The sequence below is a fragment of the Bifidobacterium scaligerum genome, from assembly GCF_002802865.1.
Lineage (GTDB): Bacteria > Actinomycetota > Actinomycetes > Actinomycetales > Bifidobacteriaceae > Bifidobacterium > Bifidobacterium scaligerum.
Genome location: NZ_PGLQ01000011.1, coordinates 1 through 57,671 on the forward strand (window position 1 = coordinate 1; position 57,671 = coordinate 57,671).

The window sequence follows — 57,671 nt, forward strand, 5'->3', positions numbered from 1 at the left end:
CGAACACGAACACCACCGCGAACGGCCACATGAACTTCCAACCACGCCAATCCGCCTTATGCTTATTCACACGCACCACAGCGGAACGCGCAGGCACGGCAGCGCTGACATCAACCGAGGTCATTACCAACCCCTCTCCTTCGAAGGAAATAATCATCAAATGAACATCAAACAGGCCGTGTGACCGGTCACAAAATCAGTTTATCACATTTTGTAACCGGTCACATACTGTTTTCATAACAAAACAGACAAAAAAGTAACAACCGATTCTTACAGCGGCCGGCAGTACCAGTCGTCATGCGGCGTAACGCGCTGGATCTCATCGAATACGTCAACGATCCCGTCACCTCACCATGGGACACCAAACGTGCCGCAGCCGGCCATCCTGAGCCGTTCGGACTGGAATATCTGGGCCTTGGCAATGAGGATGTGGTCAACGCGGCGTTCCATGAACGATTCACGATGATTCACGATGCGGTCAAGCGCGCGTACCCGGACATTGCCATCATCGGTACCGCCGGACCGGTTCCCAATGGCGAGAATTATGAAGCCGTTGGGCATTCGGCGACTGGGGCAATAAGTACTACATTCTGAAGCGCGTGGGCGACGGGCCGCAGGACGAGGCCGCACCGGCGTACGAAGGCGGCGTGGAATCGAATATCGACTACCACGTGACGTTCGAAGTGTCCGGTCAGGGCGGTCGAGTACGAGTCATGCTCAACGGCCGGCCGATTCATGACTATCAGGACAGCAGCGAACAGACTCGCTTCGTGGCCCACGCCGGACGCAATACGAACGGCGAGCTCATCGTTCGCGTCGCGAACGCCACCGATCAGCCGCAACGCATTACGTTGGATTGGGACGAGCCGCCGCTGACCAGCGCAACGCACGGTACGGCCACCGTACTTGCCGCCGATTGGGATACCGGCACGCCCTTTGAGCCCGCTCCCGTACGTCCGCGGTCGGTCACCGTGACGGCGGCCGACTTGTCCTCGTGGCAGGTCGAGCCCTATTCGTTCACCGTCTTCCAGCTGCCGCAGTGACGATCAATTAGGGACGATCGATTGGCGCGCGACAGCCTAATGTAACGATAAATCACCCTGTTCGCTATATTGGTGGGCAGCAAAGGGGTTTCTATGGTCACCATGAAAGATGTCGGACGCGAGGCCGGAGTCTCCGCCATGACCGTTTCCAACGTGTTGCGCGGCAATACGAACGTCACGCCGGAGACGGCCAAACGTGTGCGCGAGGCGGCCGACAAGCTGCATTACCGGCTCAACACCACCAGTCTGTCCGCCCGAAGCCTGCGCGTCTCCACCAGCCGACACGGACGCAACTTCAGCACCATCGGCTTGGCTATTTTCGAGCTTGACCGTCCGTATCCCTCCCAGCTTGCCTCCTTGATTTCGCAAGCTGCGGAAAAGCGCGGATACCAGACCGTGGTGCAGGAGACCCGCATCAACGCGGAGAACGAGCGTTCCATCATCGAACGGGTCTCCAACCAGTTCTGTGACGGTCTGATCTTCAGTTCCAGCCGGCTGTCCGCCGCGGAAATCGAGCAGCTGTCCAATCATCGGCCGACCGTGCTGCTGGACGACGACCGCCCCCAGCAGGATATCGATACGATTCTGACCCCGAGCGAAGCCGGCGCACAGGCCGCCATCGAATATCTCTGGGGCACCGGCAAACGGCATATCGGCATTGTTGGAGGACTTGGCGACAACCTGGTCAATGCAGCCGGTGAAGACAACGACACCAGTGCGACATTCGACATCAACGACACCCGTCACCGTCGTCTGATGGGCTGCTACAACGCTTTTGAAAAGCTTGGCGTGCAGTGGAAGGACGTGCCGATCATCGCTACGCCATGGACTGACACGGACGCCCGTAAGGCCATCGCCGGCAACGCCGACCTGGTGCGCTCCTGCGACGCGCTGTTCTGCATGACCGATACCACCGCGTTCGGCGTGATTCGCGGGCTCAAGGACATCGGATTACGCGTGCCGGACGATATCGCGGTGATGGGCTTCGACGGCATTGAAATGGGGGCCATCATGACGCCTTCTCTGACCACGGTGGCGGTCGATATCCCGATGGTCGCCCAGAAGGCGGTGGACCTGCTGATCGAACGCATCGATGACGAATCGGATCGCGAACGTCAGCGCATCGTGGCCGATTTCCACATCGCCCAGCGCGAATCCGCGTGACAGTCGGCGGTTGATCAACCGCCGACAGCCCGACGACTACCGCCAACGGGTTGCTTGCCCCGTATTCCTGCTCAGCGTACGTTTTTCCAGATGCAGTCGTTTTTAGTCTGGAAGAACGTACGCTGCGACCAATCAAACAGCCAGACTGACGCTCAGGTAACACAAAAGCGGCCCCGCAAGGCCGCTTTCACATATGAGCAGTGTTCGCAGTACCGTTCGATCAGTCGTCGCCGAGAGTCAGGTGTACGCCGCCGACCAAGGAGCTGACCACGTTGTAGATCAGTGCGATGATGGTGGCGAGCAGCGTGAAGATCACCACTTCGACGATTGAGAAGATGGTCACGCCGGAAACCACGGTGGTCAGGGACAGCACGTTCTTCAGGTCGAAGCCGTCGGCGTCAAGACCGGTGGAGGAAACGATCTGCGTAATCTGTCCGAAAACGCCGGCCAGATCGAGCAGCAGCCACACCAGAGCGGCGGCCACCACCTGAATAATCGCGCCGGCGATGGAAAGCATGAACGTCACCTTGGCCACGGACCAGGCATCCACGCGGGTCAGGGACAGGCTCATGCGACGGGCGCGCGGGGCGCTGCGGCGCGGAGCCGGACGCACCGGCGTGGTACCGGACGGCAGTGCGGACTCCTCCGGATCGCTGGACACGGAACGTGCCTTGCGAGGAGCGCGACCGGAGATCGGAGCGGAACCGCTGAGCGGTTCGGCCGACTGGTTCACGTCGTACTCGTTCTGGGGCTGAATCACTGCGGGCTCGTCGTTTTCGAGGTTCTCGCTCATCGTTTCTCCTTACAGGACTCCCTACAGAGGCTGCCTACTGACAGGGTTATGGTAGCCCCACTTCTTAGCGAGGCTACCAGTGTTTCAGGACGCCAATCGTATGGCGTCCGGCTTGTTCACATTCTCACCGGATTGAGGTGGTCGAATCAGTCCTCGGCTGGGGAATCAGCCACAGATTCGTCAGCGGTATCGTCCGCAGACTCGGTGCCCGCAGAGGCAGCGGAAGCGTCGGGAGCCTGGACCTCAGCCGACTGTTCGGCACCCTCGGCACCAGCCGCAACAGCCTCAGTACCGACCTCGGCGTCTTCCTCGTCCTTCTCCTCGTTGCGCGCGATGGACAGGATCTCATCGCCCTTGTCCGGCTTGGCGAAGGTGACACCCTGCGTGGCGCGACCGGTGCGCTTGACCTCGTCCACGTTGGAGCGAATCACCTTGCCGGACTTCATAATCGCCATGACCTGATCATCTTCGGACACCACCAGCGCACCGACCAGCGCACCGCGGCCCTCGACCAGCTGCACGGCCTTGATGCCCAGACCGTTACGGCCCTGCAGACGGTACTCGGAGATGGCCGTACGCTTGGCGAAGCCTTCGTTGGTCACCACGAACAGATCCTTGTCGGAATCGTTGGGCACCACATCCATGGCCAGCAGCTCGTCGCCGTCGCGGAACTTCATGCCCTGCACGCCGGCGGTCTGGCGACCCATCGGGCGCAGCTGCTCGTCGTTGGCCTCGAACTTCAGGCTCATGCCGAGCTTGGAGACCAGAATGATGTCGTCCTCGGCGTTGCACAGTGCGGCACCGATCAGTTCGTCGGCGTTCTCGCCATTCTCGTCGGCCATCAGACGCACGGCGATCAGACCACCCTGACGCGGCGAATCATATTCGGCCAGCGGCGTCTTCTTGACCTTGCCCGAACGTGTGGCGAGCACCAGATACTTGGCCACCTCGTAGTTCGGGATGGACAGCACAGTCTGAATGGCCTCATCCGGCCCGAACTGGAGCAGGTTGGCCACATGCTGGCCCTTGGAGTCACGAGACCCCTCCGGCAGCTCGTAGGCCTTGATGCGGTACACGCGGCCCTTGTTGGTGAAGAACAGCAGCCAGTTGTGCGTGGAGGTCAGGAAGAAGTGGTCCACCACGTCATCCTCGCGCAGCTTGGCACCCTTGATGCCCTTGCCGCCGCGGTGCTGGGCGCGGTATTCGTCGGCCTTGGTGCGCTTGATGAAGCCGGAGTGCGTGACGGTGACCACCACGTTCTCCTCGGCGATCAGGTCCTCGACGTTCATTTCGCCGCTGAAGGGCAGGATGCGCGTGCGGCGTTCGTCGCCGTACTTGGCGACGATCTCGTCGAGCTCATCGCCCACGATCTTGCGCTGGCGTTCCGGCTTGGCGAGGATGTCGATGTAGTCGGCGATGCGACGCTGCAGCTCGTTGTGCTCGTCGATGATCTTCTGGGCCTCCATGTTGGCCAGACGCACCAGCTGCATCGACAGGATGGCGTCCGCCTGCACCTGATCGATGCCCAGGAAGTCCATCAGCTTCGGGCGAGCGTCCTCACGGCCCTGGCTGGAGCGGATGAGGCGAATCACCTCTTCGATGGCGTCCAGCGCCTTGAGCAGACCCTGCAGGATGTGGTCGCGTTCTTCGGCCTCACGCTTCAAGTACGCGGTGCGACGGGCGATCACGTCAAGCTGGTGGCTCACCCAGTGGCGGATGAACGCGTCGAGCGACAGCGTGCGCGGCACACCATCGACCAGCGCCAGCATGTTCGCGCCGAACGTCTGCTGCAGCTGGGAGTGCTTGTACAGGTTGTTCAGCACCACCTTCGGCACGGCGTCGCGCTTCAGCACCAGCACGAGGCGCTGGCCGGTACGGCCGGAGGTTTCGTCGCGCATATCGGCGATGCCTTGGATCTTGCCGTCGCGCACGGCCTCACGGATGGAGACGACCAGTCGGTCCGGGTTGACCTGATACGGCAGCTCGGTGACCACCAGGCACATGCGGCCGTTGATTTCCTCGGTGTTGACCACGGCACGCATGGTGATCAGGCCTCGGCCGGTACGGTAGGCCTGTTCGATGCCCTTGTGGCCCAGAATCGTGGCTCCGGTGGGGAAGTCCGGTCCCTTGATGATGCGGATCAGATTCTCCAGCAGCTCCTCACGGCTGGCGTCCGGATGCTCCAGCGCCCAATGCACGCCTTCGGCCACCTCGCGCATGTTGTGCGGCGGAATGTTGGTGGCCATACCCACGGCGATGCCGGCGGAGCCGTTGACCAGAAGGTTCGGGAAGCGGGCCGGCAGTACGGTCGGCTCCTGCGTCTTGCCGTCGTAGTTCGGCACGAAATCGACGGTGTCCTTGTCGATGTCGCGCACCATTTCCATGGCGAGCGGCGCCATACGGCATTCGGTGTAACGCATGGCGGCTGCCGGGTCGTCGCCGGGAGAGCCGAAGTTACCCTGACCGTCCACCAGCAGGTAGCGCATCGACCAGGACTGGGCCATGCGCACCAGGGTGTCGTAGATGGCGGAGTCGCCGTGCGGGTGGTACTTACCCATCACATCGCCGACCACGCGCGAGCACTTGTTATAGCCGCGATCCGGGCGGTAGCCGCCGTCGTACATCGCGTACACCACACGGCGGTGCACCGGCTTCATACCGTCGCGCACATCCGGCAGGGCGCGCTCGACGATGACGGAAAGCGCGTATGCCAGATAGGATTCACGCATCTCCTGCTGCAGGTCCTTGCGCTGGATGCGTTCGCCGCTTTCCATCAGACCGTAGTCGGTAGTGTCTGCCTCCTGCGGGCTCAACGGCTCCATCGAGCCATCCGGCGTGAACTGCTCGTCGTTCTGATCGTTCTCGTTGTTGTTCGTTTCGTCTGCCACTTCGTTTTCCTTTAGTTATCAGGCGTCAATCCAGCGCACGTTCTTGGCGTTACGTTGGATGAAGAGTCGGCGGGGCTCCACTTCGTCGCCCATCAGCATCGAGAAGGTCTCGTCGGCCGCGGCGGCATCTTCGATATGTACCTGCTTCAAGATGCGGTGTTCGGGGTCCATGGTGGTCTCCCACAGCTCCTGATAGCTCATCTCGCCCAGACCCTTGTAACGCTGGATGCCTTCGCCCTTGGGCAGCTGACGGCCGGAGGCCTTGCCCTCGGCGAGCACACGGTCGCGTTCGGCATCGGTATAGACGAAGTCGTGCGGGCCCTTGGTCCACTTCAGGCGGTACAGCGGCGGCATGGCCACGTACACGTAGCCGGCGGTGATCATCGGACGCATGTAGCGGAAGAACAGGGTCAGGTTCAGGGTGGCGATGTGGGCGCCGTCCACATCGGCATCGGCCATGATGATGACCTTGTGGTAGCGCACCTTGGAGATGTCGAAGTCCTCGCCATAGCCGCCGCCGACCGCGGTGATCAGCGATTCGATAGTGTCGGACTTCATCATGCGGTCCAGGCTGGCGCGCTCGGTGTTCAGAATCTTGCCTCGCAGCGGCAGGATGGCCTGGGTGATCGGGTTGCGGCCCTGAATGGCGGAGCCGCCTGCGGAATCACCCTCCACGATGAACAGCTCGCACTCTTCCGGATTCGAGGACTGGCAGTCCTTGAGCTTGTCCGGCATGCCGGCGGACTCGAAGATGGACTTGCGGCGCGTGTTCTCGCGGGCCTTCTTGGCGGCCAGGCGCGCGCGGGAGGCTTCGATGGCCTTCTGGATGATGTTCTTGGCCTCGGACGGGTGTGCGTCGAACCAATCGCCGAGCTTGTCGGTCATCACGCGCTGCACGAAGGTCTTGGCCTCGGAGTTGCCGAGCTTGGTCTTGGTCTGGCCTTCGAACTGCGGGTTGGTGAGCTTGACGGAGATTACGGCGGTCAGGCCTTCACGCACGTCGTCGCCGGAGAGGTTCTCGTCCTTGTCTTTCAGGATGCTCTTCTCGCGGGCGTACCGGTTGACCAGACTGGTCAGCGCCGCGCGGAAGCCTTCCTCATGGGTGCCGCCTTCGGTGGTGGAGATCGTGTTGGCGAAGGTGTGCACGGCCTCGGAATAGGCGGTGGTCCACTGCATCGCCAGTTCGGCGGAGATGCCGAGCTTCAGATCCTCGGCCTCGAAGCTGATGACTTCATCCTCGACCGGGGTGGCCTTGCGGGTCTTGACCAGATAGTCGACGTAATCCTTGATGCCGTTGGCGTACTGGTAAGTGACGGTCTGGTGGGTCTCGCCGGCGTCCGGCACGTCATCGCCGGTGACCTCGTCGCCGGCCTGATCGTTCTCGCGCAGGTCCGTCAGGCTGATCTTCAGGCCCTTGTTCAGGAAGGCCATCTGCTGGAAGCGGGAACGCAGCGTCTCGAAATCGTAGACGGTGGTTTCAAAGATCTTCGGATCGGCCCAGAAAGTCACCGATGTGCCGGTGGACTCGCCTTCCGCCATCGGCTCGCCCTGCTTCAGGCGAGCGGTGGGGTGCTGGTCGATATACGTCTGGGTCCAGTGGAAGCCCTGGCGACGCACTTCGATATCCACGCGGGTGGAAAGCGCGTTCACCACGGAGATGCCCACGCCGTGCAGACCGCCGGAGACCGCATAGCCACCACCGCCGAACTTGCCGCCGGCGTGCAGCTTGGTCATCACGGTCTCGACGCCGGAGACGCCTTCGCCGGGCACCTCGTCAACCGGAATGCCACGGCCGTCGTCCACCACGCGAATACCGTTGTCCGGCAAGATGGTGACCTCGATATGGCTGGCGTATCCGGCCAGCGCCTCATCCACCGAGTTGTCGACGATCTCGTAGACCAGGTGGTGCAGACCGCGCGGACCGGTGGAACCGATGTACATGCCCGGGCGAATACGTACTGCCTCAAGTCCTTCCAGAACCTTGAGGTCGGACGCCTCGTAATGCTCAGGTGCCATCGACTCGTCGAGCTCGCCCTCGGTGAGCTCCGCACTGTTGATGTGCTCTGCAGCCGCCTTCAGCTGCTCCTCTTTGCTGGTTTCGTCTGCCAACAGGCTTCCTCCCAATGACTACAGGGTCAGCCTCGCCAATGAAGGTCATTCGCAAGGGTATTATGGCTTATGAAGCCCGTAAAGGGCTCTTCCAGCCGTTTGACCATACTGCATGTGATTTTACTCGTCTAACACGACGAGCGCCATAGCGAGGCTTCTACGCGGTTTCTTCAGGTTTTTCGCAGTTTTCGTTGTTGGTATGTTCATCTGCGCGTATTACTGAAGTCGCTTTGCAGCAGCCGCCTTGCTGAAATCACCGAGTCCTGAGCTGAGCATGATGAACTCCGGAAGGCCGGACTCCAGAGGACTTATTTTGGATTCATATGGATTCATATGGATTCATTTCCGTCTGGCCCATTTACGGCTATAGCCTACGGCCGGCCCGGTGACGCGAATCTCGTCGATGGTCAGCCCTTTGAGATTCTTGCGTATGGTATCGGTCAACTGAGGTATCAGATAGGTCAGTTGCGTGGCCCATACCGCCGATTCGGCGCGAATCACCAGTACGCCGCCGCTGAAATCGGCCACCGCTGAATGTGCGGCCACACCCGGGCCGACCACCTGATCCCAATGATTGCGCAGTTGCGCCAGCTTCAGATTCGTGGACCACACGCCGTTGCCGGCGATGGTGGTCATCACGCTGCCCAGTTCGGCTGGGTCGCGTCCGGCCTTGCCGAAATTCTCGATGGCTTCCTCACGTCGACGCCGACGGTCCTTCAGTATCGCCCCGCGGTGGGAGATACGCTCGAATACTTCAGCCGGCAGCTTGGTCTCGTCCAGATGCAGCTGACGGGCGATCGGCGGTTTCACGAGCGCTCCTCAGTCGACTCGGCGGCGATTGACGTCGAGATAGACGCGGACGTCTCTGCCGGCACATCATCGGTCCCGGACTCCCCGGACCGACGTTGCCGAGCGCGAACCACCGCGGCCATCGCCTCGGCAAACGCAGCATCCGCGCCGGCATCAGTCGAAGATGAGGCAGTACCGATGCCCGACGTACCGTCACCGGACGCACCAGCAACGTTCCCGTCACGAACACCGGCCAACGTACTGACGTCAATCACATAAGCCTTCTCGCGGCTCGGCAGTGCCGGCACATCGCCGAGGGAAGCCACCGTAATCAATACCTGATCCTGACGTCCGGCGAACTCAAGAATCTGCGTGCGGCGGTGGTCGTCAAGCTGGGCGAACACATCGTCGAGAATCACGATCGGATTGATGGCCAACGTTTCGCGCACCACACGGAACAGCGCCATTTTCAAGGCCAACGCCATGGTCCACATCTCGCCGTTCGACGCGAATTCGCGGGCGGGACAGCCGGACAGGGTCAGTTCGAGATCGTCGCGCTGCGGACCGATCAGGTTCACGCCGCGGGCCACCTCGCCGGGGTAGATGCGCTGGAAATGCTCACTGATATGCGGGTGCGGATTGTCGCCGTACAGCAGCACCTCATCGAACGAGGGGGCATAGTTGAGGCGGACCGGCTCGCCGCCGCCAGCCAGATCGGCGTATATCGCGCTGAACGGCCCGGCAAGGCGGTTGACCACCCGGTTGCGCATACGGGTCAGGGCCACGCCGGTTTCGATGAACTGACCGGTCCAGATCTCCAAACCGCTGAGCGTTGCATCCATCGGCTGCCCAGTGTTCGCGGCGGCCCCCAGCTGCTTGAGCAGGGCGGCCCGCTGCCGGCCGATGCGGGTGAGCTGCTGCAGCGTGGCCATATAGTCCGGTTCCAGCAGGGCGGCGGCTTGGTTGAGGAACCCGCGGCGGGAAGCCGGGTCGCCCGATACCAGACGCTGATCTTCGGGGGTGAAGGCCACGCTGGGAATTCTTCCGACGATGTCGCGCAGATACACCGAAGCGCCGGAATTGACGCGGGCGCGATTGGCGCCACGCGCGTGGATCGAGGCCTCATAGGTGGTGGCCTGTTCTCTTGTGCGATCGCCGGTGTCGCTGTCCGTGTGACCATCCACGCGGCCATCTGCGAAGCCGTCCGCACGGCCATCCATCACATTCGCGCGAATCGTGGCGGTCGACTCTCCGCGCTCGATCAGCGGCAGCGTGCTGGAAACCCGGTGGCTGGTGCCGGTGGAGAGTACTTCGACGGCTTCCACCAGATTCGTTTTGCCCAGACCGTTGCGGCCGACCAGAATGTTGACGCCTGGTACGAAATCGACCACTACCTGACTCCAGGAGCGGTAGTGGTCGAGCGCTAATCGAGAGATATACATCGTAGCTTTTTCGCGGAAAACCGGGGGTTTTCGGATTGTGGGGAGTAGTGGGGAGGGGTCAGTTGTTGAAGCGCATCGGCACCAGCAGGTAGCGGTAATCCATGGATTCGTCGGAATCGGACTCCTGCTGACCGTTGAACTCGACCGGCTTGACCGGGGTCGTCATCTTGATGCGAATGTACGGCTCGGTCACGGCGGACAGACCTTCCTTGAGGTAGGAGGGGTTGAAGGCGACGGTGATGTCGTCGCCATCCATGTCGATATCCAGCGTTTCGTTGGCCTGGGCCTCATCCACGGAACCTGCGGACAGCGCGAGTTCCTGACCGGAGAAGGTCATGCGAATTGGAGCGTTGCGTTCGGCCACCAATGCCACGCGGCTGATGGCATCGAGCAGATCCTGCTTGTTGACCACGGCCTGAATCGGGTAGTCGTCGGCGAACAGGCGGTCCACCGCCGGGAATTCGCCGTCGATGAGCTGAGAGGTGGAGACGCGGCCGGCGTTTTCGAAGCCCAGCAGCGTCGGGCTGTCGGCATCGAAATCAAGCTGGATGTTCTGATGCTCGTCCAGCGAGCGGGCCACATCCTTGAGCAGGGTGCCGCGCACCAACGTAGTGGTATCAACATTGCTATCAGCCGGGGTCCACGTGTAGGTGGCACGGGCCAGACGGAAGCGATCGGTGGAGGTCATGATGACCTTGTCGCCGCGGAACTGCATACGCACGCCGGTCAACACCGGGCGATTTTCTTCGCGGGAGACGGCGACGGTTGCCTGGCTGACGGCCTGCACGAACGTTTGGGCGTCAACTTGGCCGAGCATGGCCGGGACCACCGGCAGATCCGGGTATTCGGTGTCCGGCATGAGCTGCAGCGTGAACTTCGACTTGCCGGAAGTGATGGTCAGCGTGGAACCGTCGGTGGCCAGCATCGTTTTCTCCGAACGCAGCGACTTGGTGATGTCGGCGAGCAGTTTGCCCAGAACCAGAACGCTGCCGGCTTCGTCCACGCCGGCCTCGATGTGGTGGCGAGCGGAAATTTCGTAATTGAAGGCGGAGAACTGCAGAGTTCCGTCAATGGCTTCAAGCTTGATGCCGGCAAGGATCGGGTTGGAGGGACGTGAGTCGATGACTCGGGAGGTCCAGGCTACGGCATCGGCCAGGGCTGCGGTATCGATTTCGACTTTCATGTGGTATTCGTTCCCTTCATCAGATTGGCTGAGCAACATTCTAGCTGTTGGCCGGTGGGTTCGGTGCCGTCCGGCTTCGCGACGTTACTGTGGCGATGATGACCTTTACGTAAGTTCGTAAGTAATCGTCATAATAAGCGCGGTGGATAGTGTGGATAAGTGGGGAAAGCCCTACTGCGACAATGCGAGAGACGTAGTGAGCTGTTGTGGATAACTTCTGAATATTCGGTGGACAAGTCGCCGAGTTATCCACCGCCTCGAAGCCGGTTTTGAGTTTTCCACGTCGAATGTGCATTTATGCACGAGTTATCCACAGAAAAACAGTGGGTCATCCACGACTTATCCGCAGGGTTTACCCACATTTGTGAATAACCATGTGGATAACTTTTCCCCTTTCTTATGCGCTGGCCGGCGTGTTGCGGACGGTTTCCGGCTGGGAAAATCGGTTTCACAGACCGTTTTCGGCACTTTTCTTCGGGCGGCGGGCAAAACATCGAAAAACGTTCTGTCAAATCGATTCTGTTGGATTGGGGTGCCGGGAGGGCTGTTCGGCGGGCTGTTCGGCGGGCTGTTCGGCGTTTGCCGGGTGAGCGTCAGGCGAGTGCCGAGCACCAGTCGGGTGGACGGCAGGCAAGTGAGTGTCAGGGCGGGTGCCGAGCGAACATCGGGCGAGAGGCGACGGGATGTTGGCGGGAGGAAAGGAAAGACAACAGCGTTTCTGCGGTAGGCGTTCCCGGCGGTAGGTTTCGGGCGTATCCAGCAGAATCGATCTGAGCAAACAAAAACGGCACTTTTCCGTGAGCAGTGCGGAAAAGTGCCGAAAACGGTCTGTCAGATCGATTGAGCGAGACGGGTCAGTCGTTGGAATTCTGCTTCAAACGGACGGTCAATTCCATCACGTAGTTGTAGATCTCCTGTTTTTGCTGCATTTCGTCGCTGACGCGGGTATACGCATGCATCACCGTGGTGTGATCGCGGCCTCCGAACACCTCACCGATGTCCAACAGGCTCATACTGGTCATTTCGCGGGCCAGATACATGGCGATCTGCCGGGCCAATGCCACATTTTTCGTGCGCGAACGGCCAACCAAGTCGTCAAAAGTCAGATGGAAGTACTTCGCCACCTGTCCGATGATGTCCGTGGGCTTGATTTCCACATCTGTGGTGAAGAAATCCTGTAGCGTCTGCTCGGCCAACGCGCGAGTCACCGGCTGATTGCTCAGCGAGGCGACCGCCGTCACGCGGGTCAACGCGCCTTCCAGCTCACGAATGTTCTCGGTGAAGCGTTCGGCGATCAGATCGAGCACGTCATTGGGAATCTTGGAGCCGTTCATCGACGCGATCATGCGCAGAATGGCGATACGAGTCTCCAGATCCGGCGGCTTGACGTCTACGGTAAGGCCCGATTCAAAGCGCGAAATCAGTCGAGCTTCAAAGCCCTTGAGATTCTTCGGTGCCACATCGGAGGCGATGACGATACGCTTATTCGCCTGGTGCAACGAATTGAACGTATGGAAGAACTGATCCAGCGTTGCTTCCTTGCCGCCAAGGAACTGAATATCGTCGATCAACAGCACATCCACCTGACGGTAGCGTCGGTTGAACTCGGCGATTTGGCCCTGACTCTGGTTCGGATTCTGCAGCGCGTCGATGAATTCGTTCGTGAATTCCTCGCTGGTGACGTAACGCACCTTCAGACTGGGGTCCTTGACCAACGCATAGTTGCCGATGGCATTGAGCAGATGGGTTTTACCCAAACCCGATCCGCCGTAAATACACAACGGGTTGAAATCCTGACCCGATCCTTCGGCCACGGCCAAAGCCACGGTTCGGGCGAAACGGTTGGAATCGCCCGGCACAAAGGAATCAAAAGTGAAGTTCTTATTGAGATGAGTCTCCGGATCGCGATTCATCTTCTGCCCACCGACCGGGAACTGTGGTTCCTTGGGCGGTGCCGGCGCGGCCGGTCGTGGCTCGGGCTTCGGTGCCTGAGCATGACGGTTGGCGCGGGAATCCTTCGCGAATTCGGTAACAGTAGGGGAGGCAGCCGGAGTATACGATTTCGCGGCATGACGCGGTTTCGGTTCCGGCTGAGTCTGCGGTTTCGTCTCGGTGCGGGGCACGACCTTGAACGCGGGGAACATCGAAGTGCCGGTTACGGTATGCAACGCGTGCAGCAACGGTTCGTTGAGATCGCCCTGAATGGCCTGCAGCGTGTCATTGTTATCCACGCACAATACGATGGTCGAGCCGAAAGCCCCTTCCGGGACCACGCCTTCAAGCCAACCTTTTTCACGGGGGGTCAGCGAGGCGCTATGCTTAAGCATGGTCAGCGTATCCGCCCAGATGTGGGCGGCCTCGATTGCGGGGTCGCCGGAAACATTAACCATGTCGGCCCCTTGTCTCGTTCGCGCGTATAGATGCAATAGGTAATGTTTACTCCGAATTATGGAAGTTATCCACCGTGTCGCGTGTTGGAATTGCTGGAATGTGAATAACATACGTGTAGTTTGTGGATAACTTTTACCGCCAAATGGTTGATATTCCGCCGTTTACCGGGGAATCGGGCGCGACGCGCCGAAAGTCCGAAATGTGAAAACTCCTGCCCTGTTTTGACTTGAGGGCATGGGTGAGAGTACTTTGGTATAGCTTGACTCACGTGAGGGCAGCGTCAGCGTTGCCAAATAGACCTAGGAGCAATTGATATGAAGAGGACGTTCCAGCCGAACAACCGTCGTCGTCACATGAAGCACGGCTTCCGTCTGCGCATGCGCACCCGTTCCGGCCGCGCGGTGATCAACCGTCGTCGTGCCAAGGGCCGCAAGAGCCTGTCCGCCTGATCCCAGCGATCATTACCACAGCGGCATAGTCGAGGTGGAACGGCTGAAAAGCCATCGTGATTTTGTCGGCGTACTCAAATGTCGTCGCAAAATCGGTGGCAAGGACATCGTCGTGCATTATCTGGTGCTCGACGACCAGCATGACGACCAGGCGAATCATCGTCGCCTGGGTTTGGCCGTATCCAAATCCGTAGGCAAGGCGGTTACCCGTAATACGGTAAAGCGCAGGTTCCGAATCCTGGCCAGGATGCATGAGCACCAACTCCCGGAGCATTGCGATATTGTGTTGCGCGCCAAGCCAAGTGCGGCTTCAGCCTCGTTCGATTCTTTGGATCAGCAGATTGCAAAGTGCTTTGCCGCGGTGTCGCATAAGGCGAAGTGACATGTCTACTTCCATCAAGGCGGTGATGATTCGCGGTGTGCGCTGGTACCAGCGTCACATTTCCGCGAATACACCGCCTTGTTGCAAGTATTATCCGTCATGCTCAAATTACGCCATTGAAGCGTTCGAACGGTACGGTGCCTTCAAAGGGGGAGTGCTCGCCGTATTACGATTGCTTCGCTGCCGGCCGTGGAGTCGCGGGGGAATAGACGACGTGCCGCAGCGATATTCAGTTTTTTACAGATTTTCCTGGTCGAAGGCTCATGAGGAGCCTCGACTGACACCATTGGCCAATATCCAAGGAGAGGCCCATCGATGACTAATCCCAACCAATTCTTTCTCGATAGCGGGTTCTGGGGATTCTTCTATAAGCTCCTGACCCCTGTCGAGTGGCTCCAGACCTGGATTCTGAAGCTGGTGCATGACTTCATGGTCATGCTCGGCATGAATGATATCGGCGTCTCTTGGGTTATCGCCATTATCTGCCTGGTGCTGGTGGTGCAGATCTGCATCTTCCCGCTGTTCTATAAGCAGATGAAGTCGATGCGTAAGATGCAGGCTTTGGCGCCGAAGATGCAGCGCATCCAGAACAAGTACAAGGGCAAGACGGATCAGGCTTCGAAGGAAGCGCTGAGCCGTGAAATGATGAAGCTCTATCAGGACAATGACGCCAATCCGGCCGGTTCCTGCTTGCCGTTGCTGATTCAGAGCCCGGTGTTCATGTCCATGTTCTACACGCTGTCGGCCATTCCATACATTGCCAACGGCGTACGTGGACCGCTCGGTGCGTTCGATAAGGCCACCGCACAGCAGTTCACCGAAACCGACGTGTTCGGCATCGTGTCCGTGACCGACAATCTCACTTCTGCCAGCATGGGCGGCAAGATCGTGATCGGCACCTTCGTGTTCCTCATGTGCTTCTGCCTGTGGTTCACCACTTACTTCAGCATGAAGCGCAACACGCCTGCCGCTTCGATGAACAAGCAGCAGGAAAGCATGCAGAAGATGATGCTGTGGCTGTTCCCGGTGATGTACATTTTCTCGGGTGTCACCATGCCGTTCGCTGTGCTGGTGTACTGGCTGACCAACAACGTGTGCAACTTGCTGCGTACGATCTGGCAGGTTACGAACTTCCCGACCCCGGGTTCGCCGGCAGCTGCCGATAAGGAAAAGCGCGACCATCGTATTGAAAATGCCCGTCGCGAGAAGGCCGGTCTTCCTTCTCTGGAAGAGGAGGCTCTGGTGAAGGCCAAGGAGGAGGCTGAGCGCAAGGCTACGCAAGGTTTCCAAAGGCAGCAACCGCAGCGTAAGCGGAAGAAGAAATAGTGCATGATTGCATCTCGGCACGTGTGTGATGATGTTTCACGTGAAACACCGCACACGTGCCGATGTGTTTTTTCGTGTTCTTCCCTATGTTGGGGGCGTAGGGATTTAGACTTGGAATCAACGCCGACATGAAGGAGTAACGCATGGCACAGGACGACGTCAAGACGATCGATCAGCTCAACGAAGAGGCTGACATCGCGGCTGACTACCTTGAGGGCTTGTTGGATATCGCCGATTATGAAGGTGATATCGAAATGGGTGTGCGTAACGATCGACCGACGGTGCAGATTGTGGCCGACGACGACACCGATATCAAACATCTGATTGGACGCAACGGCGAAGTGGTTGATGCATTGCAGCAGTTGACCCGTCTCGCCGTGCAGCAGAAAACCGGCGAGCGTTCGCATCTGATCGTCGATGTGGATGGCTTCCTGAAACGCAAGCGTCAGTACCTGCGCGACTTGGCTCTTGACGCCATCGATGCAGTGAAGGATACCGGAGAACCGGTGGATCTCAAGCCGATGAACTCCTTCGAGCGCAAGGTAGTGCATGATGTGGTCCGCGAGGAGGGACTGAAGTCTCGCTCCCATGGTGAGGAACCGCATCGCTATGTGACGGTATATCTGAAGAACAAGTCCGAGGATCTTGTTGACGACGATGACCTTGATCAGGAGTGATTCGCTGTAGTCGGTAGTCCGTGACAGTGAAACAACGCATGGCGTCGTGATAAGCGACGCCATTTCTGTGTCGGGACATTGGTTGGACATTGCTGAGTTTCACGTGAAACATCACGATTGTGACGGTGATTCTGAGTACAACGAACCTGATGAGTCTGATGCAGGTACGATCACAGGGCACTGAACTGTGAAGGAAGGAAACAAGTCATGACAGACGTGCTGGATCATTCGCCGGTTTTGGCGGAAGTGCTGGGCGACGCGTTGCCGGTGCTGGAACGTTTCCATGCCAAGCTTGCGGAAGAGGGGGAGCCTCGCGGTTTGATCGGTCCTCGTGATGTCGATATCATCTGGGAGCGTCATATTCTGAATTCAGCCGCTGTGGTGCCTTTCATTCAGTCCGCGACGCGTGATGCCAAATTCAAAACCGTAGCCGACGTTGGTAGCGGTGGCGGTTTTCCGGGTTTGGTGGCTGCGGCCTGTCTGCCGGATCATCAGTTCACGCTGATTGAACCGATGGAACGTCGTGTGGAATGGCTGCAGGAATGCGCCGATCTGATGGAACTGGACAATGTCACTATCGAACGTAATCGTTCTGATGCGGTGATTGCTCAAGTTCGCAAGCTCGCCGTTCATCCCTTTGCGGTGGTGACCTGTCGTGCTGTTGCACCAATGACCAAGTTGGCTGGCTGGACCTTGCCGTTGCTCAAGCCAGCTGGACGGCTTGTCGCGCTGAAGGGTCGGTCGGCTCAGGCTGAGCTGGTGAAGGCCGAAAAGGAGATCACGCGCTTCGGCGGTCGACGTCCGCGGGTCGTGGAGGCGGCAGTAGGACCCGATCTGGAGCCCACGCATGTAGTGTTGATCGACAAGCGTTAAACAGACACTATATGTGGGGTTAATAGTGGTCTCGAAGCACTAGTTATCCACATTTCCGAGTGCACAGAAAAGTTATCCACAATTTTTCCGAAAGATGTGCACAACAGAGCAAAAGATTGATATTTCAACGATTATCGTCGATAGAAAACGCGATAATCAGACATGATCGGGGGCACTTATCCACGGTTATCCACAACATATGATGAAAATGTGGATAACTTTGGAATGTGTGTGAGATCATGTCCACACGAATGAGAACACTGGAACATACGTCTGTGCAAGGAGGAACGATGGCCACCATGGATCATCAGTCGGAGCCAATAGAATCGGCTTCCGAAACATTGCATCGCATATTTGATGGTCATGGTTCAGGACTGGGCAATCAAATGGCCGATGAGAGCTCGCGGTATAGCGCGTTGCAGGAGGCTGTTTTCCCCAAGCCGCAGCGGACTCGTCGTATTGCCGTGGCCAACCAGAAGGGTGGTGTGGGCAAGACCACGTCCACTGTGAATATGGCCGCCGCTATGGCGAACAAGGGTTCACAGGTACTGGTCATCGATATGGATCCGCAGGGCAATGCATCCACCGCACTAGGAGTGCCGCACGCCTCAGGTGATCCGTCCGTTTATGACGTCATTGAAGGCCGTGCCGGACTGGGGGATGTGCTGTCGGTCTGCCCGGATTTCCCGACGCTGGATGTGGTGCCGGCTTCTATCGATTTGAGCGGTGCCGAACTGGAAGTGGCAGATCTGCCGAACCGTAACACCCTGCTGAAAGATGCGCTTGACCTGTACTTGCGTCAATCGGACAAGCACTATGATTACGTGTTCATCGACTGCCCGCCGAGCTTGGGTCTACTGGTGATCAACGCTATGTGCGCCGTGACGGAAATGTTGATTCCGATTCAGGCCGAATATTATGCGCTGGAAGGTTTGGGCCAGCTCATCAACACCATCGGCTTGGTGCAGGAGCATTTCAACCCGGTGCTGCTGGTCTCCACCATGCTGGTGACGATGTTTGACCGCCGTACGCTGCTGAGTCGTGAAGTCTACAATGAAGTGAAGGGACATTATCCCAGCATTGTGCTGGATACAACCATCCCACGTTCGGTGAAGATCTCCGAGGCGCCGAGCTTCTCCCAGTCGGTTATCGCCTATGATCCGCGTGGCATTGGAGCCATCTCCTATGGTGAGGCCGCATTGGAAATCGCAAAACGTTCGCAACAGGTACTCGACGCTATTGAGGCGAGGAGGAACAAGTAATGGCATCGAAATCACGACTTGGCAAAGGCCTTGGCGCATTGTTCCCCACACTTCCAGGGGAGGAGAGCGTCAAATCCTCACAGCTTGAGCTGTTACCTGATGCCGAGAAGACCGAGCCTGCGGCTTCTGCGCCTGTGAAGTCGGCGCCGAAAACTGCCGATAAGTCCGATAAGAAGTCCGCGGCAAAACGAGCCGCGATGCCGAGCGTCGGTTCCATCGCTCACCCCAGCGATCTGTTCTTCGGTGGTGACGTTACTTCCTCCTCCACTCAGCCCGCTTCAACTTCGCCGTCATCTGCTATTTTGGCGGATGCCGTCTCCCCGAAGACCAATAAGGAAGCGGTTTCGCCTCAGCGTGATCGTTCCAATGTTTCACGTGAAACACCGAACGTTGCCTCGGAGGCGGCTTCCAAAACTGTCGAGACGAAGGATAAGGGCACTAAGGCCAAGAACGATAAGGACAAGGATAAGGATGCGCAGCCGGAACTGAAGCCGGTGGAAGGCGGATATCTTGCCGAGCTTAAGCTCGCGGAGATTGGCCCGAATGCCCATCAGCCGCGTACGATCTTCGATGAAGACGAGCTGAACGAACTGTCCGCTTCCATCAAGGAAGTGGGTGTACTGCAGCCGATTGTAGTGCGTCGCCGTCCTGCGGATCAGATTGCTGCAGCGAAGAAGTCGGGGGAGACCGAGGAATCCAGCGCCAATCCGTTCGCCGGGCGTATGGACAGCCCGTATGAGCTGATTATGGGCGAACGTCGTTGGCGTGCGTCGCAGCTGGCTGGACTGGAAACCATCCCAGCTATCGTCAAGACCACGGCTGACGACGACATGCTTCGCGATGCGTTGCTGGAGAACCTGCATCGCGTAGCGTTGAATCCTCTCGAAGAAGCCGCGGCATACCAGCAGATGATCGAGGAATTCGGCCTGACTCAGGCTCAGCTGTCCAAGTCGGTGTCCAAATCGCGCCCGCAGATTGCCAACACGCTGCGATTGCTCAACCTTCCGGCGGCGGTGCAGAAGAAGGTGGCCGCTGGCGTACTGTCATCCGGACATGCGCGTGCGCTGCTCGGCCTGAGCGATCCAGAGGAGATGGACAAACTCGCCTCTCGCATTATTGCGGAGGGCCTGTCGGTGCGTAGCACCGAGGAAATTGTTTCGATGAAAATCGCCTCGGGAGAGCAGCCCAAGAAGCCGAAGACATCGAAGACCAATCCGTGGGTGGGTTCGGCTATTCAGCAGAGCCTGGAGAATCATTTCGATACGAAGGTGTCTATCAAGGGCACCAAGAAGCACGGTCGCATCGAAATCGTATTCTCCTCTCCGGAAGATATGGATCGTATTCTGCAGCTGCTGGTTCCCTCGCAGAACGACGAGGCTGGTAAGGATAGTCACTGGGTGTGATATCGAATTTCGGATTGATTGTGGTGGGGCTTTGCTGTGCCGCAATCAATCCGATTTTTTGCCTCAAGGGGCGAGGAATGGCGGAAAATGGGCCGTGTCGGTAAAATTTTACCGTCTCTGTGAGCCATGGTTACCATAATCCTGTAGTCGAACAAACGTTCTAGCGCAGGAGGGTGTCATGGGTATGAAAAGGGTCTTTCGTAAGTGCAAGCATTCCACGCTGGTGAATACGTCGGGCCCATATGCGGTGGTTGCGGCTCGTATCCGTGCTGCGGAGACAAGTCGGTGTCCTGAGTGTGAGGCGGCGCGTGCATTGGGGCATGAGTCATGCTTTGTGCCGCTATGGGGTGATGAAAAGCATGCTATCGAAGCCGACCACATTCGCCGACGGGTACTGCAACAGGCATGTGTATTGGTGAAGTGTGCGCCGGAAGATGAGCTTCCGCTTTACGATCGTCTGATTCGTAAGATCCGTACGCTGAGTGATGCGGAGTGGTGGCTTGATCATAGGGACGATGCGCTGGTCTATTTGGCGCATACCATTCAGCCGGGTTTGTATTAATGGTTGATTGAGTTAGCGAGGCTATGGTTGCATAAAGCCCAAGCTGAGCGCGTTCACGCAGCTTGGGCTTTATGCACAGGTCAGGCTATTCCAGACTGAGGGGAGGGTGAAAGGGTTAAGCCTCTTCCAGATATGACTGGGCGTCAAGGGCGGCGCGGCAACCCATGCCGGCGGCACTGATGGCTTGGCGATAGGTGCGGTCCACGCAATCACCGGCGGCGAAAATGCCCGGAGCGTTGGTGAGGGTGCTGCCACCATCCACGATGATGTAGCCGTCCGCATCACGATTCACTACGTCGGCTACGAAGTCGGTGGCGGGAGTATGTCCGATCGCCACGAAGATCGCGTTGCAGTCAAGCGTGCTTTCCTCGCCGGTTACGGTATTACGGAGCGTGGCGCTAGTGACATGCTTCTGTGGTCGCTGAGGCAATCCAGACAGCAGGCTGCCAGCGTTCAGCGAGAGCTTGCCACCAAGGACTGTATTACCGAGAACAGTGCCGCCAAGGACTGAGTCACCTTGGGACTTGTTGCCTACCCCGGGGAGTGTGATGGACGGTGACGGCGTGGCAGTGGAAGTTTCAGCACGAGAAGAGTCGGTGTCTGCTTGATTCGCATCAGCATTGGCTGGAGTGGGGGTGATGCTGTTGGATTTGGCGGCAGGTTCCGCAGCTGACGGGGAGTCGCTGTTGATGGCAGTGACAACGGTATTGGTCAGCAAGGTGAGCTTGGGGTTGGCCTTAGCGCGTTCGACCATAATCTGTGAGGCGCGGAAAGTGTCGCGACGATGAATCAAGGTGACGGAGGAGCCGAATCGTGTGAGGAACAAAGCCTCCTCGAATGCCGAATCGCCGCCGCCGACTACAACGATGGGCTTGTTCTTGAAGAAGAATCCATCGCAGGTGGCGCAGTAGGAGACACCGTTGCCAGACATCTCCTCTTCGCCGGGGACACCGAGTTTACGTACGTTGGATCCAGTGGCCACGATAACGGCAGCGGTCTCGAACTGTTCGTCGTCCGAAGTGGTTAATCGGTATTGTGGACGTCCGTCGTGCTGGGGGAGTGCTTCCACCGATACGACGTCGGCAGGGAGAAATTCCGCTCCGAACCGTTCGGCCTGCTCGCGCATGCGATCCATCAGTTCCGGGCCGAGAATACCGTCCGGGAATCCCGGGAAGTTTTCCACCTCTGTGGTGTTGACGAGCTGGCCTCCGGGGGCTAGAGCACCCGTAATGATCAGCGGGTTAAAACCGGCTCGCCCCAGATAAATACCTGCCGTGTATCCGGCAGGGCCGGAACCAATGATGATGACGCGATGTTTCACGTGAAACATTTTCTCATCGTGTGCTGACCTTACGCTGTTGTAGGAATCCTTCAATGAGTTATTGTGTTGCAGAGGCCGCGTCGATCTTGATTCCATGAGAGTCGGTCGTTGGATAAGACAGAGTGAGGTGGGTGTACGTGGCAAGCGAGCGAAAGAGGTCCAGCAGTCGCAGCTTGCGGGAACGTGAGGAAAAATATGAGCGTGGCACTCGTTCGTACACGATGTCCCATATTCGCGGCAAAGACACCTCGATCGAAGTGCTGGTACGTAGTTATCTGTTTCGTCATGGGTTGAGATTTCGGAAGAACGACAAACGATACCCCGGGCATCCGGATGTAGTGCTGCCGAAATATCGCACGATAGTATTCGTTAACGGGTGTTTTTGGCATGCGCACGAACATTGCCCCAAATATTCGATGCCGAAATCAAACATTGAATTCTGGACAGCTAAGCTTCTGCGCAATAAAACTCGTGATGCTGCGCAGCATGCCGAATTGGAGGCTGCTGGATGGCGTGTGATTGTGGTGTGGGAATGCGAGTTGGTGAAAGCGAATCGTGAGGCCAGGCTGGAACAACTAGTGCAGCAAATCACTGGAACCTGCGATAAGTGACATCGGATGGCGACTGTCCTATGCCGTCATTCATCTCATGCGGGTATACCTATAGCTATGACCAAAAAGATTGCAGTATTGACTGGAGCGGGCATTTCGACGTCCGCAGGCATCCCTGATTTCCGTGGTCCGGATGGCGTGTGGACCAAGCATCCGGACCAGATGAGCGTATACGACATCGACCTGTTCCTGAACGATGCCGAGGCCCGTGAGTATTCGTGGCGGTGGCAGAAGGAGTCGCCGGTGTGGAATGCACAGCCAGGCGCGGCGCATAAGGCGCTGGTCAAGCTGGAACAGGCAGGTATGCTGACGCTGCTGGCCACACAGAATTTCGACGCATTGCATGAGAAGGCCGGTAATTCACCGGACCTTATCGTGAATCTGCATGGCACCATCGGTACTTCGCATTGCATGAAGTGTCATCAGAAGTACAATACGGCGGACATTATGGCCAAGCTGGACGAAGAGCCGGATCCGCACTGCCATCGCAAGTTGAAGTACCGCGGTGATATGCCATGCAACGGACTGATCAAAACCGACGTGGTGTATTTCGGCGAGGCGTTGCCGGACGGGGCGATGGAGAAGTCCTATGAGCGGGCCACGAAAGCGGACGAGCTGTGGGTGATCGGTTCGACGCTGGAAGTCTTCCCGGCAGCAAGTATCGTACCGGTGGCGGCCCAAGCCGGAGTGCCGATCACGATTATGAACATGGGCCGTACCCAGTACGACCGTCTGGCCACGCGACTGATTCGCGAGGACATCGCCGTCGCGTTGCCGAAGTTGGTGGACGAGACGATTGCCGCGGAAGCGCGGTAATCCGCAATGATCCATGGTGGTGCTGTGCACAGTAGCACTGCGGACCATTGCGCCCATTTCGCGAAAATGACTCACTGACGGTCGGTCAGTGAGTCATTTTCGCGAAGGATAACAACGACGGGAGCTGTATCAGTAGATGCGCTTGGGCTGGAAGCCGGCTTGACGCAACGCCGCAAGGATGCGGTCGATGTGATCCGGACCATTGGTTTCGACCGTGACTCCAAGAGACACCGCGTTGGTGTAGTGGCCGGACGCCTTGAACTGATCGTGGTCAAGCGCAATAACATTGGCACGCTGTTCGGCGAGTAGCGTCGCCACCTTGACAAGCTGTCCCGGCGTATCCGGCAGTTCGACCTCGAAGTTCATGATGCGGCCGCGGGCGATCATACCCTTCTGAATAACGGCACCCATCGTCACGGTGTCGATGTTGCCGCCGGACATAATAGGCACTACCACATGCGGTCCGCCGGCCTGAGCGAACTTGCGCGAACGCAGGTTGAGGTGTTCGAGTGCGGCCAAGGACACGGCACCGGCCGCCTCCACAACAAGCTTATGCTTCTCCAGCATCAGCAGAATCATCTCATTGATATCACGCTCGGAAACGGTGACCAGATCATCCAGGAATTCGTTGAGCAGTGCGAACGGCAGATCGCCCGGATGCTTGACTGCCACGCCCTCGGCGGAAGTAAGCACCTGATCAGCCGGGGACACGTGGCCGGAAGCCAACGAATCCTTCCATGCCGGAGAGCCTTCCGGAATGGCGCCGATCACGCGCACTTCAGGTTTGAACGTCTTGATGGCCAACGCCACACCGGCACCGAGACCACCGCCGCCGAGAGGCACCACCACATCGGTGACGTTCGGTACGTCTTCGAGAATCTCCAGGCCGATAGTGCCCTGACCGCAGATGACCTCATAGTCGTCAAACGGCGGCACATAAATCATGCCCTGGGTTTCGGCGAGTTCGGCGGCGTGCGCTGCGGCTTCATCGAACACATCACCATAGAGCACCACATCGGCACCGTAGGCCTTAGTGGCATCCACCTTGAGCGGCGGAGTGATTTGCGGCATGCAGATGGTGGCCTTGGCGCCACGCTCGCGAGCCGCATATGCCACGCCCTGTGCATGGTTGCCGGCGGATGCGGTGACGATGCCGCGGGCCAGCTGCTCCTCGGACAGGGAGGCGATCTTGTTGTAGGCGCCACGAATCTTGAACGAACCGGTGACCTGAAGATTCTCCGGCTTGAGCAGAATCTCATGGCCGGTCATCTCGCTGAGCGCCGGCGAGGGAATGATCTCGGTGTGGCGGGCAGTACCCTTGAGTCGTTTGGCGGCGAGCTTCAGTTCCGCTGCGTGATCGCGTTGCAGCGCTTTCAAAACGTCCTTTTGTTCCATGATGGACATTGTAAGACGGTGGTTGGTGACGGTAGCGGCAAATGTCCGGATTCCAAGGTTTTTGACGACTTGTCGGTGCGGGTATTGCGAGAAAAAACCGCACTGAGACGGAGTGAGCGCAGGTTTTTCTCGAAATTACGGTCCGTTGCGAGAAAAAACCGCACTGACATCACCGCAGCGCGGTTTTTTCTCAGAGTTCCTGAGAAGAACCAATAAATGAGGGGGTGTTGGCGGTTCACGCACCGCTAACACCCCCCCACAAACAGCATCACTGAAGATCAACCGTTACAGCTGGATGGCCACAGCCTCCCACGGATCGAGCTCGCCGTTGGCCAAGGAGACCACAGCGTGCGAAGCGCCATAGGTGGAGATCAGCACATCCGGTTCCGCCACGCCGGTGGCCACCAGCTCGGCAGACTCACGGGGCAGATCGACGGTACGGCCGGACAGATTGGCCACCACCAGCAGCTTCTCGGCGTTCAGCGTGCGGGTGAATGCATACACATGCTCGTCATCCGCGTCGATCAGATGCCAGTCACCGGCGGCGATCACCGCGCGTTCGTGGCGCAGGGCGATCAGCTTCTTGTAGAACGCGTACACCGAATCCGGGTCGTCGAATTCGCTGGCCGCATTGATTTCCGCCTTGTTCGGGTTCACGGAAATCCACGGTTCGACAGCGGCATCCGGTGCGGTGAATCCGGCGTAGGTGGACGCATCCCATTGCATCGGCGTACGGGCGTTGTCGCGGCTGATCAGCTCCAGCGCATCCATCATATTTTCCGGCGAAACGATCTTCGCCTCCTCGACGCGCTGGCGGAAGGCGTTGAGCGACTCCAGATCGCGGTACTGGTCCAGGCTCTTGAAGTGAGCGCCGGTCATGCCCAGCTCCTCACCCTGATAGATGTACGGGGTGCCGCGGTGCATGTGCAGCAGCAAGCCGTACGCCTTCGCCGAACGTACGCGGGATTCTTCGGTGGAATCGTCGCCCCAGCGGGAGACCACGCGCGGCTGATCATGGTTGCAGAAGAACAGGCTGGCCCAACCGGTGTCCTTCACCGCCTCCTGCTGGCCGGCCATCTTCTCGCGCAGGTTCTTCACCTCGAACGGGACGACATCCCACTTGGAAGAAGGCTTCTGGTCAACGCCAACGTGGTCGAAGAGGAACAACATATCCAGCTCACCATTGGCGGGATCGGTGATGTGCTCGTTGCGGGCCGGCGTGACGCCCGGTGCCTCGCCCACGTTCATGAAGCCTTCGCGCTTTTCGAACACTTCGCGACGCATCTCGGCAAGGAACTCATCCACGCGCGGACCGTCGGAGCACCACGGGAATGGGGAGGAGTAGCCCTCCGGACCCACCGGGTAATCCTCAATTTCGGATCCCGGCTCGCCCGGCAGCTTGCCGTTTTTGTCGATGGTCTTGGAAATCTGCGTAATGACGTCCATGCGGAAGCCGTCGATGCCGCGATCCAGCCACCAGTTCATCATGTCGTATACGGCGTGACGCACATCCGGGTTCTCCCAGTTGAGGTCAGGCTGCTTCTTTGAATACTGGTGGAAGAAGTATTCGCCGCGTTCCGGGCAGTACTCCCATGCGGAGCCGCCGAAGTAGGAACCCCACTGGTTCGGCTCGGCACCGGGAGTGCCGGGTTCGAAGCCTGGACGGGCCGGACGCCACCAGTACCAATCGGCATGCGGGTCGTTCTTATCCTTGGAGGCCTGGAACCAGGCGTGTTCGTCGGAAGTGTGGTTGACGACCAGATCCATCACGATCTTCAGGCCGCGCTTATGCGCTTCGACCAGCAGCTCGTCCATATCTTCCAAGGTGCCGAACAACGGGTCGATGTCGCGATAATCGGAGATGTCGTAACCGTTGTCGTCCTGCGGAGACTTGTACACGGGGGAGAGCCACACCACATCCACGCCGAGGTCGGCGAGATAGTCGAGACGGGAGGTGATGCCTTTGAGATCACCGAAACCATCGCCGTTGGTGTCCTGGAAGGAACGCGGGTAGATCTGGTAGACGACGGCGTTCGACCACCACGGATTCGGGGTGGCGCCGTTCGTGCGGATAGTGTCGGGAATGGTAGTGCGCTGCGGGGTGGTCATACCGGCAACCTTTCTATGGGAACTTCGTTGTTGGCCATGTGCGACGTGTGCTTCCACGAGCCGGAATCATCGGTTGCGGTGCTGTGCCAGATTGCTGCTAGCTGTAGCCGCCGCCGATATCCAACGCATGGTCACCGTATTATTGAACCAGTCCGATGGTTTTATTCCCATCGCACCGGTTTACGGGCGTGCCGGAAAGTAATTGCCATCACCGGCGGAACTTGGGTGCAATTGCCGGCACAATCACGAGTGGAATTGCCGCATCGCTTTGCCTGAGTGCCGAGCCGCGATGTATTTTTGTGATGAACGCAAGAAAAAGCGAGTCAACAGCGAGTCAAAAAGCGCGAAGGGGCTGCCTGTATGTCTGATGCCAATGCGATCCCGCAATGGTTTACCGGGTCCGAGCATACGCATCGTGTGGCGGCGGCCGTGGCCCAATACGGGCCGATCGCGCGCACCACACTGGCGCAGATGCTGGGATTGAGCCAGGGCGCGCTGTCGCGTATCACCAGTGATCTCATTTACGCGGGCGTGATCGAGGAGGTGCCGGCGAATGCGGTAGCTGGCATGCGGACCGGCAAACTTCCGGAGCGATTTACGCCTCGCGAAAGCACCGAACGTCGCGGCCGTCCGCAGACCTCGCTGGTGCTGTGCGCCAACGCACGCACGTTTGTAGGCGTCAAAGTGCATGGCACATCGATTGTGTCGGCAGCGGTCAACGCGCATGGTGAAGTGGTGTCCGGACGTCATGAGCTGCCGATAGGTGAGGATCAGTCGCCTGAATATGTGACCGGTGCGATTGCGCAGTTGGTCTCGGCTTGCGCCAACGATGTGGCTGCTGCAGGATTGGCGGCACCTAGTGCAGTCGGCGTGGCCGTAGGCGGCCATGTGATCGATGATTCCATAGTCACGTTTGCGCCGTTCCTGCATTGGGAGGACAGTACGGATTTGGGAGCGATGGTCGGTGCGGCGACCGGGCTGCCATGCGGAGTCTTCAACGATATCGATTCGCTGCTTGTGGATGCCTCTTGGTTCGGGCCGGGCGTGGGATTGGATATGTTCGCCGTGGTGACGATCGGTGTGGGTGTCGGCTATTCGCTGGCTGTGCATGGCGAACCGGTCCGGTACCCGGACAAAAGCTACGGACTGGTAGGCCATGTATTGATCGACCCGGAGGGGCCGCGATGCACCAGAGGACACATCGGATGTTCGCAATGTCTGACTGACGATTCGATTGCCGAGCAGTATTCCGCAATCGTGGGGCGACCGGTGACGTTCGAGGATTTCGCTGCCGACGCCCGCGCCCACATTCCTCAAGCCACACAATTAGTGAAACGTACCTGTTTCCGATTGGGCGCACTGGTGGCTACGGTGGCGAACATCGCCATGCCCGGTCATGTGATGATTGCCGGCGAATCCGCTTTTCTGGCTAAGCTGAGCACGGATTCCTTGCGTGACGGCATTCGGTACTACCGGCATAGCCAGACCCAGCCGGTGAAGTTCACGATTATGAATCACGACTGGCAGCTGTGGGCCAAAGCCGCCGCCAGTCGCGTCATCGTCAAGCACATCGGCTAGCGCATTTCCATAACGGCGTGTGCCCGCATCCCCGCGTGCGTGTCCCGCGCAGCGCCCGTACCCCGAGCACACTTTTCGCACGAATCGGGTGCAAAACACGCCAGTTCCGGCCGTCTAACGTACTTTTCGCACGAATCGGACGGGATCCGGCCACCGTACATACTTTTCGCGCGAAATGGATGCAAAACGGCTGAAAATCGCACGTTTTGCGCTCGATTCGTGCGAAAAGTGCGTTAGGAGTACGCGCATGGAGTCAGGACGGCTTGTGGCTGGGGGCGCTTGGGTGCGCTTGGGTGCGCTTGGTACGTTTGGGGGAGCGTTGGGGAGCGACTGCCGTACACCCAACGGGCGGTCAGCTTAACACGCCACAGCCTTGAACAGCACGGCTTGCTGAGGGTGGAGGGACGGCGGGCGGATGCCATAGCGCTGCAACGCTTCGCCGGTCATCACCACGCCTTCCTCATTCCACCAGCCGAGCGTGCTCTGCCCGTTGGTGAGACCGGTCAGATCCAGGCTCGGATCAAGCGGGCTCACACGGTAGGTGCGTTCGGGGTCGAGACCGGGCAGATGCACCGGTGCGGCCGGATAGGTCTGGCTGGTGGTCAGTTGGGTGAAACGGTAGATGGCGGCGTCGCGATTCGGCATCACCATGCCGTCGAGTCGCACGGCGGGATCATTGGAATCGGCGTGCACGCAGGTGTCGATGGCGAACCAGTCGCGATGCTTCTTGAATTCGTCCACCCATACGGCCAACTCGGCGAGGGATTCTTCCGGCTCTTTCAGCAGATTCCATTCAATGCCCATATGCCCGAAGAACGCCATCGCCATGCGCAGTTCCTGACTAGTGGCACGTTGCGTGGAATGCGCTGGGCTGGCACCCACGTGTTCGCCCATCATGGCCGGAGGCACGAGCAGCGATGTATAGCGCTGGATGTCCGCGCGCTCTACCGGATCCACGCAATCGGAGACCCAGATACGATCGGCGTATTCGAGGATGCCGAGATCCACACGGCCACCGCCGGAAGAACAGCTTTCGATCTCCAGTCCCGGATGACGCTCCTTGAGCTTCTTGAAGATGTCATAGACGGCGAGGGTCTGCGCATGTACGGCCGGCCGGCCAGAGTAACGGGAGCATGCTTCGGTGACGAGCTTGTTGTGATCCCATTTGATGTAGTCGATCTTGAGGTCGCCCACCAACGTATCCATGCACTCGAATATGTAGTCGAATGCCTCGGGATTGGTGAGGTCCAGCACCTGCTGGCTACGGCCCTGCAACGGCAGACGGCCGGCGGTGGGGGAGAGTATCCAATCAGGATGGTTGCGGGTCACTTCGGAATCGGGGCTGACCATTTCGGGCTCAAACCACAGTCCGAACTGCATACCCTTGCCATGCACATAGTCGGCGAGGGCCTGCAACGACTTCGGGCCTTCCGGCCAGACATCCGGCGAAATCTGCCAATCGCCAAGGCCGGACGTATCGTCGCGGCGAGAGCCGAACCAGCCGTCGTCGACCACGAATCGTTCCACACCAGAGTCGGCGGCTTTATCGGCAAGCGCCGCGAGCGTATCGAAATCATGTTGGAAGTACACGGCCTCCCACGTATTGAGCAGTACCGGACGGCCTGCAACGAACAGACGCGGGTGGCGGGAGCGCACATAGTCATGGAATCGCGCGGCGATTTCGTTGAGTCCGTCGCCGAACGAGCCGAACAGCCACGGAGTCTCGTAGGAGCTTTGACCCTCACCCTGCGGTGCCAACGTTACTTCGCCGCCGAACAGCAGCTCGCCGCCACCGATCACACCTTGCGTATACGGCAAACGTTCGGCGGACAGCACCGAATTGCCACTCCATCCCACATGCACCGAATAGGCCTCGCCATGCTCGAATCCGAAGCCGGGCACGCCCGCGGTGAGCAGTAGGGAAGCGTCGAAATCCGGGCGTCCGGCGAGCTGCGGTTTTTCGAAACGTCCGATGGTCATCGGTTGACGTTGCGGGCTGCGCTCACGCAGGTGATGACCTGTGGTGGTTAGGATTTCGCTGGCCGATTCGGGCAGGGGGAAGCCGAGTTCGATATTGCCGACTTCCAGCGGTGCCGGGTTGGTGCTGAGGTTGGTGACCGTCGCCTTCTGTCGTACGAGTCCTCCGGGCGTCAGTTCCAGTCGCCATTCGATGCCGATGCCCTGCTCGTCGTCATGTGCGGTGACGACGACGCCGGGTACGCGCACCGGCCTGGTGGTGCGGGAGCGTCCGGTCACATCCGTGTACTGTTCGCCGGTGGTGGCGTCGAGCGTTGCCTCAAGTGCGCCTTCGGTTGTGATGCCGGTCACCGTGAACTTGGGGAACAGTTCGATGCCGGCGCGACGCAGCACTACGCGCGGCTTGCCGATCCAGCTTTCGGCTTGCGTGGGCAATACGGTCGGCCACGCGGTGTCGTCGAGCGCGCCGGACACGCGCTGTGGCTTCAGTGCGTCGTATGCGGCGAGCAAGGTTGCGGGATCGGACAGCGGGCGGCCCCAGTGGACGATGTGTGGCAGGGTATCACCGGCAACGATCAGGCCGATTGCTGCACGGCTGGCTGGCTGGGCAAGGTATATGGCGGTGAGGGCTGTACCGTCGGAGGCGGTGCCGGTGAAGGTACGGGTGAGCGCTGTGGAATCGGTCATAATGGCGATGTCTCCTTTGACCTGACGTACTGGATGCTTACTGACTACTACTGGTTCTGATGGTAGAAATATCGCAATATGTTGACTTGATGCAGCGTGTTGGCCGGGGAAAGTAAGTATTTGGCGTGCTTCCGCTGCTGTTGTGCGGTGAAATGTTCCGTTTCATTGCGTCAGATCCACGAAATAACGCCATTTTTTTGTTATCACACGGCAGGCAAAGCACCACACGATAGAGCTTGGGTGGATGTGGAGGCGCAGGGGGTTATCGGCGGGCGGCGAAAAAGGCGGTAAGGACTGCTTGACAGTCGCGTTCGAGGATGCCGCCATATACCTCGGGGGTGTGGCCCACATGCGGGTCACGTGGGATATCCCAGACCGAACCACAGGCACCGAGTTTGGCGTCCCACGCGCCGAACACAATGCGGCCGATATGCGTCTGGATACATGCGCCCGCACACATCGGGCATGGTTCGAGTGTGACTACCAACGTGCAATCGGCAAGATTCCACGCGCGGGCCGTCGGTTCGATGCTCGCTGCGGACGTTTCCCCACTGGTGACGTTGCTTGCCAAGTCGTCTGGCGATGCGCCGACTACCTCCTCGGCTTTTCCTCTTGATACCGTTGACGTTGACGCAACTGGTCCTGACGACGCGGGCCCGTCCGCCGCATGGCGGGCGCGGAACTGGGCGGCTTCGCGCATCGCAAGAATCTCGGCGTGGGCCAGCGGGTCGCCGTGGGTTTCGCGCGTGTTGTAACCGCGGCCGATAATCGAGCCATCAGCGTCGAGCACCACGGCGCCGACCGGTACGTCGCCGGCCGCCGCGGCAGTACGGGCCAGCTCCAACGCCTTGAGCATCGCGTCCTTATCATGCATACGACGAGTCTAAACCGTATTCTTCGGCGCACGGCTTAACGCGTTGTAGCAACAGGTTTCCTATACTTTGGCTGTTACACGAAAACCTGCACTCCGCAGAATCGTGCGGGAGAGACGAGCAGCGGTTTCCGCCGCTCACCATAGAGAGGGTGGAAGCGAAGTATGGCGGTATTCAAACTCATTGTGTGCATCATCGCAGCTGTGGTGCTGAGTTCGTTTATCAGCCGCTTCATCCCCAAAGTCTCCACGCCTCTGGTGCAGATTCTGCTTGGCGTGCTGGTGACCTATCTGCCGTTCTTCCCCAATGCGAGTCTGGATCCAGAGCTGTTCATGGTGCTCTTCATCGCTCCGTTGCTCTATCTGGAAGCGCATGAAATCGACAAGTCGGCCCTGCTGAAAACGTTGAAACTCAGCCTTTCGCTGGCCATAGGACTGGCAATCGCCACCATGGCGGCGGTCGGATTCATCCTGCACGCGGTCTGGCCGGCAATCACGTTGGCGGCTGCGCTGGCATTGGGTGCCGCACTTGGCCCGACCGACGCCGTGGCTGTAAGCTCGCTCGGCAAAGAGGCATCCTTGACACAGCGTCAACGAGGTGTGCTCAAAGGTGAATCACTGTTCAACGACGCCTCGGGCATCGTCGGCTTCCAGTTCGCGCTGGCCGCGGCATTCACCGGAGACTTCGCCGTAGGACAGGCCGCCGGCGAATTCGTGTTCTCGTTCATCTGCGGCACATTGTTCGGCCTGATCGTCGGCGCGCTCGCCAACTGGGTGTTTGAAACCGTGCGCTCGCTGGGTTGGGAAACCACCACCACCCGTATTCTGATGGAACTGTTCCTGCCATTCCTGCTGTATCTGGGCGCTGAAGAATTCCACGTGTCCGGCATTCTTGCCGTAGTCGCGGCCGGCCTGTTCATGCGTTTCGATCGCACTGGCGTAGGGCCGAATGTGGCACGCACGAATATCGTGTCCGGTTCGGTGTGGGGTGTGCTGAGCTTCTCCCTCAACGGTGCGGTGTTCATTCTGCTGGGCATGCAGCTGCCGGGTGCAATGGAAGCCAGCTGGTCCGATCCGCATATCAGCAACGCGAAACTGATCGGCATCATCGTGCTGGTCACGGCAGTGGTGATCGTGCTGCGATTCATCTGGGTGAGCGCCATGCTGCGCATCGCCCGAGACACGGCGACCGGTCGCCGTCGTCCGATGACCATCGAACGGTGGCGATCGGCCGCAGTGATGACCTTCGGCGGCCCGAAAGGCACCATCACCCTTTCGCTGATGTTCACCATCCCGTACTACTTGGCGAGCGGCGTGCCGTTCCCCATGCGTGACGAACTGATCTTCATCGCCTCCGGCGTCATCGTCATGACCCTGCTGCTGGCCAACTTCCTGCTGCCGTTGCTCGCCCCGAACCGCGGCAAAGACACCACTGCCGAAATGGTGCCGATCACCATCGAAGTGCTGCGCTCCACCGTGGAGGAATTGACCGGCCGTATCACGCCCGACAATCGCCGTGCCGTGCTGATGGTGATCGACCAGTACACCAAGCGCATCAGCCGTCTCAAACAACGCATCGGCGAATCCGATCCGCAAGGATTGGAGCGTCTGCAGATCGAAGCCCTGCATTGGGAGAAGGAATTCGTGCGCGACCGCCTGGCCGAAACCCGTGCACATCCGGCGGCGGACGAAGCCACACAGGAATTGAACGTCGAGGCATGCGAGCGTATGCTCGACCAGATCATGAACACGCTGCGCCACGCGTCCACCGATTCGAGCTCCGGGCATACGGTATCGCAGATTCGTGGCCGCGGCCGTATGCTGCAGCGCCGTATCGGCAATCTCGCCAAGCGTACGATCTCCAAGATTCGTCACACCACGCCGCTGGTGAGCGAAGACCAGATTTTCGCCCGTACGCGCGAAATTCAGGTCGAGGCGATTCATCACGTCATCGGCAAACTGCTGGACGAAATGGGTCAGGATACGTACAACACCGAACACTGCTCGGCGCTGTTGCTTGATTACCGTCGCGCTGAAGCCTCGCTGCAAGCCCGTCCGAATATGACCGGTAGCGCTGAGGTGATTCAGCAGATCGATGATGTGAAGCGCGAAAGCTACGGTATTGAACTAGGTGTGATTCAGGACATGTTCGAGGCCGGCGATATCAGCCGCGCTCAGATGCGTACGTTGAGGCGCAATATTTATGTCATGCAAGTAGATGCCGATTCCGGCATCTAGCTTGCATGACCGTCGCGGCGTAGCCACTCCCCTCACCTACGCACAGTCCACTGGACTGTGCGCTTGACGGTTCGGTAAGTAGATGCTGATTCCGGCATCTGACTTGCATGACCGTCGCGGCGTAGCCGGTCTTTTCACCTGCGCACGGGCCATTGGGCTGCGCGCTTATTGGTTGCGTTTATGGCTCGGACTTATCGGCGCGTGGCCTGTATCGCCACCCATAGGGAGCGAACCAGCAGCACACACAGGTAGACGGTGAACAGGATCGCACCGGCGCGCGGGCTGACGGCGGCGGCCATCCATGTGCCGAATGGCGCGGTGATGGCGGCCGTAATGCCGATGATCACCGCGGCCTTCACATGCACCAGGTGCCGCCGCACATTGGCCACCGACGTGGTGATGGCGTTCGGGAACATGGCCAGTAACGAAGTGCCGCGCGCGATCAGATCGCTGGCTCCGAACAGAATCGACAGCGCCGGCACGCAGATCGCCCCGCCGCCGATGCCCAGCAGACCGGCCAATATGCCGGCGATCAGGCCGAACGCCACCAGTCCGGCAATCGTGCCGGCATGCATCACGATACGTGCGTCACGCGAGGGATTCGACATCGCCTGATTCACGATCACGAACACCAGAAACAGCACGAACGCCCAGCGCAACACCAGCTCAGGTAGCTTGGCCAGCAGCCATGAGCCAATCTGCCCGCCTACGAACATGCCGCAGAACACCAGCGCAGCAGCGGCCCAATCCACGTCGCCTTCCACCGCATACGAAACCACACCGGAAACCGCGGTCGGCACAATCGCCATCATCGAAGTCGCGGCCGCATGCCGTTGCGTCAGTCCCAGCCATACCAATGCGGGCACGATCACCGTGCCGCCGCCGATGCCGAACAGTCCAGACAGGATGCCGACGGCCACGCCCACTACGGCCATGATGATCAGGCCGCGCGGGGACTCGTCCAGATGGTTCTCCTGAAGATTTGCCTGTGATACGCCGTCGGTGCGGCTGGTGCTGGTACTCGCTTCACTCACGCTGCCCAGTCTATGACCGGTCAGGTGGCAAACGGGCGTCGCCGTCCGTTTCACGCAACAATCAGCGACGATTCCTTTGTAAGTGCGCGCTCTAACGAAAGGGTACGCGAACATACAAAGGATTGAAGGCCCAAAATCCTTTGTAAGTGCGCGCGGCATACGTTGGAACCGCGCACATACAAAGGCCTCGTGCCGGTTTTCCGCAGACCGCGTTGCAGACCGCGTTGCAGACCGCACCGGCATCCTGCGCTGGAGCTGCGTGTTACGGCAATCAGCCGCCGTGTCTGCGGCCGCACCATGACGCGTCATGACGCGCCATGACGCGCTACGACGAGCGGCAACGTCGGCCGCTACAGCACGCCGGAGGTGATGTCGTTGTCGAGCAGCCACTGCCGCAGATCGGCGAATTCCTCCAGACTGACGTTATGGTCGAGCCCGTGGTAGCTTTTGGTCTTCAGCCAGGTATGCTCCTCCAGCCAAGCGGCGGCGGCGAACAATTCGTATTTGGGGATAACGCCGTCGAGCTTGCCGTAAGCGTAGAACACCGGAATGTCGAAGTCCGCCAGCCGATCGTCGGCGGGTGCAGTACCGGGCACCTGGCCGGGAGCGTTGAATCCGGACAGAGAGATGACGGCACGATAGCGTTCAGGATTGATGCGCAACAGATGAACGGCCACCAGTCCGCCTTGGGAGAAGCCCAGCGGCACCACAGGCCGATCGGCCGGAATATTGGCCGACACCCACTGGTCCACGGCCCGCGCGGCGGCGTAGGCGTCATGGTCAAGATCCTCGCCAATGGGCAGCGCATCATGCAGCCACGCGTAATTGCCGGGATCCCGGGCGGTTCCGGCGTCCGGTTCGGCTAGCGTCAGCGGGCCTCGCAGGGATACGAAATCGTTATATGGGGCGATCAAGCGCATGATATCCGCCATATCGTCCTCGTTGGAACCCCAGCCATGCAGACAGAGAAACATCGGATGCGTGGGATGTTGGTCGAATCCACCGCGCGAGGTCGTGACATGCTCAACGGTGAGCGGATCGCCAAAATGACCTGGAACCGTGGTGGATGCGCGGCCGTGCGCAGGGTGCGTGCTGTTCGTTGCTTCGCTCATACTGTCTCAATATAGAAGTTTTCGATGATGGGTATGGCGATTATTCCGCCGCCGATGCGTCAGTGACCGCGTTAGCGGCTGTGCCGGCAGTCGTGTCAGCAGTTGCGGCAGCATCACTACCGTCGCCGTCAGCGGCGCTCATCGCTTCCAGCGTGCCTCCCCACCGTTGCTGCAAGGCGGTCATCGCCTCGTTCTCGCCGAACACCATCCACCGTTCGCCGCTGAGCAACTGCCAGTCGCCTTGCGCCCGCTCGTCCGTGCTGTACTGGTTCAGCAGCGAGACGATGCCGCTGCGCATCGGAGGCGCCCCTACAGCCGCAGCGGCCGGTGACTCGAAGGAGACGAACGCCACCCGCGGTTCGGCGCACATCTGCACGGTGGTCACTCCGGGAACGCCGCCGGTATCCAAACCCTGCCATCCGCCGGTGCATGCTCCGGCCGCCTGCTCGATGCCTTGTTCCATCTGGGAGGTGTCGTCTACCGGTGCCTTGTCATTCGATGGGTGAATCAGTCCTTCCGGGAACAGCACACCCACGGACACTCCGACCGTCAGACAGAGCAATGCCGCCACCAGCGCAACAATGCCGCCGGCTCCGACGCCCCCATGCGTGGCATATTTGGGCATGGTCGCCCGCGCTGTAATCACCATCAGCACGGTTACGGCGATCAGTACCGCCGCAGTCAACGCGATGTACCGGCCCGGCACTTCGGTCATGGCCGGCACTGCATCCGGGGCTATTTCATGCACATCCGAGGCAAGCGCGACCAATACCGCCAGCACGCCGCTGACTGCGGCAAGTCTGCTGAACAAGCGCGATGCTGGACTGCTGGTTTTCAGCGCTGGCCGAACGGCTCTTCTACCGCGGGAACGACCGTTGGCCCTTGTGGCTCGGCGCACATCGTCGTACTGCTCGTCACCGAAAAAATCGTAGTTCTCATCTTCGTTGCGGGACATCGGGCACCCCCTTCTCCGACCTACCGTCAGTCTACCGCTGATGATCAGAGACCATCATCATTCGTGGGGATGAACGGGAAAGTCACGTCACACAGCGCACACAGCGCAAGAATGCAAGTGGGGCGCCTTCCGCACTAGGAAGACGCCCCACTTGCGCACGCACAGCACAGTATCAGCTCAGTATCAGCTCACGCTTTGCCGGACGATCAGAAGACCTCCACCTTCTGGATGTACAGCTGGTTCTGCGGCAGACTGTCAACCGGCACCCACAGGATCAGATCCTGGGTATTGATCGTCTTGTCGAACTTGACTTCGGTAGTGCCGCCTTCCGCGAACGTGAACTTGGCCACCTGTTCGCCCTTCGTGGGGTCTTCGGTGGTGTTCGCACGGATGTAGCCGGTGCCGCCGGAGGTGCGGATGGTGACGGTCATGCGGTATACGTCATGCGCCTGATCGAGGTGCAGATGGTAGGCGTACCCCTGTTGGCCGCCCGGGTTGGTCAGGAAGTTCGCGCTGGCGATGGTGTACGCCGTGTTGTTCACGTGACGTGGCGTCGGCACAGCTTTGGCGTCCTTATCGGCCGTGGTCTTCTTCTTCGAGGTGGACTGTTGGGAATCCGAAGTGTCCGTCTGGTCCGACTTGCTTTGGTTCTTTTCGGTTGACGTCGAAGTGTCCGTCGATTCCGACTTCGTGCTGTTGCTGGAGGAGTCGGTCGACGTATCGGACGATGTGCTGTCGGTATTGTCGCCGGAAGTGTTGCTGCCGAACGGCACGTCGTTGGTATCGATATCCGGCCACTCGCCTTCCGCGGTATTGGACTGCGGGTCCGCTGGGTTGACGCCGCTTGACTGGAAGGCGTGCACCGCCCAGAACGCGGCGGCGATCACCAGCACCAGCGCCACGACGATGGCTACCGCCTTCGTGGTGAAGGTGCCGAGCAGATGCTCGTCGGGAAGCTTGTTGTCCGCACGAGTGTTGCCGGCAGTCTCTTTCGGTTCGAAGCTTGGCGGCACCGCACTGACCTCGGCGATGCGTGCCTGCTCCTCTTCCAGAGCGCGCAGGGACTCTTCGCCAGGCATCACTTCACGGCCCGAAGCGTCGAACACCGGGATACGGCTGGTGGTTTCACCCACGGTGGTATCGCTCAGCCCACCTACCGCAATCGGTACAGTGAGCCGGGAGTTGTCTCCCGGGCCGCCGGTGGGTGCCGGATTCATCTCGTTGTACCAGTCGCCGGTATCTTCGCCGGAAAGATTCTCATGCTGCCAGGCGTCAGACAGATTGAAGTCAAAGAGACGGCGTGCATCCTGCTTGCCTTCCGGCAGCGGCACAGCACCTCCGGCTACACCGGCGGCCCCGGCAATGCCGGCGGCGGCACCTGCGGCACCAATGGAGAGCTCAGGCAGCTGCGTGCGGTCCACCAGCGTGCTGGGCATGGCCACGATATGCGCCGGCTCAACAGGCTTGAGCGCCGCCGTGCCAATGGAGGAACGTCCCTCAATGCTCGACAGCGCGATGTCTGCGCCGTCCAGTTCGTTCAGCGGCTTCCAGTCGCCGAGCAGCGCCTCAAGCTCCACTAGCGTGGCCATGGGCAGCGTAGTCTCGTCAGACTCGCTGAGCTCCAGTCCGCGCTTGCAGATCACGCGGAATTCGCCGGGCGTATCCGCCGGAAGCTGGCCCAGATCGAAGGTCTGACCGGCTCGGACCGGGGCATGAGTTAGCATGGCGTACAGCAAGGCCGCCAACTGACGGATGGCGTGACGTTCGGGGCTGTCCTGCGCAGTGACGCCGCAGGTATCCACAATCATCGGCGTACAGGGGGCGTCCGCGATCTGCACACCGGAAGTCGTGACGCGAACCGTGTCCGTATTGATCGCGAGGTTGCTTGCGGAAGTGAGCGTAGAGCGCATCACATCGGTGCATTCGCCCAGAATGGAATGCATAGCGCTATAGCTCAGCGGCTTGCCGGCATCGCCGAAGTATTCGGTGAGGGACTGGCCCTCGTCCAACGGCATGATGATCAGCATCACGCCGGATTCCATACGGTACTTGAGTACCGGGGAGACTCGATTGGGCTTGTTGGCCGTGATCTGGCCGGCGAGTTCGTTGACGGCGGCGAACGCACCGCGATCCGAAATGATGAACAGCTGGCAATCCCGGGCCAGCACGCGGTCGTTGGCCTTCCACGCTTCGAGGCCAGGTTCCTCACGCAACGAGGAGACCAGCGTGTATCGGTTGAGAATGGTATCTCCCAGATGCGGTTTCATGGGTTCGTCAGACTCCGTACGATTGTTGGTGGTATTGAAACGTAACGTTGACATTCTATCCGTCGGGCTGGCCTTGCGCATGGTCCTCGGGGATGACATGGACAAGGACGATGATGCGTTCGGTTTGGCTGAATCCGTCGGGTCAGCAGAGCCATGGTGGTCAGTCGAGGTGTCCGCCGGCATCGATTCCGGCGATGCAGCATCGCGCACCTCGGTTGCCGCAGCGGATGCATCCGGTGCAGCGCCGTCCGCAGCACCGGCACCGAACCGCCCGAACCGCGCGCGCAACGACCGCACGAACACGTTCAGCTCCGGGGTGCGCAACGCCCACAGCATCGCCACATACACCACGAACAGCACCGCGGTAAGCACCACGCATATGCCGATGGCGGAGAACCAGCTCATATGGCCGCCGACCGGTTGAATACGTACGCCGAACAGCACCGTCAACGGTTGCTTGACCAACCATGTGACCGCTCCGGCCGCAACGGCCGCCGCCAGCGCCTTGCCATAGGTCAATGCGATGGCACGACCACCCAGATACCCGCCGAACCGTTTGCGCAGCATGGTGACCATCACCGGCAGCGCCACCAGGGAACTGATGGTCACTGCATAGGAGCTCCACGTCACCCAATGCTCCGGCGGCAGCATAGTCGTTCCGGCCACGATCAGCACCGCGGTGATCGTGTACTGCACCAGTGCGGACAGGAAGGGGTGCAAGCCGTCTTCAAACGCATAGAAGGTGCGCTGAATGAGTAGGAACGCCGCGCCCATCGGAATGCCGATGGCCAGCGCCACCAGCGCGTAGGAGATCAGCATTGTTTCATTCATCGACACCGACGGCAGCAGCGCACGAATAATCGGCTCAGGGAAGACCACCATCGCGGCACCGAAGAACATCAGCAGCAAGCCCACGTTCGACAAGGCGCTGCCCAGATCATGACGGGCCTCATCGAGGTTGTTGTCGGCCACGGCACGGGAGATCTTCGGGAATATGGCCGTAGATACGGAGACGGCGATCAGCGAATACGGCAGGATGAACAGCGTGTAAGCGTTCTGATAGGTGGCGTTGCCGGCTACGGTGAACAAGCTTGCCCCGGTCAGTTCATGGGCGTACTGCGGAGCCATCGTGGTCACGCGGGAAAGCACGATACCGCACAGCTCGCTGGCGATCACCACGCCGAGAGATCCCAGCGCCACCGGGCCCATGGCCTTCAAACCGAAGCCGCTCAACCCAAAACTGGGCCGGTATTTGAATCCCAGACGAGCCAGGGGCACAAACAGGATCAACGCTTGGAACGCCACACCCAGCGTCCAGGTTCCAGCGGTCAACGCGATCTTGTCCGCGGTCCAGAAATCGAGCGGCTGCTCATTGGCTTTGCCGAACAGCATGATGAACGCGGTGAAACCGGCGCAGCTGATCACGTTCGCGCCGGTGGAACTCCACGCATAGGTGGCGAAATGATCTCTCGCAGCCAGAATCTGCCCCAACACCGTATACAGGCCGTAGAAGAACACCTGCGGCATGCACCAGAGCGTGAAAGCGGTGGTGAGCGCCATCATCTGATGGTCGCCGCCGCCCACGTACAGCATGGTCAGCAACGGTGCGCAGACGGTCATCAGCAGCGTCATGGCCAGCAACAGGCCGATCGCCAGCGTAATGAGTCGGTTCAGGCGTTCCTGCGCATCCTCTTCCTTCATCGTGCGCACGATCTGCGGCACCAGCACGGCGTTGAAAATGCCGCCGGACACCAACGTAAACACCGACTGCGGAATCATCGAACCGGCCTGATAGGCGTTGGCCGCCAAACCGGTGGTGCCGATGGCCGCAGCCAGAAGGATGGTGCGCAACTGCCCGGTAATGCGGCTTGCCGCAGTGCCGGAGGCCATGATCAACGAATTACGGCCAACGCTAGAACTCATTCGTCGGGGTCCTTCTTACGGTGGAATTGACGCCACAAGCCAACAATGCCCAGCAGTACGGCGAAGCCGATGATGATGAAACCGGAGGCGTCGCTGATGCGCATCACGCTGGTGATGGCGGTGTTCTGCGTATTGCCGAAGCTATTGCCCTCACGGTCCGTCATGGTCACATGCGCTGTAGTGGAGCCGGATGTGGAGACACGGATGGTGAACGTCACCTGAGCGTCGCTGTGTGCGGGAATGCTCACCTCGGCGTCACGCGAGGTGACGATCTGCATGGAATCGGTGATCGAGTTGACTCGGATGTGCACCGCGTACGGCAGATCATTGCTGATGGTAATCGGCATTTTCGCGGATTCACTGAACACCGAAACCGATTCGGACGGATTGATATGCACGCTGTTGAGGAGCTCGCTGGCCAGTGTCTGTGCTCCGGTCGTCATGCGGGTGGACGCATCGGTGTCCGCCGCGCCGGTCAACGCGCGGACCGCCATATCGTCGTGAATGGCCAGCAATGAGCCGATCCAAGCCGTTGGATCACTGGTGTGCGTGGCGGTGCTGTTCGCATCCTGACGGGCCAGCGCCTGAGGGTCGAGCGACGAAGCTTCGCTGGAATTGAGCTCGTTCTTCAAAATCGAGCCTGCCATACGCATGATATCGGCGCGGCTGGTGGCCAGCTGGTTCAAGGTCGAACGTGTGACGGTGGCATCTGCAGCCTGTGAATCGTCGACGTTGACATCACTGCCCACGCTGTACGGCTCGGCCTGAGCCATCGTATTGAGATCCGTGAGATTGAGCCAAGAGGCCTGCTCCAGGGCGCTCATCACCGCATCGATCCACGCCGCCGAATCGCTGCGGGAGAAGGTCATCAACAGATAACGGGAGGTGTACGGCTGTTCCATCTGGTAGAAGGCGCTCTGGGCCATCAGACGGGCCAGACGGCCGGCGTCACTGGTTTCGGCGGCGGCTGAATCACTGGTGGCCTGCCCTTTGGCGAGCGTACCCAGCACGGCCTGCTCTTTGAGCACGGTGACATCGCCGGCATCCGTATTCACCACATACGTGCCGGTGTGCACGGCGTCGGTTTGGTCGGCGTCGAATGAGGCGTCGGCGATCACCGTGCTGTAGCCCTGCGTGCGGGCGGCGGTCAGCGCGTCCAGCGTCCAGGGGTCACTGCCTTGCCAAGCGATGGGAGTGGACTTCTCGGTTTTTCCGCTCACCTTATACAGCGAGGTCGCCCGGTCGGCGCTCCACTGTTCCGTGGAGATGCCGGCCTTGCGGTATGCCTCGTCATCGCCGACCGCAGCATACGTGGTGATGTCGAAGTCGGAAGGCTGCATGATGGCCGCAATGGACGGCTGTACGGCGGATTCCTGCAGATATTGCGGATCGGCGACCACCTGCAGCGATCGATGTTTGGCGAACGTCTGGCCCAGCTCGCTGGCGGTGTCGGCATCATTGTCGGACAGGGTGATGGCCCGGGCGACAGCGCCGGTGCCGTCGGACGACGGTGATGATTGAGCGCCGTCCGTTTCGGACGATTTCGGCGTTGCCGGTGCCGCTGCTTTGCCGTCTTCCGTCACGGCCGATTTGCCGGAGTCGTTGCCGGTGTTGTTTGCGGTGTTCGCGTCATCCGATTGTTTGGACGATGAACTTGAGCCGTCGCCGGCTTCATCGGTTTCCGCAATACGCTGTTTCACCGCGTCCTCGTCGACTTGCCAAGCGGACGAGGTGAACGGTACGGCTACGGTCAGGTTCATGGCCGGAGTCTGTGCCGTGGTCAGTCCGTCGGACGATCGGGTCAGGAAGGTGGGCAGTGCGGCGAGCAGCTGATTGCCGGTGATATAGGAGAGCATCAGGGGCTTTGGTCCCCAGCTGCCGAGGGCCGCCAGCGTCTGTTGGCTGGTGCTCACGTTGATGCTGACCGTAGCGCTGCCGTTGGCTGCGATTGCCGGCACCTGCACTGTTCCCAAAGAGTCGGGGGTGGGGATGCCTGCCGTATGTTCCGCCCAGTTCTGCATGTCGGTACGCGAGACGAACGTGAACAGCAGATTGGTGTTCAGGTATGCGGTGCCCGCCTCGGTGGCCTGATTCGTGTGATTATTGATGGTGAAGGTGATATGGTAGCCCGACTTGGCGGTGACGACAGGCGTGGCCTGGTCGATGGTGATGTCATAGTCGGCTTGAGTGCCGCTCTGATCGTCGCCTTGCGCATCGGACTGGCTGGTTGTGGTGCCGTCCGTTGCCGTGGTGGGATCGTTCGTATCATTCGCCTTGGCGAGAGTCGGTGAGGCGAGCATCGCCATAATGGCGAGTCCTGCCGCCAACGATCGGGCCAGACGTTTGCCGTATCGTGAGACTCCGGGTAGGTTCACTCGTTTGCCTGCCTGTTCTTCTTTCTGGCGTACAACCATGCTATTTTCCGCTCGTTCGGGTAGCTCAATACGTCATCCAAATCATCGAAACGCACCCAGATGGCGTCTTCCGCCTCATGATCGGGGTCACCGTCCACGGTCAGCTCGCCGCCGATCTGCCGCAGGGCAAAGTGATGGACCAGCTTGTGCACGCGTTGCGTGGTGCCGGTGAACCAGTAGTCGATGGTGGCGATGGAGTCGATGACCTCGCCCAGAATGCCGGTTTCCTCATGCACTTCGCGCACGGCGGTCTGCTGCGGGGTCTCGCCTTTTTCGATATGACCCTTGGGCAGACACCATTCCAGATGTCCGGAACGCGAATGACGGGCGATGATGGCCACGCGGTTACGGTCGTCGAAGATCAGACCGCCGGCCGAATATTCGCGCACCACCGGCAGTTCCTGCGCGTCCAGCGAAGCGAACGTGGTGGGACCATCCGTGGCGCGACGCTGCGGCATCATGGCCGGCGTCGGGCCGCTCGGTGCCGTTGACGCGGCATGCACCTTGGCCATGCGGGCGGCGGTGGATGAGGCGATATGCGCCGGCGACGCGGTCGGGCGGTCGGCTGGATGCGACTGATGCTGCAGTTCCCGAAGACCCGTCACCGTCTGAACCGTCTGAACCGGCTGAAGGTTGCGCTGCGGGTCTTGGGAGACTGCCGGTTTGCGTTGACCGTCGGCAAGTTTGCCGAAGACATTGGCCGGCGTCGGGCGAGTGTCCGCCGGAGCGATTTCTGGGGCCACGGCACCGGCGATGCCATCGACCTGCCCCACAATCGTCTCGTTCGGGGTGGCGATGGTGACGGTGGCGTGCATGCCGAACACGGTTGCCGGCGTCGGATGCTGCTGTGCCGGAGGTTCTGGATGCTGCGGCACCGGAATGCGTTCTTCCGCCGACCGCGGTTCGTCGGCGGTCTCGCCGGCATCCTCTGCCGACGCGGCGGTGAAGTCGCCGGTGGCCTCCTGAACCTCATAATCCCCATAATCGGCGGAATTCTGCGGTGTTTGCGAGGTATACAGCAGCTTGTCTTGGGTATAGTTGACCGCCGAATCGGGTGTTTGCCCAAGCATGCGGGCAAGGTCGGCGGGCGTAATCATGTTCTCCACCTTACTCAACCCCGTGTGCAGGTGGGGTAACGGTATGCTGGTAGGGCAGAAAAACGTCGCATACGGAAAGGCGCCCATTGGATTTCGAAGTATGGCCCGAAGCCATCGAACTTGGCCGATTGTTTGCACAGCAGGGCTATGAGCTGGCGTTGGTCGGCGGCCCGGTCAGGGATTTGCTGTTGCATCGGCCCAGCCACGATTTGGACTTCTGCTCATCGGCGCGGCCGGAGCAGTTTGAGCCGATACTGCGTCGGTGGGGCCGTGACGGCTTCTGGGATATGGGTCGCAAGTTCGGTACGTTGGGTGCCATGCGCCGGCGTGCCGACGGTACCGAAGTGAAGGTGGAGGTCACCACCTACCGTTCGGACACCTATGATCCGGATTCGCGTAAGCCGGAAGTCAACTATGGCGACACTCTGGAAGGCGATCTGTCCCGCCGTGACTTCACCGTCAACGCGATGGCCTTGCGCGTGCCGGATCTTGAGTTCGTCGATCCGTTCGGTGGTGCCAACGATCTGGCCAAAGGCGTGTTGCGTACGCCGGTGGACCCGCGTCAGTCCTTTGACGATGATCCGCTGCGTATGATGCGTGCGGTGCGTTTCGTGGCGCAACTCGGCTTCCGTATCGCTCCCGATGCCGCCGAGGCGATTACGTCGATGCGCGACCGTATCGAGATCGTCTCCGCCGAGCGCGTGCGCGATGAGCTGACCAAGCTGCTGCTGTCCGACCGTCCGCGCGCCGGACTGGAGGCGTTGGTCGAATCAGGTTTGGCGGATATCGTCTTCCCGGAGATTCCGGCGCTGCAGTTGCAGATCGATGAACATCATCGTCATAAGGATGTATTCGAGCACACGATGATGGTGCTGGAGCGTGCCATCGCATTGGAAACCGGTCCGGACGGCCCGGTGCCGGCTCCTGATCTGACGTTGCGCCTCGCTGCGGTGATGCACGATATCGGCAAGCCGAAAACCCGTCGGTTCGAGCCGGGCGGCAAGGTGAGCTTCCATCATCACGATGCGGTGGGTGCCAAAATGACCCGCAAGCGGTTGAAGGCGCTGCGCTTCGACCATCATGTGGTGGATGACGTGTCCGAACTGGTGAACATGCACCTGCGGTTCCATGGCTATGTGGATGAGCCGTGGACCGATTCGGCCGTACGCCGCTATGTCAAGGATTCCGGCCACCTGTATGAGCGGCTCAACCGCTTGACCCGCGCGGACGCCACCACGCAGAACAAGCGCAAGGCGGCGATTTTCGCGCATGCCATGGATGAGATGGAGGAGCGAGTTCGCGAACTCAAGCGTAAGGAAGACTTCGACGCCATTCGCCCCGATCTGGACGGCAACGAGATTATGGCGCTGTTGGGTCTGGAGCCCGGTCCGATGATCGGCCGCGCCTACAAGCACATGCTGGATTACCGTCTCGATAACGGGCCGGTGGAGCATGATGTGGCGGTGGCCGAGTTGAAGCGCTGGTACGCCGAAGAGGTCACCGAAAAGGTCTGAGGTGTATTACGAAGCGACAGGCCTGTAGCGCATAACAGGCGCATAACAAACAGTGTGGCCGGTGAGCATTGCGTATTGCATCGCTCACCGGCCACACTGTTTGTTATGCGTACCTGCGCGTATCGCGGCGTTACCGCATGCCTACAGGCACGGGCAACGGCATCACTGCGCGTCGCTCTGCGTGGTGTATGCGTCGTGCTTGGTGTCTGCAGGCAGCTTGGTCATGCTGTCGGCTGCCTTGCAGCCTTCGATGTTGGTGATTTCCTTGCCGGACTTCGGCGAGGATTCGGTGTCCTGCAAATCCGAGAAGGTGGCGCCGATCACCACGTCGATCAGCTGATCTTCACGCGCCGTCATGATCATTGTGGCATCGGTGAAGTTGCCGGCCAGCGTATAGGCCTGATTGATCGCGTTCTTGCCGAAGTAGATGGTGGTGCGCTCCACGCTGGTACTCGAATAGTTCTCGATGCTCTGCACACTGAAGCCACGGTTGGTAAGTGCGCCACCCACCGCCTTGGCGAAACCAAGATGGTCGGTGCCGTTCAGCACGCGCACGCCCACGGAAGCGTTCGCCGCATATGTGGCCTTGCCGTTGGCGTCCTTGACGGCGCACGGAGCGGCATTGCCGAAGTTCGGTTCGGTTCGGGCGGTGGAGACCTCTCCAAGCCCGAAGATATGGAAGTTGAACAGCACGGCGACGACCAGGAAGATGGCCAGCAGCGTGCCGCTGATGGAGAAAACGATGGTCTGACGGCGGCGTACGTACGCCTTGCGGGCCTCACGTTCATCAAACGGATGCATCATCGTGGAACTTCCTTTGCCTATCTTCGACTTGTTGCTACCTTAGCGTCAATGGCTGACGCCGACCGAGGGTTTTGCGGGGGCGACGGCCCGGATGATGCGATCGACCAGCGCCTCGTCTCGCCAAGCCGTGATCACCTGATCTGCTGCGGTGTCGTCGGGTACGAACGCCACTACCGACGGTCCGGAGCCGGATACGAATGCGTGACGGGCACCGGCTGCGAGGGCGGCTTCGATCGCCTGGCCGCTGCGCGGATGCAGACTGATGGCCGAAGCTTGCAGATGATTGGCGTCCTGCGCTCCCGCACCCACCACATCGAAGGTGTGATACACCTCGGGAGTGCTCAGCTGCGATTGGTATGCGCCTACCAGCACCTGACCGGCAAAACCTTCTTTTGCCAGACGCAAGCCCTGTTCGCTGTCCGGTGCGATATCGGTGATCTGTTCGCCGAATCCGGTGCCTCGCGCCATGCCGCCGGTCACGCAGAACGGCATATCCGCGCCCAAGGTGGCGGCGATGGCGCGCAGACGCTCCACCGGCCAGTGCAAATCCCAGAGACGGTTCACCGCCAGCAGCGTGGCAGCCGCATCCGCCGATCCGCCACCCAAGCCGGCACCGACGGGAATGCGTTTGGTGATGGTCAACGCCACATCCGGCTCTCGCCCGGCCGCTTCGGCCATGGCGAACAGGGCCAACACCGCATGATTGCGGCGCATGTCGGCGCTTGATGAGGCCAAATCGCCCAGATATGCGCCTTCGATGGCCAGCGAGAACCCGGTGCCGGGCTGTTTGGCCGTAGCGGTGACCGTGTCATAGACGCCGACGGCGCAGTAAATGGTGTCCAATTCGTGACGCCCGCCCCATTCCTCGTGGGTCGACCCTACATGCAGTACGAGATTGGTTTTCGCCGGGCAGTCCACGCTTACGGTGAGCGGTGCGGCGTTCGATGCATGCAAGGTGTCGGATGCGCTGGCAGTGTGGGCAGTGCTGTTGACAGCGATGGCGGATGTGGTCGCGGCGTCGGACGCCTTATGCCGCACCAATGTGGGGGCTATTGCACTCATGCCGTCTCCTTTCCGGTGCTTTCCACAGCCTTGGCCAATGCCGCGAATTCGGTGATGGTCAGCGTTTCACCGCGACGGGTCGGATCAATGCCGGCGGCCTCGAACGCTTCGGCCGGCACCATGGTTTTAAGCGCCGCATGCAGCGTTTTACGACGCTGGCCGAATGCCGCGTCGATCAGACGGAACACCAGTTCACGGGAAGGTGCGTCAGGTCCGAATGCCGGCGATGCCGCATCATCCGCCTTGAACCGGGTGAATCGCACCAACGCCGAATCGACGTTTGGTGCCGGCCAGAACACATTGCGGCCGATAACCCCCGCGCGCTCCGCCGTACCGTACCAGGCAAGCTTCACGCTGGGAGTGCCGTAGATTTTGGAGCCGGGAGTGGCGGCCAAACGGTCGGCCACTTCCTTCTGCACCATCACCAGGAACGAGCCGAGATTGTCGAATCGCTCCAGCAGGGTGAGCAGGATGGGCGTGGCCACGTTGTAGGGCAGATTGGCCACCAGCGTGAATGAGTCGTCGTCACGGAAATCCGGCACATTGTCCGGCGTGACGGTCAGCGCGTCACGGTTGACGACCTTGAGCCGGTCCGCGGCCTCCGGCATGAATTCGGCTACGGTGCTCGGCAGTCTCTCGGCGAGCGGCGGGTCGATTTCCACAGCCGTCATCGCGGCGCCGGTTTCCAGAATGGCCAACGTGAGCGAACCCAAGCCGGGGCCCACTTCCATCACATGATCGTTTGCGGTGACGCCCGCCTCGCGCACGATACGACGTACGGTACCGGGGTCGATAACGAAATTCTGGCCGAACTTTTTGGTCGGGCTTACGCCGGCATCGGCGGCGATACGGCGAATATCTGCGGCACCCAGCAGGTGGCCGGCGGAGGCATCATCATGATTCATATGCTTGGTTCCTTGGGATTCCTCGGTGTCTCATACAGCTTGCGTTGGATGGTGTCGGATCAGTACCAGCCGACATCTTCCGAATGTTGCCAGGCTACCGATGGGCTGCCGTAGCGTTGGGCGATGTACCACAGGCCCCAATCGATTTGGACTGCGGCGTCATCGCGCCAGTTGGCGCCGAACGTGGCCATTTTGTCTCCGGGAAGCGATTGGGGGATGCCGTAGGCGCCGGACCATGGATTTTCCGAATACCACAGCCAGCTGGATTCGCGATTCCACAATTTGACCAAGCAGTCCCATTCGTTGCCGGTCCAGCCGCGCTGTGCCGCGGCACCGGCCGCATAGGCCTGTGCTTGGGCCACCGTGGCGTGCCAGAGGCGGCCTGAAGGCGTGGTGGTCGAGCCGGAATTTCCGGAGTCGCCGCCGGAGTTATCGGTGCCGTTATCGGTGCTGCCTGAGTTGTTCCCGGAGTCGCTACCCGAATTATTACCCGAGTTGCTTCCGGAATTGTCGCTGCCGCCACCGGAATTGTTGCCGTTGCCGGGCTGAGGGGTCGGGGTGGGCGTATCGGAACTTCCTGAGTTACCGGAGTTCTTGTCGGACGAATCGTTCTTGCCTGCGCTGTCGTCACCCGGATTCGAGCCGGCGTCGGCCTTATCTGCGGAGCTTGCGGAGTCTGACGAGTCGGACTTGGACGAGCCGGACCCTTGAGAAGCGGAAGAATCCGGGCCTACGGCGATGATCTGGTCGACAGCCATCACCGTAATGGTTTCGGATTTCAGCGTTTCCGACTCGGCCTCGCCGTCCACATAGGTGACGTCATACACCTGGGTCTTCTCGCCGTTGACGCCCTGCTGACGGATTTCCGTCTGTCCTTCGGCCAGATTCGGATCGATCACGGTCTGCGTGGAGAACGGGATCACCGAGGTGCGGGTCTCCTCACCATGGGTGACGCGGCGTACGCGCAGTACCGTTTCGTCACCGTCTTTTTCGACGCTGACGCGATCCTCCTTGTTCAACACAATGCCTTTGGAGTCCAAAATGGAGGCTGCCGGCAGCTTGCCGTTGGGTGCCACCGAGCTTTTGCCGTCGGCAATGACGGTGACCGGCCCGGATTGGTTGATCACCAGACCGCCGGTGAGCTGGTTGTAGACATTGTCGATATCGACGGTGATGGCAGCGTCGTTGGGCTGGTTCTCCTGGAAGAAGCCAAGCAGCTGGTCGGCGCTGGTGGCCACGGTCCAGAACGGTACGGAGACGCCGTCGATGGTGATGGTGGTCTGATACGCCGATTGCACGCTGACCACGGCATGATTGGCCAGCGTATTGCCGGATGATGTGGTGACGATGTCATGCGTTTTGACATCCACGCCCTGCTCCTCAAGCAGACGGGCGGACGTCGTGGCGTACGTGGTGACCTGCGTGGTCTCCCCGTTGATGGTCAGGGCCACGGTTTTGCGCGCGGTGAAGGCAAATGAGCCGACCATCACCATGCTAACTGCCGCTACACAGGCGGTTACGCGGATGCGACGCAGTGTAACAAACCGCTGCGGGGTCCAACGCCGTGCCATAATACCCAGTTGACCTTTCCGAAAAACCGTGTGCCGATGCCGCTTCCGCGAAAGCCGGTGACGGGCCGGTTGAATGGGCCGTCAGCCGACTTGCTCGAAAGACATACTCACCCAATCGTAATGGCTGGCCCGGCCGTGCGGGCTGATGCCACAGGCACTGTCACCATTCCTCTGCTTTAGTCGCCGCGTGAGCCTTTGCTTGAATCTTCGCGTGAGCACTGTTGCGGCATTCTCGGGTGCTGCCTTGCGGCCGGCCGGGTATCTGCGTAGGTTGGGAGTATGGCTAGCAATACAGACGTCAACGACGTGACCTGCAACGTATCCCATCCCACTGTTTCCGGCAACGATGCCATCGCGAATTTCCCTCGACGCAAGGCCCGCACCCTGCGGTTCACCTGCGGCGCCCCACGTTCGGCGCAGGTGATCGGCGACGGTGCCCGCGCACTGTTCCTGCGCTCGGACGGCCCCGAAGATCTGGTGACCGCGCTGTGGGTGAGCTGGTTCGGCGCGGACGGCGAACATCACGAAACCAAACTGGCCGACCCGCGTGAACTGCTGGGGGAGGGCGCGGACAGCGAGGATGTGCCCGCCGAGGAGCGTGCCCGCCGTGAACGTGCGCGCGAAGGCGGCACCGGCATCGTCGGATATTCCGCCGACAAGTCCGGCGATCGCATCGTCTTCACCATCAACGGACGACTGTATATAACGGAGATCGGCGAGCGTCAGGCGGATGGCGGCATCATATGGCCGGACGTCTACGCCGAAGCGGAAGCCGACCGTGGCGAGCCTGTTGCGCGCACCCGCGAAATCGCCGGCGCTTGGCTGGATGAAGACCCGGACACCTATGCGCCGGTGCTGAACCCGCGCATCGCCCCGGACGGCACGCATATCCTGTACACGACTGGCACCTCGCTGATGCTGGTGGATATCGGCGACTGGCCGGACGACGCGGTTCGCGAGGACGGCATCGAGGAAGAGCCTGCCGGAGAATTGCCCGATGGCGTGGATGTGGAGTCGGACGCCATCGAGGAGGCCTTAAGTGAAGGGTTGTACGGCGAGGACGCCGGCGTCACAGGCGATGCTGAGGTGTTCGACGATCGCATCACCGCGATCTACAGCGTTTCGGTAGAGGATGAGGACGGCAATCCGGCCGAAAACACGTGGAAGATCGGCCTTGCCGAATTCGTGGCCGGCGAGGAGATGAACCGGTACGACGGTTTCTGGTGGGCCCCCGATTCCGGGCATGTGCTGTTTGAATCGTTCGATACGGCCGACGAACAGGTCTGGCATCTGAGCGACCCGGCCAATCCGCTGGCCCCTGCCGCCGCCCGCCGCTACCCGGCTGCGCTGACCCGGAACGCCGACGTGTACCTGACCCTCGCCACGCTTGCCTTTGATGAGGACGATCGGTACGCCGGCATCACCGCCACCGCCGATGTGCAATGGGATCGCGACACGTACGAGTATGTGGCGGCCGTGAACTGGAGCGAAGGCCACGATCCGTTGCTGCTCGTGCAGGACCGCTGCCAGCGCAACGATCAGGTGCTCAAGATTATGGCCGGCAAACGTTGGTTCGGCACCACGCGCATACTGGAAAGCCACCATAACGATCAGTGGATCGACTTGGTGCCCGGCACTCCCGCCTATACGCCGGACGGTCGCTTGGTCTGCGCCTTGAATGATATGGACACCGACACCAACCGACTGACCGTGGACGGACGCCCGTTTACGCCGGCCGGCTGGAACGTACGCGAAGTGCTGCACGTGGGCGATCATGAAGTGATGGCCGTGGTCCAGCGCGAACCGGATGTGGCTGGTCTGCCGGCCGCCTGGACCGCGGCAGGCGGTGAACATGACGCCCGCAGCTTCGATGTGGTGCTGTTCGATTACGATGGCCTGTCCGATGGCGGCGCGGTGCCCATCACCACGCGTCCGGGCGTCTGGACGGCGTCGCACGGTGAGCGTGGCATGGTCGTTTCCGGCCGTGATCTGGACCATGCCGGTGTGCAGATGGTTCATTCGTATGTGCCTGTGCCGGATGCCGTCGATGCGGAAAAGCCCGGCCAGCCGCAGGGCTACTCCGCCGGCATCGCCAACCATGCCGCTGAACCCGGATTCACGCCGAACCTCCACTTCACCCGTCTCGGCGAACACCGTCTGTATACGGCGATTATCGCGCCCAGCGCCGAAAGTCCGTATGCGTACGCCGAGCAGCTGCCGGTACTGATGAAGCCGTACGGCGGCCCCGGATTCCAGCAAGTGGTGGATGCGCAATCCTTCTACTGGGAGGCCCAGTGGTGGGCCGATCAGGGCTTCCTGGTGGTCACGGCGGATGGTCGCGGCACCACCGGTCGCGGACCGAAGTGGGATCGTGAGATATTCGAGAACATGAAGCCCATCACGCTGGCCGACCAGATCGAAGCCGTCCACGCGTTGCCGGCCGCAGTCGCGGAACTTGACGGCGTTCCCGCGCCGGATCTCGACAAGGTGACGATGATCGGCTGGTCGTACGGCGGATTCCTTTCGGCGCTCGCCGTGCTGGACGCGCCGGACGTGTTCAAGGCCGCCTGCGCCGGCGCACCGCCCACCGACTGGACCCTGTACGATACGCATTACACCGAGCGTTACTTGGGTCTTGACCCCGAGGTGTACGCGCGCAACGGCATCATCCAGGATGCGCCGAAACTTACCCGCCCGCTGATGCTGATCCACGGTTTCGCGGACGACAACGTGACCATCGCCCACAGTCTGCGTCTCTCCCAGGCACTGATGGCGGCGGGCCGACCACATACGTTCCTGCCGCTGACCGGCATCACGCATATGACCAACGATGAAACGGTGGCCGAGAACCTGCTGATTGTGCAGCGCGACTTCCTTAAGGAAGCGCTGGCCCTAAGATAAGGGACATGCAGGTGACGATGATTGACGAGGCCGAGTACGCCGAGACGATGACGCGTGTGGTGCTGCCCGCGCTGGAACAGTGCCGCGACGAGGGTTGGTTCGACCCGGGCACCGCCGAAAAAGCGGCCGGGCTTGAGCCTCTGGCCGGAGGCGCGCTGGACGGCGACGACAGTCACGCCGGCAAGCTGCACTATCTGTGCTATGACGCGGCCAAGTTCGATGCCATCCGCGAGCAGGGAGCCACCGCGACCTTCCGCGGTGCGATTGTCATCAGCCACGGGTTCACCGAGTTCGCCGAAAAATACGATGAGCTCGTCTGGTATTTCCTGCTCGCCGGCTATTCGGTCTGCGTACTCGATCATCGCGGCCATGGCAAGTCCGCGCGCAACGTGGACAATCATTGCATGGTGTGGATTGACGACTGGCATCGCTACGTAGTCGATCTCGCCGCCTTCGCCCAGACCATCGGCCAGCAGTACGCGGCCGGGATGCCCCTGAACCTGTTCTGTCATTCGATGGGCGGCGGCATCGGCGCTGCCGTGTTGGAGCGGTACCCCACGCTGTTCGACAAGGCGGTGCTTTCCGCTCCGATGATCGCCCCGGCCACCGGCATGCCGTTGGGAGTGGCCCGCGTGCTGGTCGGCGTGCTATGCAAGCTCGGTTTCAGCCGCAAGCGCGTATTCGGCCAGAGCGATTTCACGCCGGAATTTTCAATGAAAGGCAACGAAGGTGCTTCACAAGCCCGCGAGCGTTGGTACTTCAAGCTGCGGTGCGAACATCCTGAATATCAGACCTATTGCGCGGCGTTCGAATGGGTGCGTCAGGCATTGAAGCTGAGCCATGCGGTACTGAATCCCGCAGCTTGCGCGGAAGTCGAGACGCCGATTCTGCTATTCCAATCCGGCCGGGACATCTGGGTGCTCAACAAGCCGCAGAACCGGTTCATCCAGATGGTCAAAGACGGCGGCAGCGAGGCGCATATCGTGCGTTTCCCGGAATCCCGTCATGAGATCTTCTCGATGCCCAACAGCACGTTCAAACCCTACCTTGAGCAGATTCTCAAGTTCTACGACGATCCGATGATCGCCAGCGCCTCTTACTGAGCATATGAGCTGCGCATGTGAGCGTGCCGGGTGTAGCTCTTCATCGAGAGTTCACCTTGCGGTCATCTTTCGGCCTGCGATGCTTCAGGCGGCGGGAGAACAATGGAGTCATGGGCATCATGTCTTCACTTCGCCGCCGTGCCGTCGCGGGGCTGGCCGTGCTGGTTACTGTATCTGCCACATTGGCGCTCGCCGGCTGCTCGCTGCTGCCGAACAGCGGCACCAAACAGGTTTCCAAAGACGTGAACACGCAGACGTTCACGCCTCAAGGCGGCAAGCCGGATGCCACGCTGAACATCGCCTCCGGATCGGAGAACAAGGAGGTGGCCGCCGCCATCCAACTGGCCGCCGACCGGTCCAATGTGGCCATCACCATGCATTACATGGGCTCGCTCGACATCATGAGCGTGCTGAAAAACGGTGGCAAGGCGACCACCGGCTCCCTTAGCTATGACGCCGTATGGCCGGCATCCTCCATGTGGATTTCCATGGGCGACACCAAGCACATCGTCAAAGACGCCACCAGCACCTCCACCACGCCCATCGTATTCGGCATCGCCAAATCCAAGGCCGTCGCCTTGGGGTGGGCCAACGAAGACGGCACTACCAAGCCGGTCGCCACGGCGGACATCATCACAGCCGTCACACGCGGCGACCTGAAGTTCTCGATGACTTCCGCCACGCAGTCGAACTCCGGCGCCTCCGCATACCTGGCGTTCATGACGGCGTTGCGCGGCGGTGACGGGCCGCTCACCGAAGCGGACCTGAACAACAAGAATCTGACGACCCAAGTCAAAACGCTGCTCAGCGGCGTCGATCGATCCTCCGGCTCTTCGGACTGGCTCAAAGACATGGTTGTGGCCAATCCTGACCGATTCGACGCCATGGTCAACTATGAGTCACTGGTTATTCAAGCGGACAAAACATTGACCAAGAACGGCCATGATCCACTGCTCGCCGTCTACCCGGCCGATGGCATCGCCGTGTCCGACTCGCCGCTCGGATACGTGGATCGCGGCCAGAATCTCAAGGATTCGTTCGACTCCTTCGCCAAAGCGCTTGCCTCCCAGGACGCCAAACTGGAATTCGAGCGTGCCGGCCGGCGTACGGGACTGGGCGGTGTGGTCAGTTACGCCACCGACAGCAGCGTCAAGGAATCCTTCCGCTCCGACTGGGGCATCACCACCGATGCCTCCGCGTTGAAGACCATTCCGCTGCCCGCCGCCTCCGTGATCGACAGCGCGCTCAACGTGTATCAGACCGCGCTGCGCAAGCCCAGTTGGACCATCTGGGTGGTTGACTACTCTGGCTCGATGTCCGGCGACGGCAAGGACGGCGTGGTCAAAGGGCTGAACGCGGCGTTGAATCCCGCTCAAGCCAAGGCTGCGTACATCGAACCGGCAGACGGTGACGTGAACATTCTCATCCCCTTCGAATCCGAGGCGCACGACCCCATCAAGGCGACCGGCACCAACACCGATGACCTGCTGAGCAAAGCCACGGCCACGGAAGCGTCCGGCGGCACCGACATCTATCTCGGGCTGGACGCCGCCTTGCAGCAGCTGCCCAGCGAAGCCGAGGCAAGCCAATACACCACGGCCATCGTGTTGATGACTGACGGCCGTTCAGTCACCGATAATCAGGGCGCGTTCGAAAGCGACTATAAGACCAACGGCCGCGATCTGCCGATCTTCTCCATCATGTTTGGCGACGCCGACTCAAGTCAGCTTAATTCCCTCGCCTCGCTGAGCAACGCCAAGGTCTTCGACGGGCGTTCAGGCGACCTTGCCGCCGTGTTCCGGCAAGTCAAGGGATTCAACTGATGGTTGGACGGGTGACTCGGGTAACTGGGATGCGTGACGGAAACGCTGGCGAAGCTGCGGTTGCGTGCGCGGCGACTGTGACGCGTGCGGCGGTTGCGTGCGCGGTTGCGTGCGCGGCGGAAAGGGGAGTGGCGTGCTGCAGGTGATATGTGGATTCCTTGCCGGGTTGCTGCTCGCCGGGTTCGGGTTCTGGCTCGCGGGCGGCGGTGTGGTCGGCATGGGCGTGGCCGTGGTACTGGCCGCGCTGGGGTATGTGGCCGCCTCCACACTTACCGAGCCCGAACGTCGCATCGGCAAAATACTCGTCTCCGCACTGCCGAACGGGCAGAAGGCCGCCGAAGCCATCGACGCCGCCAATATGCGTCTCAACGCCATCAGCATGCTGCTGCGTCAGGTGCGTGACCCTGTAGTGCATAAGGAAGCGAACGATTTCATCGTGGCCACGCAGGATCTCGTCAAGTATGTGGCGCGAGACACGTCCGCCTATCCCATTCTGCGCCACTACATCACCGTGTATGGCATGCAGACCGAGAAACTGCTGCGCTCGTATGTGGATGTGGAAAGCTCGGGTGCACTCGATCAAGTGGCCAAGGCGCGCAAGGAGACCGTCGAGGCGTTGCAGGTATTGGAGCAGACGGCCGCCGGCGAGCTGAGCCGTGCAGTCAGTGCCAAAACGCTCGGCATCGCCGCCGATTCCGACGCCATTCAACGGCTCGCGCGCATGGACGGGTATGACACGGATACGGCAGCTGCGGATGGTGTGCCGGGCGACACGTCGATCCAGCCGAAGCCGAGAACGGAGCAACAGCAATCATGAAATTGTCCAAATCCAAGATCATCGGCCTTA

The 57,671-nt window shown here is 60.2% G+C and carries 42 protein-coding genes and 3 pseudogenes (1 of these 45 running past the window's edge); 22 read left to right on the forward strand and 23 right to left on the reverse strand.

From position 1 onward, the window contains the following. A pseudogene (locus CUU80_RS09965) lies at nt 1–124 on the reverse strand (carbohydrate ABC transporter permease); the annotation flags it as partial. Nucleotides 125–297: 173 nt separating this feature from the next. Here CUU80_RS09965 and CUU80_RS09970 point away from each other — a divergent pair. The 3 genes from CUU80_RS09970 (at nt 298) to CUU80_RS09980 (ending at nt 2,207) form a co-directional block, all read left to right on the forward strand. Further along, entirely contained in the window at nt 298–594 is a 297-nt protein-coding gene (locus tag CUU80_RS09970; protein WP_100497188.1) for an alpha-L-arabinofuranosidase family protein, read from the forward strand. 5 nt (nt 595–599) lie between these two features. After that, nucleotides 600–1,043, forward strand: coding sequence for a hypothetical protein (locus CUU80_RS09975; protein WP_100497189.1), 444 nt, complete (start codon nt 600–602; stop codon nt 1,041–1,043). A 93-nt stretch (nt 1,044–1,136) separates the two neighbouring features. Then, the gene (locus tag CUU80_RS09980) at nt 1,137–2,207 is read left to right on the forward strand and encodes a LacI family DNA-binding transcriptional regulator (protein WP_100497190.1); all 1,071 of its coding nucleotides are present in this window, start codon (nt 1,137–1,139) and stop codon (nt 2,205–2,207) included. A 220-nt stretch (nt 2,208–2,427) separates the two neighbouring features. Here CUU80_RS09980 and CUU80_RS09985 read toward each other — a convergent pair whose 3' ends face one another. From CUU80_RS09985 to dnaA, 7 genes and pseudogenes are all read right to left on the reverse strand, one after another. Continuing rightward, nucleotides 2,428–3,000 (reverse strand): DUF3566 domain-containing protein, encoded by a 573-nt coding sequence (locus CUU80_RS09985; RefSeq protein ID WP_100497191.1) that lies wholly within the window; start codon nt 2,998–3,000, stop codon nt 2,428–2,430. Nucleotides 3,001–3,146: 146 nt separating this feature from the next. After that, nucleotides 3,147–5,888 (reverse strand): DNA gyrase subunit A, encoded by a 2,742-nt coding sequence (gene gyrA, locus CUU80_RS09990; RefSeq protein ID WP_243388727.1) that lies wholly within the window; start codon nt 5,886–5,888, stop codon nt 3,147–3,149. Nucleotides 5,889–5,906: 18 nt separating this feature from the next. After that, complete coding sequence (gene gyrB / locus CUU80_RS09995; RefSeq protein WP_100497192.1) at nt 5,907–7,997, reverse strand: DNA topoisomerase (ATP-hydrolyzing) subunit B; 2,091 nt, start codon at nt 7,995–7,997, stop codon at nt 5,907–5,909. Nucleotides 7,998–8,336: 339 nt separating this feature from the next. Beyond that, the gene (locus CUU80_RS10000; RefSeq protein ID WP_100497193.1) at nt 8,337–8,807 is read right to left on the reverse strand and encodes a DciA family protein; all 471 of its coding nucleotides are present in this window, start codon (nt 8,805–8,807) and stop codon (nt 8,337–8,339) included. A gap of 233 nt (nt 8,808–9,040) precedes the next feature. Then, nucleotides 9,041–10,228 (reverse strand): annotated as a pseudogene (gene recF / locus CUU80_RS10005) (DNA replication/repair protein RecF); the annotation flags it as partial. 58 nt (nt 10,229–10,286) lie between these two features. Continuing rightward, on the reverse strand, nt 10,287–11,411 hold the full coding sequence (dnaN, locus tag CUU80_RS10010) for a DNA polymerase III subunit beta (RefSeq protein WP_100497195.1): 1,125 nt from the start codon (nt 11,409–11,411) through the stop codon (nt 10,287–10,289). Nucleotides 11,412–12,265: 854 nt separating this feature from the next. Then, on the reverse strand, nt 12,266–13,801 hold the full coding sequence (gene dnaA, locus CUU80_RS10020) for a chromosomal replication initiator protein DnaA (protein ID WP_100497196.1): 1,536 nt from the start codon (nt 13,799–13,801) through the stop codon (nt 12,266–12,268). A 315-nt stretch (nt 13,802–14,116) separates the two neighbouring features. On the opposite strand from dnaA, the gene rpmH reads away from it, so the two are divergent. From rpmH to CUU80_RS10065, 9 genes are all read left to right on the forward strand, one after another. Further along, complete coding sequence (gene rpmH / locus CUU80_RS10025; protein WP_007054596.1) at nt 14,117–14,251, forward strand: 50S ribosomal protein L34; 135 nt, start codon at nt 14,117–14,119, stop codon at nt 14,249–14,251. A gap of 34 nt (nt 14,252–14,285) precedes the next feature. After that, the gene (gene rnpA, locus CUU80_RS10030; RefSeq protein WP_100497197.1) at nt 14,286–14,633 is read left to right on the forward strand and encodes a ribonuclease P protein component; all 348 of its coding nucleotides are present in this window, start codon (nt 14,286–14,288) and stop codon (nt 14,631–14,633) included. A 1-nt stretch (nt 14,634) separates the two neighbouring features. Further along, complete coding sequence (gene yidD / locus CUU80_RS10035; protein ID WP_100497198.1) at nt 14,635–14,952, forward strand: membrane protein insertion efficiency factor YidD; 318 nt, start codon at nt 14,635–14,637, stop codon at nt 14,950–14,952. After that, the gene (yidC, locus tag CUU80_RS10040) at nt 14,949–15,959 is read left to right on the forward strand and encodes a membrane protein insertase YidC (RefSeq protein ID WP_100497199.1); all 1,011 of its coding nucleotides are present in this window, start codon (nt 14,949–14,951) and stop codon (nt 15,957–15,959) included. Before yidD ends, yidC begins: the two co-directional genes overlap by 4 nt. Before the next feature lie 143 nt (nt 15,960–16,102). Beyond that, complete coding sequence (locus tag CUU80_RS10045) at nt 16,103–16,636, forward strand: Jag family protein (protein WP_100497200.1); 534 nt, start codon at nt 16,103–16,105, stop codon at nt 16,634–16,636. A gap of 207 nt (nt 16,637–16,843) precedes the next feature. Further along, a complete protein-coding gene (rsmG, locus tag CUU80_RS10050) occupies nt 16,844–17,509 on the forward strand; it encodes a 16S rRNA (guanine(527)-N(7))-methyltransferase RsmG (RefSeq protein ID WP_100497201.1) in 666 nt (221 codons plus the stop codon). Nucleotides 17,510–17,799: 290 nt separating this feature from the next. After that, the gene (locus CUU80_RS10055) at nt 17,800–18,771 is read left to right on the forward strand and encodes a ParA family protein (protein WP_165775929.1); all 972 of its coding nucleotides are present in this window, start codon (nt 17,800–17,802) and stop codon (nt 18,769–18,771) included. Then, complete coding sequence (locus CUU80_RS10060) at nt 18,771–20,174, forward strand: ParB/RepB/Spo0J family partition protein (protein WP_100497203.1); 1,404 nt, start codon at nt 18,771–18,773, stop codon at nt 20,172–20,174. Before CUU80_RS10055 ends, CUU80_RS10060 begins: the two co-directional genes overlap by 1 nt. Nucleotides 20,175–20,352: 178 nt before the next feature. Continuing rightward, a complete protein-coding gene (locus CUU80_RS10065) occupies nt 20,353–20,736 on the forward strand; it encodes a hypothetical protein (RefSeq protein ID WP_100497204.1) in 384 nt (127 codons plus the stop codon). A gap of 115 nt (nt 20,737–20,851) precedes the next feature. On the opposite strand, the gene CUU80_RS10070 is transcribed toward CUU80_RS10065, so the two are convergent. Further along, nucleotides 20,852–22,066, reverse strand: coding sequence for an NAD(P)/FAD-dependent oxidoreductase (locus CUU80_RS10070; protein ID WP_100497205.1), 1,215 nt, complete (start codon nt 22,064–22,066; stop codon nt 20,852–20,854). Nucleotides 22,067–22,194: 128 nt separating this feature from the next. Between CUU80_RS10070 and CUU80_RS10075 the strand changes: the two genes are divergently transcribed. Then, nucleotides 22,195–22,668 (forward strand): very short patch repair endonuclease, encoded by a 474-nt coding sequence (locus CUU80_RS10075; protein ID WP_279325010.1) that lies wholly within the window; start codon nt 22,195–22,197, stop codon nt 22,666–22,668. A 57-nt stretch (nt 22,669–22,725) separates the two neighbouring features. Continuing rightward, entirely contained in the window at nt 22,726–23,484 is a 759-nt protein-coding gene (locus tag CUU80_RS10080) for a Sir2 family NAD-dependent protein deacetylase (RefSeq protein WP_100497207.1), read from the forward strand. 129 nt (nt 23,485–23,613) lie between these two features. Here CUU80_RS10080 and ilvA read toward each other — a convergent pair whose 3' ends face one another. Together ilvA and CUU80_RS10090 are read right to left on the reverse strand one after the other, a co-directional pair. Continuing rightward, on the reverse strand, nt 23,614–24,879 hold the full coding sequence (gene ilvA / locus CUU80_RS10085; protein ID WP_100497229.1) for a threonine ammonia-lyase: 1,266 nt from the start codon (nt 24,877–24,879) through the stop codon (nt 23,614–23,616). Nucleotides 24,880–25,164: 285 nt separating this feature from the next. Further along, on the reverse strand, nt 25,165–26,988 hold the full coding sequence (locus CUU80_RS10090; protein ID WP_100497208.1) for a glycoside hydrolase family 13 protein: 1,824 nt from the start codon (nt 26,986–26,988) through the stop codon (nt 25,165–25,167). A gap of 360 nt (nt 26,989–27,348) precedes the next feature. On the opposite strand from CUU80_RS10090, the gene CUU80_RS10095 reads away from it, so the two are divergent. Then, the gene (locus CUU80_RS10095) at nt 27,349–28,566 is read left to right on the forward strand and encodes an ROK family transcriptional regulator (protein WP_100497209.1); all 1,218 of its coding nucleotides are present in this window, start codon (nt 27,349–27,351) and stop codon (nt 28,564–28,566) included. Nucleotides 28,567–28,923: 357 nt separating this feature from the next. Here CUU80_RS10095 and CUU80_RS10100 read toward each other — a convergent pair whose 3' ends face one another. After that, a complete protein-coding gene (locus tag CUU80_RS10100; protein WP_100497210.1) occupies nt 28,924–31,230 on the reverse strand; it encodes an alpha-galactosidase in 2,307 nt (768 codons plus the stop codon). 262 nt (nt 31,231–31,492) lie between these two features. Further along, the gene (locus CUU80_RS10105; protein WP_100497211.1) at nt 31,493–32,104 is read right to left on the reverse strand and encodes a nucleoside deaminase; all 612 of its coding nucleotides are present in this window, start codon (nt 32,102–32,104) and stop codon (nt 31,493–31,495) included. Nucleotides 32,105–32,266: 162 nt separating this feature from the next. On the opposite strand from CUU80_RS10105, the gene CUU80_RS10110 reads away from it, so the two are divergent. Continuing rightward, the gene (locus CUU80_RS10110) at nt 32,267–34,339 is read left to right on the forward strand and encodes a Na+/H+ antiporter (protein WP_100497212.1); all 2,073 of its coding nucleotides are present in this window, start codon (nt 32,267–32,269) and stop codon (nt 34,337–34,339) included. 191 nt (nt 34,340–34,530) lie between these two features. Here CUU80_RS10110 and CUU80_RS10115 read toward each other — a convergent pair whose 3' ends face one another. From CUU80_RS10115 to CUU80_RS11140, 6 genes are all read right to left on the reverse strand, one after another. Beyond that, the gene (locus CUU80_RS10115) at nt 34,531–35,274 is read right to left on the reverse strand and encodes a sulfite exporter TauE/SafE family protein (RefSeq protein WP_243388734.1); all 744 of its coding nucleotides are present in this window, start codon (nt 35,272–35,274) and stop codon (nt 34,531–34,533) included. 449 nt (nt 35,275–35,723) lie between these two features. Beyond that, a complete protein-coding gene (locus CUU80_RS10120) occupies nt 35,724–36,485 on the reverse strand; it encodes an alpha/beta hydrolase (protein WP_100497214.1) in 762 nt (253 codons plus the stop codon). A 40-nt stretch (nt 36,486–36,525) separates the two neighbouring features. Continuing rightward, nucleotides 36,526–37,440 (reverse strand): hypothetical protein, encoded by a 915-nt coding sequence (locus tag CUU80_RS10125; RefSeq protein WP_243388728.1) that lies wholly within the window; start codon nt 37,438–37,440, stop codon nt 36,526–36,528. 206 nt (nt 37,441–37,646) lie between these two features. Further along, nucleotides 37,647–41,630, reverse strand: coding sequence for a murein biosynthesis integral membrane protein MurJ (locus CUU80_RS10130; RefSeq protein WP_100497215.1), 3,984 nt, complete (start codon nt 41,628–41,630; stop codon nt 37,647–37,649). Continuing rightward, nucleotides 41,627–43,936, reverse strand: a complete 2,310-nt coding sequence (locus tag CUU80_RS10135) for a DUF6049 family protein (RefSeq protein WP_100497231.1) — start codon at nt 43,934–43,936, stop codon at nt 41,627–41,629. The genes CUU80_RS10130 and CUU80_RS10135 overlap by 4 nt, the downstream gene beginning before the upstream one ends. A gap of 65 nt (nt 43,937–44,001) precedes the next feature. Continuing rightward, nucleotides 44,002–45,228 (reverse strand): NUDIX hydrolase, encoded by a 1,227-nt coding sequence (locus tag CUU80_RS11140; protein WP_439329983.1) that lies wholly within the window; start codon nt 45,226–45,228, stop codon nt 44,002–44,004. Between CUU80_RS11140 and CUU80_RS10145 the strand changes: the two genes are divergently transcribed. Then, entirely contained in the window at nt 45,228–46,655 is a 1,428-nt protein-coding gene (locus CUU80_RS10145; RefSeq protein ID WP_100497216.1) for a CCA tRNA nucleotidyltransferase, read from the forward strand. The genes CUU80_RS11140 and CUU80_RS10145 overlap by 1 nt on opposite strands. Before the next feature lie 162 nt (nt 46,656–46,817). Here CUU80_RS10145 and CUU80_RS10150 read toward each other — a convergent pair whose 3' ends face one another. Genes CUU80_RS10150 through CUU80_RS10165 form a run of 4 tightly spaced genes read right to left on the reverse strand, consistent with a single transcriptional unit; the run spans nt 46,818 to nt 50,997 of the window. Next, the gene (locus tag CUU80_RS10150) at nt 46,818–47,459 is read right to left on the reverse strand and encodes a LytR C-terminal domain-containing protein (RefSeq protein WP_100497217.1); all 642 of its coding nucleotides are present in this window, start codon (nt 47,457–47,459) and stop codon (nt 46,818–46,820) included. A gap of 45 nt (nt 47,460–47,504) precedes the next feature. After that, nucleotides 47,505–48,521 carry a 4-(cytidine 5'-diphospho)-2-C-methyl-D-erythritol kinase gene (locus CUU80_RS10155; protein WP_100497218.1) on the reverse strand — a complete coding sequence of 339 codons (1,017 nt, stop codon included), beginning with the start codon at nt 48,519–48,521 and terminating at the stop codon, nt 47,505–47,507. Beyond that, the gene (gene rsmA, locus CUU80_RS10160; RefSeq protein ID WP_100497219.1) at nt 48,518–49,426 is read right to left on the reverse strand and encodes a 16S rRNA (adenine(1518)-N(6)/adenine(1519)-N(6))-dimethyltransferase RsmA; all 909 of its coding nucleotides are present in this window, start codon (nt 49,424–49,426) and stop codon (nt 48,518–48,520) included. The genes CUU80_RS10155 and rsmA overlap by 4 nt, the downstream gene beginning before the upstream one ends. A gap of 59 nt (nt 49,427–49,485) precedes the next feature. After that, the gene (locus CUU80_RS10165) at nt 49,486–50,997 is read right to left on the reverse strand and encodes a resuscitation-promoting factor (RefSeq protein ID WP_100497220.1); all 1,512 of its coding nucleotides are present in this window, start codon (nt 50,995–50,997) and stop codon (nt 49,486–49,488) included. A gap of 279 nt (nt 50,998–51,276) precedes the next feature. Between CUU80_RS10165 and CUU80_RS10170 the strand changes: the two genes are divergently transcribed. The 5 genes and pseudogenes from CUU80_RS10170 to CUU80_RS10190 all read left to right on the forward strand — a co-directional run. Then, nucleotides 51,277–53,898: a prolyl oligopeptidase family serine peptidase gene (locus tag CUU80_RS10170; RefSeq protein WP_100497221.1), complete on the forward strand. Its 2,622-nt coding sequence runs from the start codon at nt 51,277–51,279 to the stop codon at nt 53,896–53,898. Between the two features lie 5 nt (nt 53,899–53,903). Then, nucleotides 53,904–55,001, forward strand: coding sequence for an alpha/beta fold hydrolase (locus CUU80_RS10175; protein ID WP_100497222.1), 1,098 nt, complete (start codon nt 53,904–53,906; stop codon nt 54,999–55,001). A 1,223-nt stretch (nt 55,002–56,224) separates the two neighbouring features. After that, nucleotides 56,225–56,824: pseudogene (locus CUU80_RS11170) on the forward strand (vWA domain-containing protein); the annotation flags it as partial. 133 nt (nt 56,825–56,957) lie between these two features. Continuing rightward, nucleotides 56,958–57,641 carry a hypothetical protein gene (locus tag CUU80_RS10185; RefSeq protein WP_243388729.1) on the forward strand — a complete coding sequence of 228 codons (684 nt, stop codon included), beginning with the start codon at nt 56,958–56,960 and terminating at the stop codon, nt 57,639–57,641. Beyond that, nucleotides 57,638–57,671, forward strand: partial view of a substrate-binding domain-containing protein gene (locus CUU80_RS10190; protein WP_100497224.1) — the 5' end (the start) only. Its footprint extends 1,067 nt past the window's final position; the window shows 34 of its 1,101 coding nt (coding positions 1–34); the start codon lies at nt 57,638–57,640; its stop codon lies beyond the right edge, outside the window. Before CUU80_RS10185 ends, CUU80_RS10190 begins: the two co-directional genes overlap by 4 nt.

Bases quoted from the DNA above. Each gene is read 5' to 3' on its own strand.
- CUU80_RS10170 (WP_100497221.1), top strand. From the start codon at position 51,277: ATGGCTAGCAATACAGACGTCAACGACGTGACCTGCAACGTATCCCAT.
- CUU80_RS10125 (WP_243388728.1), bottom strand. From the start codon at position 37,440: ATGTCCCGCAACGAAGATGAGAACTACGATTTTTTCGGTGACGAGCAG.
- CUU80_RS09980 (WP_100497190.1), top strand. From the start codon at position 1,137: ATGGTCACCATGAAAGATGTCGGACGCGAGGCCGGAGTCTCCGCCATG.
- yidD (WP_100497198.1), top strand. From the start codon at position 14,635: ATGTCTACTTCCATCAAGGCGGTGATGATTCGCGGTGTGCGCTGGTAC.
- CUU80_RS10110 (WP_100497212.1), top strand. From the start codon at position 32,267: ATGGCGGTATTCAAACTCATTGTGTGCATCATCGCAGCTGTGGTGCTG.
- CUU80_RS10090 (WP_100497208.1), bottom strand. From the start codon at position 26,988: ATGACCACCCCGCAGCGCACTACCATTCCCGACACTATCCGCACGAAC.
- rpmH (WP_007054596.1), top strand. From the start codon at position 14,117: ATGAAGAGGACGTTCCAGCCGAACAACCGTCGTCGTCACATGAAGCAC.
- yidC (WP_100497199.1), top strand. From the start codon at position 14,949: ATGACTAATCCCAACCAATTCTTTCTCGATAGCGGGTTCTGGGGATTC.
- CUU80_RS10095 (WP_100497209.1), top strand. From the start codon at position 27,349: ATGTCTGATGCCAATGCGATCCCGCAATGGTTTACCGGGTCCGAGCAT.
- CUU80_RS10070 (WP_100497205.1), bottom strand. From the start codon at position 22,066: ATGTTTCACGTGAAACATCGCGTCATCATCATTGGTTCCGGCCCTGCC.
- CUU80_RS10055 (WP_165775929.1), top strand. From the start codon at position 17,800: ATGGCCACCATGGATCATCAGTCGGAGCCAATAGAATCGGCTTCCGAA.
- CUU80_RS10105 (WP_100497211.1), bottom strand. From the start codon at position 32,104: ATGCATGATAAGGACGCGATGCTCAAGGCGTTGGAGCTGGCCCGTACT.
- CUU80_RS10165 (WP_100497220.1), bottom strand. From the start codon at position 50,997: ATGGCACGGCGTTGGACCCCGCAGCGGTTTGTTACACTGCGTCGCATC.
- ilvA (WP_100497229.1), bottom strand. From the start codon at position 24,879: ATGGAACAAAAGGACGTTTTGAAAGCGCTGCAACGCGATCACGCAGCG.
- dnaA (WP_100497196.1), bottom strand. From the start codon at position 13,801: ATGGTTAATGTTTCCGGCGACCCCGCAATCGAGGCCGCCCACATCTGG.
- CUU80_RS10155 (WP_100497218.1), bottom strand. From the start codon at position 48,521: ATGAGTGCAATAGCCCCCACATTGGTGCGGCATAAGGCGTCCGACGCC.
- CUU80_RS10115 (WP_243388734.1), bottom strand. From the start codon at position 35,274: ATGGCCGTAGTGGGCGTGGCCGTCGGCATCCTGTCTGGACTGTTCGGC.
- CUU80_RS10065 (WP_100497204.1), top strand. From the start codon at position 20,353: ATGGGTATGAAAAGGGTCTTTCGTAAGTGCAAGCATTCCACGCTGGTG.
- CUU80_RS11140 (WP_439329983.1), bottom strand. From the start codon at position 45,228: ATGGGCGCCTTTCCGTATGCGACGTTTTTCTGCCCTACCAGCATACCG.
- CUU80_RS10130 (WP_100497215.1), bottom strand. From the start codon at position 41,630: ATGAGTTCTAGCGTTGGCCGTAATTCGTTGATCATGGCCTCCGGCACT.
- CUU80_RS09970 (WP_100497188.1), top strand. From the start codon at position 298: ATGCGGCGTAACGCGCTGGATCTCATCGAATACGTCAACGATCCCGTC.
- CUU80_RS10150 (WP_100497217.1), bottom strand. From the start codon at position 47,459: ATGATGCATCCGTTTGATGAACGTGAGGCCCGCAAGGCGTACGTACGC.
- CUU80_RS10060 (WP_100497203.1), top strand. From the start codon at position 18,771: ATGGCATCGAAATCACGACTTGGCAAAGGCCTTGGCGCATTGTTCCCC.
- rsmA (WP_100497219.1), bottom strand. From the start codon at position 49,426: ATGAATCATGATGATGCCTCCGCCGGCCACCTGCTGGGTGCCGCAGAT.
- CUU80_RS10120 (WP_100497214.1), bottom strand. From the start codon at position 36,485: ATGAGCGAAGCAACGAACAGCACGCACCCTGCGCACGGCCGCGCATCC.
- CUU80_RS10045 (WP_100497200.1), top strand. From the start codon at position 16,103: ATGGCACAGGACGACGTCAAGACGATCGATCAGCTCAACGAAGAGGCT.
- CUU80_RS10100 (WP_100497210.1), bottom strand. From the start codon at position 31,230: ATGACCGATTCCACAGCGCTCACCCGTACCTTCACCGGCACCGCCTCC.
- CUU80_RS10175 (WP_100497222.1), top strand. From the start codon at position 53,904: ATGCAGGTGACGATGATTGACGAGGCCGAGTACGCCGAGACGATGACG.
- dnaN (WP_100497195.1), bottom strand. From the start codon at position 11,411: ATGAAAGTCGAAATCGATACCGCAGCCCTGGCCGATGCCGTAGCCTGG.
- rsmG (WP_100497201.1), top strand. From the start codon at position 16,844: ATGACAGACGTGCTGGATCATTCGCCGGTTTTGGCGGAAGTGCTGGGC.
- CUU80_RS10080 (WP_100497207.1), top strand. From the start codon at position 22,726: ATGACCAAAAAGATTGCAGTATTGACTGGAGCGGGCATTTCGACGTCC.
- CUU80_RS09985 (WP_100497191.1), bottom strand. From the start codon at position 3,000: ATGAGCGAGAACCTCGAAAACGACGAGCCCGCAGTGATTCAGCCCCAG.
- CUU80_RS10135 (WP_100497231.1), bottom strand. From the start codon at position 43,936: ATGGCGATGCTCGCCTCACCGACTCTCGCCAAGGCGAATGATACGAAC.